The following is a 56,073-nucleotide window of genomic DNA, read 5'->3' as shown; positions in this document are numbered from 1 at the left end:
GGGCCGGCGTCCTCCCCGCCCCCGGCCCCCCCGCAGCCGGGCCGGCGCCCCCCCCCCCCCCCCACGACCCCGAGCACGAAGAAGCCCCCCGGTGGAAACCGGGGGGCTCGTTCCGGAGCGGACGACGAGGCTCGAACTCGCGACCTCAACCTTGGCAAGGTTGCGCTCTACCAACTGAGCTACGTCCGCTTGGCGCCGTGGCGCGAGAGCAACTATACCCAACCGCGCTCGCGGGCGAGACGCACCGCGGTGTGGCGGTTCTCGGCGCCGAGCTTCGTGACGGCCGAGGAGAGGTAGTTGCGCACGGTCCCCGGTGACAGCGCGGCCCGCTCGGCGATCTCCGCGACGGGTGCGCCGTCGGCGGCCAGCTCCAGCACCTCGGCCTCCCGCGCGGTCAGCGGCGAGTCGCCGGCGGAGATCGCGTCGGCGGCCAACTCCGGATCGACGTAACGGTTTCCCGCGTGCACGGTCCGGATGATCTCGGCGAGGCGCTGGGCGCTGACGGTCTTCGGGACGAACCCGCGCACACCGGCCGCGAGTGCCCGTTTCAGATGCCCGGGCCGCGCGTGTCCGGTGACGATCAGCACCCGGCAGCCGGGCAGTTCCGTGCGCAGGGATGTGGCGACCTTCACACCGTCGGCGCCCGGCATCTGGAGGTCGAGCACGGCCACGTCGGGGGTGTGCGCCCGGGCCATGGCCAGTGCCTCGGGCCCGCTCGCCGCCTCGGCGACGACCAGCAGATCGTCCTCCAGGGAGAGCAGCGCGGCCAGCGCCCCCCGGATCAGATGCTCGTCGTCGGCGAGCAACAGCCGTACCGGAGCGTTCACGAGGTGACTCCTCCCGCCTGGGTCAGGGGCACGTCCGCCACCAGCCGGAACCGGTCCCGTCCGGCCCCGACCACGCCCGCCTCGAGGGTCCCGTCGACGGCGGCCAGCCGCTCCCGCAGCCCGGCGAGTCCCGTGCCGCCGTCGCCCGGTCCGTCCGGGACCCCGTCGTTCTCCACCGTCAGCACCACATGTCCCTCCCGTACCGACAGTCCCACCTCGCACCGGCCCGCGTCCCCGTGCCGCAGCACGTTGGTGGTCGCCTCGCGCACCACCCAGCCGAGCGCGGACTGCACCTCGGCGGGCAGCCCGGGGGCCTCCGCACGCACCGCGCAGTCGATACCCGCCGCCGCCAGCACCCCCTGCGCGCCGGCGAGTTCGGCACCGAGGTCGGCCTCGCGGTAGCCCCGTACGACGGCCCGTACCTCGCGCTGGGACTCCTGCGCGATGCGCTGCACCTCGATCATCTGCTCCACGGCCTCCGGCCGCCCCCGGCGGGCGAGTTGGACGGCCAGTTCGCTCTTGAGTGAGATCACGGACAGGTTCCGGCCCAGTACGTCGTGCAGGTCCCGCCCGAACCGCAGCCGTTCCTCGGCGACCGCGAGCCGGGCCTCGGCCTCACGGGTCCGCTCCGCCTCCCAGAGCACGGACAGGGTCCAGGCACCGACGCGGCAGGCGAGGAGCGCGAACACCGCCTGGAAGGCGGCCATCAGACCGGTCGCGAGGAGGCCGACGCCATCGTGGTCGGTGAGCCAGACCGCACCCGTCACCACCATCGCGAGCACCGCCGACCGGCGCAGGAAGACCCGTACGGGGACCGTGAGTCCGTAGACCAGCCCGAACGGCAGCAGGACGGCGGCGACCGCCCACCGGACGGTCATCGGGTCGGCCGCGTCCAGCGCGGAGAGGGCCAGCGCCAGCGCCAGCGCCAGTCCCAGCAGGACGGCCGGGACGCGGTGCGCGCCGGCCGGCAGCCGGGCGCGCCCCAGGTAGTGGTCGAGCGCGGGCCGGGTGAGCCGGTTGGAGGCCACGCACTGGAGGACCGACACGAGGACGAGCAGGGCGCCGAGGGTCACCACCACCCGCCGGTGGCCGAGCCCGGCGACCAGGGGCAGCAGCAGCCAGCCGAGGGAGAAGACCCAGACCGACACGTACCAGGAGACGACGGTGTACAGCTCGACCCGTTCGGCCTTGCTGCGCTCCCGCCACTGCCGCTGCTGCCAGCGCCGTATCCGCCCCGTCATGCGCGCCCCCCGTCCCTCAGCGCCGTGGCTCCCACCGGAACCACCGCCGTACAGCAAACACCGCCACGACCGTCCAGACCAGCGCGGTCGCGAGGGTGCCCAGGATCTCGTACGCGCCCAGCCGGCCGGTCCAGCCCGCCCGGACGAGCCGCATGGCCGGGGACAGCGGGAGCAGTTCGCAGACGGAGGCCAGCCTGGCCGGCATGACCTCGGTGGGGAACATGACCCCCGAGCCGATCATCGTCATCAGCACCAGGGGCAGCGAGGTGACCTGGGCGCTCTCCACGGACCGCGTGACGGAGGCGGTCAGCGCGGCGAGCGCGGCGCTCAGCACCAGCCCGGCCGCGAGTCCCAGCACCATCAGGTACGGCGCCCGGGGCGCCCCGGCGTGCAGCAGCACCGCGCCCCCGGCGCACAGCAGCAGCGCCTGGGCGAGCCCGACGGCCATGGCGGGCAGGGCGGTGCCGGTGAGGATCTCGGCGTCGGCCGGTTCGCCGGTGCGCAGCCGTTTGAGGACGAGTTCCTCACGGCGGGCCACGTAGACGTTGACCAGCGCGGTGTAGACGGTGAAGAGCAGGGAGAAACCGACGGCGGCGGTGAGCATGGCCGCGCCGGCGCTCACGCCGTGCTTCTCCAGGTCCATCTGGTCCAGGGCCGGCCGCACGCTGAACGGCAGCGTGAGCGGGACGACGAGCGCGGTGAACACGACACCGCGGTTACGGCCGAGCAGGGCCAGCTCGGCCCGTGCCAGCGCCCGCAGCCGCCGGGTCGGCTGCGTCGAAGCGCCGGGGGACGCACTGTCCGGGCGGCCGGCCCCGGCGCCGGAGGTCACGCCGCTCACGCCGACACCTCCTTACCCCGCTCCGGGCTGCGCTCGAGCGGGGGGACCCCCGCCCGTGCGATCCCGAGGAACGCCTCCTCCAGGGAGGCCGAGCGCACGTCCAGGCCGCGCAGTTCGACGCCGGTCCGCTCGGCCCAGGTGAGGACGGCGGTGGCGGTCCGCTGGAGGTCGCGGGTGCGCAGCCGCACGACCCGGCCGTCGCTCTCGTGTCCGCAGACGCCGAGGCCGGCGAGGGGCGGCAGATCGCCGGGGAAGTAGCCGGCGGGCAGTTCGAAGGAGATCCGGGACGGCCGGCCGGCGGTGACCTCGGCCGGGGTGCCGGAGGCGGCGATGCGCCCCTCGTGCAGGATGGCGAGCCGGTCGGCGAGGCTCTCGGCCTCCTCCAGGTAGTGCGTGGTGAGCAGCACGGTCGTGCCCGCGTCCCGCAGCTCCCGCACCAGCGCCCAGGTGTCCCGGCGGCCCTCCGCGTCGAGCCCGGTCGTCGGCTCGTCGAGGAAGAGCACCTCGGGGTCACCGAGCAGGGCGAGCGCCAGGTCGAGGCGTCGGCGCTCCCCGCCGGACAGCTGCTTGATCCGCACCCGCCGCTTGTCCGCGAGCCCGACCCGGGCCAGGACCTCGTGCTCCGGCCGGGCCCCGCTGGTGCACCCCGCCCACATCCGGGCGGTCTCGGCGACGGTCAGCTCGGCGGGGAAGCCGCCCTCCTGGAGCATCACGCCGGTGCGGGGACGCACGGCGGCGCGCTCGCGGTGGGGGTCGTGGCCGAGGATCCGGATCCGGCCGGCGGCGGGTTCCGCGAGCCCTTCCAGCAGTTCGACCGTGGAGGTCTTCCCGGCACCGTTGGTGCCCAGCAGGGCGAAGATCTCCCCGCGCCGCACGGAGAAGGTGATGCCGCGTACGGCCTCGAACCCGCCTCCGTAGACACGCCTGAGGCCGGTGACCTCGATCACGTGCTCGTGTCCGTCGATGTCCATGGGGCAAGCGTCCCGGCGGCGCGGCCCGGGGGGCAGTGCGCGGTGTCATCAGTCGGCATGACACATGTCAGTGCGGGTCCGGGACAACGAGAAGACCCCGGTCCAGTGGACCGGGGTCTTCTTACCGAGCGGACGACGAGGCTCGAACTCGCGACCTCAACCTTGGCAAGGTTGCGCTCTACCAACTGAGCTACGTCCGCACTGCCCCCGACCGGCTCCCACCGATCGGTGCGGCACCAGCCTACCTGATCCACCAGGGTGGTCGTGTCGGCGGTGCAGAGCGGGTGACAGGAATTGCACACTGCGCCTTCCCCCTGGAAGGGGGATGTTCTACTACTGAACTACACCCGCGTGTCCTCGGGATCCGGCCTTCCGGCCTCGCCCCTCGGCGTGTCCCAGACATTAGCTGATCGGCAGGGGGGTAGCGCAAGTCGGCTCCCCTTGTGACCCGTTTCGCCCCAAGTGCACGGTCCTCAGGGCCCGCTGACGGACCCTGAGGACTCGCCCCTTCGCGGGCTCACTGCGCGGCGCTGAACGCCTCGTAGACCTTCTTCGGGATGCGTCCGCGTGCGGGAACGTCCATCTTGTTGGCCTGGGCCCAGGCACGGACGGCCGCCGGGTCGGGGGCGACCTCCGTCTGCTTGTACGCCTTGCCGGACCGCGACCGCTTGCGGCCGGCCTCGACGTAGGGCGCGAGCGCCTTGCGCAGTTTCCCGGCGTTGGTTTCGTTGAGGTCGATCTCGTACGACCTGCCGTCGAGTCCGAAGGCGATCGTCTCCGCCGCTTCCGAGCCGTCGATGTCGTCGAAGAGAGTGACCACGACCTTTTGCGCCACGAATATCGGTCCCTTCGTGCGGCACGTCGATACAGCTCAACGCTGATGACGTGCCGGGTATCGACTATTGCCAATTCATTTGTACAGTGCCCGGCAATGCAAATGTACCGTGCCCGGCAATGCAAAGTGAAGTCCGACTAAATCCGCCCGCGTGTCCGAGCGCAATAAGTGGATCGGGAGGATGGTCGAACTTTCCCAGAACTTTTCGCGGGCGTGTGGTTTCGACACCCGATCGTGATGCGCCTCACGTAGTTTCCTCCAACTCTACCCGCGTAGAAATTTTGTGCGGGTAGTCTGAAGGGACCTGCTCAGCACCACACACCGGGAGTGCCAGTGGCACGCGTCGTAGTCGACGTCATGCTCAAGCCGGAGATCCTCGACCCCCAGGGCCAGGCGGTCCAGCGTGCGCTGCCGCGCCTGGGTTTCGAGGGGATCTCGGACGTACGTCAGGGAAAGCGTTTCGAACTGGAAGTTGACGGGCCGGTCGACGAGGCCGCGCTCGCCCGCATCCGCGATCTTGCGGAATCCTTCCTCGCCAACACCGTGATCGAGGACTTCACGGTCCGGGTCGACGAAGTCGCGGAGGCGGCCAAGTGACCGCTCGTATTGGCGTCGTCACTTTCCCGGGCAGCCTGGACGACCAGGACACCCGGCGCGCGGTCCGTCTTGCGGGTGCCGAGCCGGTCGCCCTGTGGCACAAGGACAAGGACCTCAAGCAGGTCGACGCCGTCGTCCTGTGCGGCGGTTTCTCCTACGGCGACTATCTGCGGGCCGGCGCCATCGCCCGCTTCTCGCCGGTCATGGAGTCCCTGATCGAACAGGCGAAGGCCGGGCTCCCGGTCCTCGGCATCTGCAACGGCTTCCAGATCCTCACCGAGGCCCACCTCCTCCCGGGCGCGATGCTCGGCAACGACCACCTCCACTTCATCTGCCGCGACCAGAAGCTGCGGGTGGAGAACGCGGAGACGGCCTGGACCGGCGACTACCGCGCCGGCCAGGAGATCCACATCCCGCTGAAGAACATGGACGGCCGGTACGTCGCCGACGCGTACACGCTGGACGAGCTGGAGGCGGAGGGCCGGGTCGCCTTCCGGTACGTGGACTTCAACCCGAACGGCTCGCTCCGTGACATCGCCGGCATCACCAACGAGGCCGGGAACGTCGTGGGCCTGATGCCGCACCCGGAGCACGCCGTGGAGCCGCTCGTCGGCACCGGCCGCACCGACGGCCTCCCCTTCTTCACCTCGATCCTCAAGAAGCTGGTCAACGCATGAGCCGGACGCCTCTGGACACGGTCGAGCACGCGGCCGGGACCCCCGACGTCGAGCTGCCCTGGGCCGAACTCGGCCTGAAGAAGGACGAGTACGAGCGGGTGGTGGAGATCCTCGGCCGTCGCCCCACCGGCGCCGAACTCGCCATGTACTCGGTCATGTGGTCCGAGCACTGCTCGTACAAGTCCTCCAAGGTCCACCTGCGCCAGTTCGGCGAGAAGGCGCCCGAGTCGGACGCCCTGCTCGTCGGCATCGGCGAGAACGCCGGCGTCGTGGACGTCGGCCAGGGCTACGCGGTCACCTTCAAGGTCGAGTCGCACAACCACCCCTCCTACGTCGAGCCCTACCAGGGCGCGGCCACGGGTGTGGGCGGCATCGTCCGCGACATCATCGCGATGGGCGCCCGCCCGGTGGCGGTCGTGGACCCGCTGCGCTTCGGCGCCGCCGACCACCCCGACACCAAGCGCGTCCTGCCGGGCGTGGTCGCGGGCATCGGCGGCTACGGCAACTGCCTGGGCCTGCCCAACATCGGCGGCGAGGTCGTCTTCGACGCCTGCTACCAGGGCAACCCGCTGGTCAACGCCGGTGCCATCGGTGTGATGCGGCACGAGGACATCCACCTCGCCAAGGCCTCCGGCACGGGCAACAAGGTCATCCTGTACGGCGCCCGGACCGGCGGCGACGGCATCGGCGGCGCCTCGATCCTCGCCTCCGAGACGTTCGACGACGCCAAGCCGTCCAAGCGGCCCGCGGTGCAGGTCGGCGACCCCTTCCAGGAGAAGCTCCTCATCGAGTGCACCCTGGAGGCGTTCAGCGAGAAGCTGGTCGTCGGCATCCAGGACCTCGGCGCGGCCGGCCTGTCCTGCGCCACCTCCGAGCTGGCCTCCAACGGCTCCGGCGGCATGCGCGTGACGCTGGACGACGTCCCGCTGCGCGACTCGACGCTCTCGCCCGAGGAGATCCTCATGAGCGAGTCGCAGGAGCGCATGTGCGCGGTCGTGGAACCGGAGAAGGTCGACCGGTTCCTGGAGATCTGCGAGAAGTGGGACGTCATCGCCACCGTCATCGGTGAGGTGACCGACGGCGACCGGCTGGAGATCTTCTGGCACGGCGAGAAGATCGTCGACGTCGACCCGCGCACGGTCGCGCACGAGGGCCCGGTCTACGAGCGCCCGTACGCGCGCCCCGACTGGCAGGACGCGCTCCAGGCGGACGACGCGAACAAGCTGCCCCGCCCTGGGACGCCCGAGGAGCTGAGGGACCAGGTCCTGAAGCTGGTCGGCTCACCCAACCAGGCCTCCAAGAAGTGGATCACGTCCCAGTACGACCACTTCGTGCAGGGCAACACCGTCCTCGCCCAGCCGGAGGACTCCGGCATGATCCGCGTGGACGAGGAGACCGGGCTCGGCGTCGCGATCGCGACGGACGGCAACGGCCGCTACGCCAAGCTGGACCCGTACACCGGCGCCCAGCTGGCCCTGGCCGAGGCCTACCGGAACGTGGCGACCACCGGCGCCAAGCCGCTGGCCGTCTCCGACTGCCTGAACTTCGGCTCGCCCGAGGACCCGGCGGTCATGTGGCAGTTCGCGGAGGCCGTGCGCGGTCTCGCCGACGGCTGCCGTCAGCTCGGCACGCCCGTGACCGGCGGCAACGTCTCGCTGTACAACCAGACCGGCGAGGCCGCCATCCACCCGACCCCGGTCGTGGCCGTCCTCGGCGTGATCGACGACGTCGCCCGCCGCACCCCGGTCGCCTTCCAGGAGGAGGGCCACCTGCTCTACCTCCTCGGTGACACCCGCGAGGAGTTCGGCGGCTCTGCCTGGTCCCAGGTGATCCACGACCACCTCGGCGGCCTGCCGCCCAAGGTCGACCTGGAGCGGGAGCGGCTGCTGGCCGAGATCCTGATCTCCGCCTCCCGCGACGGCATGATCGACTCCGCGCACGACCTGTCCGACGGCGGCCTGGTCCAGGCCGTGGTCGAGTCCGCGCTGCTCGGCGGCAAGGGCGCCCGCCTGGTCGTCCCGGACGGCCTGGACGCCTTCACCTTCCTGCTGTCCGAGTCGGCCGGCCGCGCGATCGTCGCCGTGCCGCGCTCGGAGGAGGTCCGCTTCAACGACATGTGCGGTGCGCGCGGCCTGCCGGCCACCCGGATCGGTGTCGTGGACGGTGACGTGATCGAGGTCCAGGGCGAGTTCACCCTCACCCTCACCGAACTCCGCGAGGCCCACGAGAACACGATCCCGGCGCTGCTGGCGTAGTCCCCGCAGCCCCACCGAACGCCCTGCCCGGCCCCGGGCGGGGCGTTCGTGCTGACCGCCGGGGACAGACCTTCCCGATGTCCGGCCGCTGTCTTCAGTCCCGGTGCCCACGGGCTTAGGGTCGCTTCCATGCCACCGGCCAGGAAGCGCGCCCGCAGCTATGACCCCGCCAAGACCCGCGCCGCGGTCTTCGCCCAGTTCGGCAACGTACGGGAGGCCGTCCGCGGTCTCGGACCCGGGCAGCTCGCGCTGCCCACCCGGCTCGGCGACTGGACCGTACGGGACCTGATCGCGCACTTCGGCATGGCGGTCACGGCCGTGCACCGTGCCCTGGACCGGCCGGCCCCGCCCAGGCAGGACGTCCAGGTGGTCGAGTGGCCCTTCGCCACCGCCGCCAAGTCCGCGGCGATCGCCGACTTCACCCGGAGCCTCGCCGCGGACCACCCCGATCTCGACGCCTACCTCAGCGACGTCGAGGCAGGCCTGCGCGCCCTGCTCGCCGCGCATCCCGGCAGCCGGCTCCTCGGGACCAACGCGGGGGCCATGCCGCTGGACGACTACCTCGTCACCCGCACCGTCGAACTCGTCGTCCACACCGACGACCTCAACGCCGCCGTCCCGGGCCTGGAGGTGCCGTACGACCGGCAGGCCCTGGCCGCCGCCACCCGGCTGCTCGCCGACGCCCTCGCCGTGAAGGCGCCCGGTGGCTCCACCGAGGTGCGGGTGCCGCCGTACGCCGTCGTGCAGTGCGTCGAGGGGCCCCGGCACACCCGCGGCACCCCGCCCAACGTCGTGGAGACCGACCCGCTGACCTGGATCCGGCTGGCCACCGGGCGCTTGTCCTGGGCCGACGCGCTGGCCGGGGCGAAGGTCGGCGCGAGCGGGGAGCGGGCGGACATCGGGGGACTCCTGCCGGTCATGTCGTAGCCCCGCTCGCGGGTCCTGCCGTGGCCCCGCCTCGCCGGCCCGCCGTGGCCCCCGCCGTGGAACCGGTCGAGCCGCCCGCCCGTCGAATCCGTATGAACCGGTACAAGCAGCGCATGTCCCTGGCGGTGGCCGCCGTACTCCTCCCGCTCACGGTGGCCTGCGGCAGCGCGGCGGGGGACAGTGGAGCGGTGAGCGCGCAGCAGCCGGTGACCGGGATCGACTGGCGGGTCGACGGCGTCACCGTCGGCGGCACGACCCGGCACGCGCCCGCCACCGCCCGCCTCCGCATCGACGAGGACGGCAGGGCGGCCGGCAACCTGGGCTGCAACCGCTTCAGCGCCCGGGCCACCGTGCACGGTGACCGGATCACCATCGGCGACCTGCGCACGACCCGGATGGCCTGCGCCCCGGCCCGGATGGACTTCGAACGCGCCCTCGCCCGCGCCCTCACCACCGGCACGCTCACCGCGCGGTCCGACGGGGCGAGGGCGACGCTCACCGACGGTGACGGCGACCGCGTCCACCTCAGCCGCCACGCCCCCGCCTGATGTGCGACACCTCACTCACGCACCCGGTGAAAAGCCTTGCGGCAGGTCTCCCTGGCGCGGCACACGCCCCCGACCGCCCCTGACGCACCGCTGTGACCTGCAACAACGCGGAAACAACCAAAGTGATCGCGTCCGTGTTCTCGGCAAGGGCCACGATCCCCAATTCGGACCAGTGGTCGATCTCGCCTACACTCGATGGCGTGCCACGTGGTGACGGTCGACTCAATCACGATCTGCTTCCCGGCGAAAAAGGCCCCCAGGACGCTTGCGGCGTCTTCGGTGTCTGGGCTCCGGGTGAAGAGGTCGCAAAGCTCACGTACTTCGGGCTCTACGCCCTCCAGCACCGGGGTCAGGAATCCGCGGGAATCGCGGTCAGCAACGGCTCCCAGATCCTCGTCTTCAAGGACATGGGCCTGGTCTCCCAGGTCTTCGACGAGACCTCTCTCGGCTCGCTCCAGGGCCACATCGCGGTCGGACACGCCCGCTACTCGACCACCGGTGCCTCCGTGTGGGAGAACGCCCAGCCGACGTTCCGTGCCACCGCGCACGGCTCGATCGCGCTCGGGCACAACGGCAACCTGGTCAACACGGCACAGCTCGCCGAGCTGGTCGCCGCGCTGCCCAACGACAACAACAGCCGCTCCGCCCGGGTCGCGGCCACCAACGACACCGACCTGCTGACGGCCCTGCTGGCCGCCCAGGTCGACGAGGACGGCAAGCCGCTGACCATCGAGGAGGCCGCCCACGCGGTCCTCCCGCAGGTCAAGGGCGCGTTCTCCCTCGTCTTCATGGACGAGCACACCCTCTACGCCGGCCGTGACCCGCAGGGCATCCGTCCGCTGGTCCTCGGCCGTCTGGAGCGCGGCTGGGTGGTCGCCTCCGAGTCCGCCGCCCTCGACATCTGCGGCGCCAGCTATGTGCGCGAGATCGAACCGGGTGAGTTCGTCGCCATCGACGAGAACGGCCTGCGCAGCTCGCGATTCGCGGAAGCGAAGCCCAAGGGCTGTGTCTTCGAGTACGTGTACCTGGCCCGCCCGGACACCGACATCGCAGGCCGGAACGTGTACCTCTCCCGGGTGGAGATGGGCCGCCGACTGGCCGAGGAAGCGCCCGCCGAGGCCGACCTGGTCATAGCGACCCCGGAGTCCGGCACCCCGGCCGCCATCGGCTACGCGGAGGCCTCCGGCATCCCCTTCGGCGCGGGCCTGGTGAAGAACGCCTACGTCGGCCGTACGTTCATCCAGCCCTCCCAGACCATCCGGCAGCTGGGCATCCGCCTGAAGCTGAACCCGCTGAAGGAAGTCATCAAGGGCAAGCGCCTGGTCGTCGTCGACGACTCGATCGTGCGCGGCAACACCCAGCGGGCCCTGGTCCGCATGCTCCGCGAGGCGGGCGCCGCCGAGGTCCACATCCGGATCTCCTCCCCGCCCGTGAAGTGGCCCTGCTTCTTCGGCATCGACTTCGCCACGCGAGCGGAGCTGATCGCCAACGGCATGACCATCGAGGAGATCGGCACCAGCCTGGGCGCCGACTCCCTGGCCTACATCTCCATCGACGGCATGATCGAGGCGACCACGATCGCCAAGCCGAACCTGTGCCGCGCCTGCTTCGACGGCGAGTACCCGATGGACCTGCCGGACCCGGAGCTGCTCGGCAAGCAGCTGCTGGAGACGGAGCTGGCCGCGGGCCCGGCCGCCACGGCCGCGACCGACGCGATCCGCCGCCCGTAATCCCCGCTGTTCACGCAGTCCGACAGGAAAGTTCTCAAGGTCATGTCTTCTGCTGGTTTTCATCAGCATGCCCCGCATGCCGCCCCGTCCGCCGCGGACGGCGCCAGCTACGCGAGCGCCGGCGTCGACATCGAGGCGGGCGACCGCGCGGTGGAACTGATGAAGGAGTGGGTGAAGAAGACCCGGCGCCCCGAGGTGCTGGGCGGCCTCGGCGGCTTCGCCGGGCTCTTCGACGCCTCCGCCCTCAAGCGCTACGAGCGCCCGCTGCTGGCCTCGGCCACGGACGGCGTGGGCACGAAGGTCGACATCGCGCGCCGCATGGGCGTCTACGACACCATCGGCCACGACCTGGTCGCCATGGTCATGGACGACATCGTGGTGTGCGGCGCCGAGCCGCTGTTCATGACCGACTACATCTGCGTCGGCAAGGTCCACCCCGAGCGGGTCGCCGCGATCGTCAAGGGCATCGCGGAGGGCTGTGTACTGGCCGGCTGCGCCCTGGTGGGCGGCGAGACGGCCGAACACCCGGGTCTGCTGGGCGAGGACGACTTCGACGTCGCCGGCGCCGGTACGGGCGTCGTGGAGGCCGACCGGCTGCTCGGCGCGGATCGCATCCGCACGGGTGACGCCGTGATCGCCATGGCGTCCTCCGGGCTTCACTCGAACGGGTACTCCCTGGTCCGGCACGTCCTGCTGGAACGCGCCGGGATGGCCCTGGAGACGGAGGTCGCGGAGCTGGGCCGGAGTCTCGGCGAGGAGCTGCTGGAGCCCACGAAGATCTACTCGCTGGACTGCCTGGCGCTCACCCGCACCACCGATGTGCACGCCTTCAGCCACATCACCGGCGGCGGTCTCGCCGCCAACCTGGCCCGGGTGATCCCGGACGGCCTGCACGCCGTGGTCGACCGCTCCACCTGGACCCCGGGCGCGATCTTCGGCCTGGTCGGCACGGCCGGCAACGTCGAGCGCCTGGAGCTGGAGAAGACGCTGAACATGGGTGTCGGCATGATGGCGATCGTCCCGCAGGAGTCCACCGAGGTGGCCCTGGCGACCCTGGCCGACCGCGGCGTCGAGGCGTGGGTGGCCGGCGAGATCACCGAGCGGGACACGAAGACGACCGGCGCGGAGCTGGTCGGGGACTACGCCGCCTGATCGTGCGGACAGCACCAAATCCGGTCGGTGGCTGAGCCACCGACCGGACTGGTCAGTGCAAGGTCAAGCGCCGCGACGACGTTGAGAGGACTCGTCGTCCTCGTCCTCGTCGTCGTCCTCATAGAGGTCGGCGTACCGTGCATACAGGTCGTCGTCCTGCTCATCGTCCGTGAAACGGTCGCCGTTCCGCGACTGGTTCGACGTCGATGCGCCCAGCTCCTCGGCCAGGCGTGAGAGGTCAGTCCCGCCGCTGTTGTACTTCAGCTGACGGGCAACCTTCGCCTGTTTGGCCTTGGCCCGGCCGCGCCCCATGGCTCGACCCCCTCAACGACGGGGCTCGACGGCCCCAGAGTCTGACACGCGTTCATGGTCTGGAACGGACTCTCCGCGGAAAGTCCGGTCCGTAGGGCTTCCACGGTACCTGAGCCCGCGCCCATACGGTACGTCGCCCGCGGCACGCGTGGGTCCCCAGAACCTTCGAGGCGCCCTGTCCTCGCTGGTCAGTGGTGATTTTAACCAGTTCTGGAGGAACGACCCGCCGGTGGAAGTGAGAGTTGTCTCCACGTTGCCGCCGACGGGTACCGCCCATGCGTGCGATCGCCTCAGTGTGCGATGCGGCCCGCGCGGGCCTCGGCCATGCGCTGCTCGGCGATCCGGTCGGCCGCGGCGGCCGGCGGAATCCCGTCTTCCTTCGCACGAGCGAATATGGCCAGCGTGGTGTCGAAGATCTTCGCCGCCTTCGCCTTGCACCGGTCGAAGTCGAACCCGTGCAGCTCGTCGGCGACCTGGATGACCCCGCCGGCGTTCACCACGTAGTCCGGCGCGTAGAGGATCCCGCGGTCGGCGAGGTCCTTCTCCACCCCGGGGTGGGCGAGCTGGTTGTTGGCGGCCCCGCAGACCACGCGGGCGGTGAGCACGGCCATGGAGTCGTCGTTCAGGGCCCCGCCGAGAGCGCAAGGGGCGTAGAAGTCCAGGCTCTCGGTCCGGATCAGGGCCTCGGTGTCGGCGACGGCCGTCACGCCCTCGGGGTGCTGCTCGAGGATCCGCTGGACGACGTCCGCGCGCACGTCCGTGACCACGACCTCGGCACCCTCGTCCCGCAGGTGCCTGACCAGGTGGTGGCCGACCTTGCCGACGCCGGCGACGCCGACCTTCCGGCCCCGCAGCGACGGGTCGCCCCACAGGTGCTGGGCGGAGGCGCGCATGCCCTGGTAGACACCGAAGGCGGTGAGCACGGAGGAGTCGCCGGCCCCGCCGTTCTCGGGGGAGCGTCCGGTGGTCCAGCGGCACTCGCGGGCCACCACGTCCATGTCGGCGACGTACGTGCCGACGTCGCACGCGGTGACGTAGCGCCCGCCGAGGGAGGCGACCATGCGGCCGTAGGCGAGGAGCAGCTCCTCGCTCTTGTCGCGCTCCGGGTCACCGATGATCACGGCCTTGCCGCCACCGTGACCGAGACCGGCCATGGCGTTCTTGTACGACATGCCGCGCGCGAGGTTGAGAGCGTCGGCGACGGCCTCGGCCTCGGTCGCGTACGGGTAGAAGCGCGTGCCGCCGAGCGCGGGGCCCAGGGCGGTGTTGTGGATGGCGATCACGGCCTTGAGGCCGCTGGCGCGGTCCTGGCAGAGCACGACCTGCTCATGGCCGCCCTGGTCCGAGTGGAACAGGGTGTGCAGGACATCAGCAGACGCGCCGGTTACGTCGGTCACTGTGGTGACTCCTGTGTAAAGAGCGGCGAGTGGGGTCGGACCCCGTACGGGTGGCGGGGTGCCTTGGCATGAGCGTAGAGCCTCCGCCCGAGCACCATCCGCGCAGTGTTCAGGATCACTCTCCCGAGTCCTGCGCGCACGCATCGCCATGGCACGATGCGCAGTGTTTCGAGCCGGACCCGCTGGGGAGGGAGCAGGCGTGGCCAAGGAGTACTCGGTGGTCGTCCCCTATGCCACGTACCTGCGTGTGTACGAGCCGCTGGGTGCCTTCCCCGACGCGGAACGTGCCCACTGGGAGCGTTACGCCCGCCGCCCCGACCGCCCCTCCTACCAGGACGAACTGCGTCGCTCCCTGGCCGCCCTGCTGCCCACCCCGCCGGTCGCGGTCCCCGTGCACGAGAGCGCGGACGCCTTCGTCCTGGAGGTCGACGGGGTGGTGTGCGTGTGCCCGTGGCGGACCCGGCTGCGCGGCTGGCAGGCCCTGGACGAGCTGCCCGGCGAACTGCCGCCGACGGTGCTGGACGCGGTCCTGCCGCCGCTGGTGCGCCACCAGGCCGCCCAGGACCACGAGCGCTGGCTCGCCCGCAACCCCGACGCCCGCCCGTGGATCCGGACGGCGACCTGGCAGGTGCCGCTGAACTGGTTCGTGCTGGTCTCCGACGAGGAGCGCCGGTACGACAAGGGGACCGCGGAGGTGCCTCCCGTGCTGCGCTACCGCACGCCGATGGTGCAGGCCAGGCGCCGGGTGGCGCGGGCGCTGCGCACGCTCAGGGACACCGCCGAGGAGGGGCCCCTGATCGACGGCCTGATGGACGTCGGCCGCTGGCTGGAGGAGTTCCACCCGCGCTCACTGGTCGAGCTGGACTACGGCGGTCTGGTGCACGTGCTGCCGGCCGGCGAGCTGGAGGGCGACCGGTCGGCGGCGGACGTGGCCGCCGGGATCGAGGCGCTGCGCCGGGGCGACGGGATGGCGGCCGGGGAGGCGTACGGGCGGCTGGTGGAGCGCTGGCGGGCGGTACGGGACCGGCGTTCCGCGAACTGAGCGCGGCACCCGATTCGAACTGAGTGACGTAGGTCACGGCCCAAACCGCCGCGCACGACGTACGGTCTACGCACTTGGTCCATCTGACAGGACGTTGGTTCAGATATGGACTTTCGCCCCAAGGGTGATGGACGGCACTTACCCGGCTCTTGCGCCTTCTGCCACCCCTCATGCCAAAATAGGACAAGGAGTCCGGGGAGGGCTCCTTCCGTCCAACTACGCTCGATCCTGGGCGGATTCTCCGCTTTGTATGTTTTCGGGGGGGTCTGGTGACCTCCGATCGCCACTGTGACTGATCGTCACAGTGGCGTGACTGTCCGCTATGGCACGGTCCATCGGCATCCGTCGCTGATGAACACCTGGGAGGGCAATTCCATCGGTTTGGCCGACGCGGCTGGACAGATGGTGTAGTTGTAGTGCCGAGGACAAGCCGTTCGTCCTATAACCGACTCGACTCGCGTCCGCCATTTCGGGCAACGCGGGTCAAGGTGCAGAATTTAGAGGAAAGAACCGAGAAGGTTCGGTTCTCCCGAGGAGGCCGCTCATGACCGCTCGCACCCCTGATGCCGAGCCGCTGCTGACCCCGGCTGAGGTCGCCACCATGTTCCGTGTCGACCCCAAGACGGTCACGCGGTGGGCGAAGGCCGGCAAGCTCACTTCCATCCGTACGCTCGGCGGGCACCGCCGCTACCGCGAGGCCGAGGTCCGCGCTCTGCTCGCGGGCATCCCGCAGCAGCGCAGCGAGGCCTGAACAACTTCATAACCGGGCAAGACGGTCGGTCCCCCAATCGGCCGAGGCGCCCGAACCCTAGCTACAAGCGACGCGGGACCTGCCCCAACAGGGCCCACGCCCAAGCCTGAGAGAGCGTTGCAGGCAAGCCGTACAGGGTGCGTCGTCGATCGCGCTGGACTCCGCCGAGTCCGGCGCGATCTTTTTTGTGTGCGGACCGGGGCCGGGGGGCGGCGCCGTGCGCGTCTCTGTCGGAGTCTGGGGAGGCGTGTCGGAACGGCTGGGGACGCCCCCTGGGGTCGGTGCAATTGCACATATTAAATCGACCCGCTGTATGAAGGGGGTAAATACCGCCGTTTCAAAAACTCATGCGGTGACTCCCGTCACACACCGGGACGCTTGTTGCCCCCGGCGTGCGTGCGCTAATGGAAGCGCGTGTTCCAGAGTCCCACGCCTGTACGGGGGTTGGGGCCGGCCGGTGTCACGCGGACCGGGGGTCCTCGTCCTCGACGGCCTGCCGGCCGCCCTCACCCTCGTCCTCCTGGCTCGAGGGGCCGGTGTCCATCGCCAGCCGCAGCAGGCGGTGACAGACGGCGCAGTGGCGGGTGAGATGCCCGTACGACGAGGCGGCCGACAGATGCGCCCTCAGGAGCGCCCGCGTCTCATGCCTGACCGAAGCCGCCATACGCCACCTCCGGGGCCGCACAGGAGGACGGAGCCCTGCTCCTTGGGTACCGAGGGAAAGCAACGCCGTCAAGACCACACGCCCTTGACGCGCGGGGTGTCGGCGGGGGCGCGAGCGAGGCCCGCATCCCATACGGGGTGCGGGCCTCGGCCTCTGTGCGGTCCTGACGGGATCTGCCGGGTCTGGTCGCGGCTGCGCCGCGGACGCGGCCTCCACCTCGACGGGGAGGGGGTGTTGACGCGGATACGACTGAGGCCCGCGTCCCTTGCGGGACGCGGGCCTCAGTCTTCTGCGGTCCTGACGGGATTTGAACCCGCGGCCTCCACCTTGACAGGGTGGCGAGCACTCCAAGCTGCTCCACAGGACCAGGTTTCGCGGCGCTTGTTGTTGCGTTGCGCTGCGAGAAGGACTGTACAGGAGGGTGAGGGTGCTGGTCGAACTCACCCTCCGTACGGGCCACGTCACGGCGCGGCGGCGTCGATCGCCTTCAGGATCCGCTTGTCGGAGATCGGGTACGCCGTGCCCAGCGCGTGGGCGAAGTAGCTGACCCGTAGTTCCTCCAGCATCCAGCGGATGTCCAGGACGGAGGACGGCACCGGGCGGCCCTTCGGGAGCTGTTCCAGGAGCCAGGCGTACTCGTCCTGCATCTCGTGGACCTTCTCCATGCGCGTGGTGTCCCGCTGGACGCTCGTCGGCATCTGCTGGAGTCGCCGGTCGGCGGCCACGAGGTAGCGCAGCAGGTCGGGCAGCCGGCGTATGCCCGCCCACGTCACGAAGCCGGGCTTCACGAGGGCGTCCAGCTGCTTGCGCACGTCCGTGAGACTGGCGAGCAGCGCCGGGCTGGAGACGGCCTTCAGGCGGCGTTCACAGGCCTGCCAGGCGGCCAGGACCTGCTGCACCTGGGCGACCGTACGGACCGTCGTGTCCACGATCTCCGCGCGCACCTTGTCGTACAGCTTGCGGTACGACTCCTCGTCCCACGCCGGTCCGCCGAAGTCCGCGACGAGCTTGTCCGCCGCGGCCGTCGCGCAGTCGTCGAACAGGGCCTGCACGGAACCGTGCGGATTCGCGGACAGCGCCAGCTTCTGCTGGTTCGTCAGCCGGTCCGATGCGAACTTCGCCGGATTCACCGGGATGTTCCGGAGGATCAGGCGGCGAGTGCCCTTCCACATGGCCTCCATCTGTTCGGCCTCGGTGTCGAAGAGGCGGACCGACACGGTGTCACCGTCGTCCACCAGCGCCGGGTACGCCTTGACCGGCTGTCCGGCCCGGCGGGTCTCGAAGACCCGGGTGAGCGTGCCGATCGTCCAGTCGGTCAGACCCGTGCGCTCCAGGGACTCCCCGCCCTCGCGGGAGGCGGTCGCGGCGGCGGCCTGGGACAGCGCCTTCCTCGCCTTCGGCTTCAACTGGAGCTTCAGCGACTCCAGGTCCTTGTCCTCGGCCAGCTTCCGGCGCCGTTCGTCGACGATCCGGAACGTGATCCTGAGGTGATCGGGGACCTTGGCCCAGTCGAAGTCGTCCGCCTCGAAGGGAACGCCGACCATGCGCTTCAGCTCGCGGGCCATGGTCACCGTCAGCGGCTCCTGGAGGGGCACCGCCCTCTCCAGGAACGCCTTCGCGTAGTTCGGCGCCGGCACGTAGTGGCGGCGGACCCGCTTCGGCAGCGAGCGGATCAGCTCCGTCACCACCTCCTCGCGCAGGCCCGGGATCTGCCAGTCGAACCCCTCGCCGGTGACCTGGTTGAGGACCTGGAGCGGGACGTGCACGGTCACGCCGTCGGCGTCCGCGCCCGGCTCGAACTGGTACGTCACGCGGAAGGTGAGCTGCCCCTGCCGCCAGGTGTCCGGATAGTCGGCCTTGGTGACCGCCTCCGCCGACTCCCGGATCAGCATCTCCCGCTCGAAGTCGAGGAAGTCCGGCTGCTCCTGCCGCTTCCGTTTCCACCAGGAGTCGAAGTGGGCGCCGGACACGACGTGCTGGGGCACCCGCTCGTCGTAGAAGTCGAACAGCGTCTCGTCGTCCACGACGATGTCCCGGCGCCGGGCGCGGTGCTCCAGTTCCTCGACCTCGCTGAGCAGCCGGCGGTTGTCGGCGAAGAACTTGTGGTGCGTGCGCCAGTCGCCCTCCACCAGCGCGTTCCGGATGAAGAGTTCGCGGGAGACCTCGGGGTCGATGCGACCGTAGTTCACCTTCCGCTGGGCGACGATGGGGACGCCGTACAGCGTCACCTTCTCGTACGCCATGACGGCCGCCTGGTCCTTCTCCCAGTGCGGTTCGCTGTACGTCCGCTTCAGCAGGTGCCCCGCGAGCGGCTCGACCCACTCGGGTTCGATCTTGGCGTTGACCCGCGCCCAGAGGCGGCTCGTCTCCACCAGCTCGGCCGACATCACGAACTTGGGCTGCTTCCGGAACAGCGCCGAACCGGGGAAGATCGCGAACTTGGCGCTGCGGGCTCCCAGGTACTCGTTCTTGTTGCCGTCCTTCACGTCCTTCATCCCGATGTGGGACAGGAGGCCGGCGAGGAGGGAGAGGTGGACGCGGTCACCGGGGGCGTCGTCCTCGTTGGGGTGGATGCCCATCTGCTTGGCGACCGTGCGCAGCTGGCTGTAGATGTCCTGCCATTCGCGGATGCGCAGGAAGTTCAGGTACTCCTGCTTGCACATCCGCCGGAAGGACGACGACCCGCGCTCCTTCTGCTGCTCGCGGACGTACCGCCACAGGTTCAGATAGGCGAGGAAGTCACTGGTCTCGTCCTTGAACCGGGCGTGCTGCTGGTCGGCCTGTGCCTGCTTGTCGGCCGGGCGTTCGCGCGGGTCCTGGATGGACAGCGCGGCCGCGATGACCATGACCTCACGGACACAGCCGTTCTTGTCGGCCTCCAGGACCATCCGGGCCAGGCGGGGGTCGACGGGCAGCTGGGCCAGCTTGCGGCCGGTGTCCGTGAGCCGCTTGCGGGCGTCCTTCTCGGCCGGGTCCAGCGCACCCAGCTCCTGAAGCAGCTGCACGCCGTCACGGATGTTGCGGTGGTCCGGCGGGTCGATGAAGGGGAACTTCTCGATGTCGCCGAGTCCGGCCGCGGTCATCTGGAGGATGACGCTCGCCAGGTTCGTACGGAGGATCTCCGCGTCGGTGAACTCCGGGCGGCCGAGGAAGTCGTCCTCGGAGTACAGCCGGATGCAGATGCCGTCGGACGTACGGCCGCAGCGGCCCTTGCGCTGGTTGGCGCTGGCCTGGGAGATGGCTTCGATGGGCAGGCGCTGGACCTTGGTGCGGTGGCTGTAGCGGCTGATCCGGGCGAAGCCGGGATCGATGACGTACTTGATGCCGGGCACGGTGAGGGACGTCTCCGCGACGTTCGTCGCCAGGACGATCCTGCGTCCGGTGTGCGGCTGGAACACGCGGTGCTGTTCGGCGTGCGAGAGCCGCGCGTACAGCGGCAGTACCTCGGTGAACCGGTACTTCTTCTTCTCCAGTGCGTCCGCGGTGTCCCGGATCTCCCGTTCACCGGAGAGGAACACGAGGATGTCGCCCTTGCCCTCCGCCATCAGTTCCTCGACGGCGTCGGTGATCGCGGTGATCTGGTCCCGGTCGGCGTCCTCGGAGTCGTCCTCCAGGAGCGGCCGGTAACGCACCTCCACCGGGTACGTCCGGCCGCTGACCTCGATGACCGGGGCGTCGCCGAAGTGCCGGGAGAAGCGCTCCGGATCGATGGTCGCCGAGGTGATGACGACCTTCAGGTCGGGACGCTTGGGCAGCAGCTGTGCCAGGTAGCCCAGCAGGAAGTCGATGTTGAGGGACCGCTCGTGGGCCTCGTCGATGATGATCGTGTCGTAGGCGCGCAGCTCGCGGTCGGTCTGGATCTCGGCGAGCAGGATGCCGTCCGTCATCAGCTTGACGAAGGTGGCGTCCGGGTTCACCTGGTCGGTGAAGCGGACCTTCCAGCCGACGGTCTCGCCCAGGGGCGACTTCAGCTCGTCCGCGACCCGCTCGGCGACGGTCCGGGCGGCGATCCGCCGCGGCTGTGTGTGCCCGATCATGCCGCGCACGCCCCGGCCCAGTTCCATACAGATCTTGGGGATCTGGGTCGTCTTGCCGGACCCGGTCTCTCCGGCCACGATGACGACCTGGTGGTCGCGGATGGCGTCCGCGATCACGTCCTTCTTCTGGCTGACGGGCAGTTGTTCCGGATAGGTGACGGTGGGCACGCGGGAGCGTCGCTCGGCCATCCGGTCCTCGGCGCGGCGGATCTCGGTGTCGATCTCGGCGAGAACGGCGGCACGGGCCTCCGGCTTGCGGATCTTGCGCGCGCCCTCCAGCCGCCTGCCGATCCGGTGTGCGTCGCGCAGCGACAGCTCGGAGAGTCGAGGGGCGAGGGTGCCGAGGGCGGGTGCGGGATGCGTAGACATACGGCCTCCAGGATCTCACCTCGCTCGAAAAACACGCGAACGAATTGACTCGGGCGCGGACGGCGGGCCGCGCGAACAGCCTGCCCAGGGCCCCGGCCTTGCCGACAACCGGCCCCGGTGAACAGTCGACGTCGGCGCGGCGGGAGGACGGGACATGACCTAGCGTGGTCGATATGCCCGATTCCCCCCACGGAAGCCACGGCCGCCCCCCTACCCGCGCGGAACGGTGGGCGGCGTTCCGGGAGTCGCCCTTCCTGCCGGCCGCTGTCCTGTTGTTGATCATCGCTGCCGCCGCCGGTCTCTTCGCCGGTTCCTACACGTACGCCATGGCCGACCCGACCCCCCACAACATCCCCACGGCGGTGACCGGCGCCTACGGCCGGCCCGCTGCCCGGCGGTTCCTCGACGGCATGGAACAGGCCCTGGGCGCCTCACTGAGGATGCACCCGTACGGCAGCCGGGACGCCGCGGTGCGGGCGGTGGACGAGCAGAAGGAGTTCGCGGTGGTCGAGGCGTCCGCCGACGGCCGGTCGATCACGCTGGACGTGTCGGGGGCGTCCGGGGCGTCGGTCGCCGAGGTGCTCGGGGAGACCGCGGTGATGGTGGGCAAGGCCACGGGCACCACCGTGACGGTCCACGACCTGAAGCCGTCGCAGCGGGGCGACCCGCGAGGGCTGGCGATCTTCTACATCTCCCTGGCCGCCGTGATCACCGGCTTCGTCGGCTCCATCCAGCTCAGCGTGCACGCGCGGGCCCTGAACCCGCTGGAGCGGGTCGGTTTCACCGTGGCCTACGCGCTGCTCGGCGGGTTCGTGATCGCCGCGGTCGTGGACTGGCTGCTGGGCGCGGTGAAGCTGCCGTTCCTGGAGTCCTGGGGGATCCTCGCCCTGACGATGTTCACCACGGGCATGGTGTTCACCATGTTCAACACCCTCGTCGGGCGCTGGGCGATGCTGCCGACCTGGGGACTGATGGTGTTGTTGGGCAACCCGTCGTCCGGCGGTGCCGTCTCCTGGCCGCTGCTCCCGTCACCGCTCGGCGCGATCGGCCGCTGGCTGCCGCCCGGCGCCTCGGTGAACGCCCAGCACACCGCGGTGTACTTCCGGGGCCACCAGCACGCGTTCCCGTTCCTGGTGCTGGCGGGCTGGGCGGTCGTCTCCTGCGCGATCTTCCTGATCTGGCGGCACCGGCACCCGGGCGGCCGTCCGACCGGCCCGGCGCACGCGGCTTAGGGGGTGCGCTGCGCGGCCGGGGCCGGCGGTGGGGCCACCTCGGTGTGCCTGGGGGAGGAGATGTTCCCGAGGGCGATGGACCGCGCGGTGTTGGAGACGGCCTTGATGCCCAGGTAGGCGGTGGTCATACCGCTGACGGCGGTGAAGGCGGCCGTGAGGACACCGACGATCACCGCCTTGTCGCCGTCGAGCTGCCACACGCCGAAGATCGCTACCGCGGCGATCGCCAGATTGCTGATGACGACCGCCAGCAGCCCGTACCGGGCCCGGATCTTCTCCAGGTCTGCGTCCCCGATGACTCCGGTCCCGTTCCGGCCCATGTCTCCCCCGCCCCGTGCGCCCCACGCTCGCTCCGCCTGAACGTAGCGCCGGGCGAGCGTCGTGCCAAGGTCACCGGATGTCGAGGTACTCCCTCCGCGCCGGCGCCCGCGAAGCGACTGCCTGCCGGAGTGCGGGAAGACGGCGTGGTCACTCCGGAAACGACGAGGACCCCCTCCCGACTGTGTCGGGAGGGGGTCCTCGTTCTTGTGGCTGGGGCCGGGGTCGAACCGGCGACCTTCCGCTTTTCAGGCGGACGCTCGTACCAACTGAGCTACCCAGCCACGGTGTTTCACGTGAAACACCAGCGGTCCTGACGGGATTTGAACCCGCGGCCTCCACCTTGACAGGGTGGCGAGCACTCCAAACTGCTCCACAGGACCAAGCGCGTGTGCAACAGTGTCGCACACGGTAAAGCGTGCCCCCAACGGGATTCGAACCCGTGCTACCGCCTTGAAAGGGCGGCGTCCTAGGCCGCTAGACGATGAGGGCTATCGGCCCGCCTGGGCGCTTCTCAGCGCGTCGGGGACGTGAGAAGCATATGGGATGGCGAGGGGTATCGCCAAAACGGTTTACGGCGAGGTGGCGGAACCGGCCGGTGAGGGCGCGTGTGAGGCATCGCCGGCGTCCGGCCGGTTCTCGTCCGCCAGGTGGCGGCTGACCTCCGCCGTCGTCAGCCCCAGGCCCCCGAGCCTGATCGCGTCCCAGGCCTGGAGTCTGCGGCTGTCCCGGTCGAAGTACAGGATCGAGGCCTCGATCGGCGCGGGATCCCCGTGTTCCACCGCACGCAGCCCGCTGCCGCCCGTGGAGCCCTCCATGCGCAGCCGGGTGCCGTACGGCAGCATCTGCGTCCCCTCGTGGTGCAGGTGACCGCAGAGCACCAACGGCACCTCGCCGTCCGTCTCCCGGGCGGCGGACGGCTCGTGCGCGACGGCCACGTCCGCCGGGGTGCCGGCCGTCCGCTGGTCGCGCAGGGCGCTGGCCAGCCGGTCGCCCGCCAGTTCCTCGGACGCGTCCCGGCCGGGCAGCGCCGAGCGGTCGGGGGTGAACTGCGGATCACCGACGCCCGCGAACCGCAGGCCCGCGACCGTCTCCGCCCGGCCGTCGTCCAGGACGTGCACGTTCCGCATGCGCTCCAGGTACTGCTGGGTGGCCCGGGAGTCGTGGTTGCCGCGCACCCACACGTACGGCACGCCCAGGTCCCGGACCGGGTCCAGGAAGCCGTTCTCCGCCGCCGTGCCGTGGTCCATCGTGTCGCCCGAGTCGACGATCACGTCCACCTTGTACTGGTTCACCAGCGAGGCGATGATCTTCCAGCTCGCCGGGTTGAGGTGGATGTCCGACACGTGCAGGACCCGGATGGTGGAGGGGTCCGGGCGGTAGGCGGGGAGCGTGGACGTGACGTCGTAGAGCTGCGTCACGTTCGTCACCAGGCGGGCCAGCTCCTTCTGGTAGACGTCGAACTCCGTGACGATGCTGCGGGCGTTGCCGACCACGGACGGCGCCGAGCTGAGCAGCCCGGAGAACCGCGGCTCCAGCACCGACTTCGGGTTCCAGGTGGCGTAGGCCGACGCGCCCGACGCGGCCAGCAGGACCAGCGCGAGGCCGCCCGCGGCCAGGGCCGGACGCGGTCGGCGGTAGACGGCGAGTCCGAGGGCCGTGGCCCCGGAGACGACGGCGACACAGGAGCGCACGGCCAGGTCGAGCGTGCCGTGCTCGACGTCCCGGGCCACCTCGTCCTGCAGCCCGGAGAGCCGCTCCGGGTGGTCGACCAGGGCCTGGGAGCGCAGCGGGTCCAGCTGGTCGACGTTGACGTCCAGGCGGACCGGTGCCACATGGCTGTCCAGGGTGAGCGCACCCAGCGGCGACACGTTGATCTTCGTGCCGCCGGCGAGGGAGGGGCGCAGCGCCATGGTCGTGTCCATCGGACCGACCGGGGCCCGGACGTCGCCGACGACCAGCAGGCCCAGCCAGGCGCCGATCAGGACGACTCCGGTCAGTCCGAGGACACGCAGCCAGGGGCGGGGCCGGGCGGCGGGTTCGAGGGAGGGGAGCGGGCGGGCGGGGCGGGTGCGGTTCGAGGTCCGGTTCGGCATGGTGCGCAGGGCTGCGAGGGGGACGCGGGCCATTGGTCCCGTATGCCCAGGTGCCGACGCGGATATGCGGTGGTCCGGAACTCACGTACGGGCGCCGGGTACCGGACAATGACGGTGTGCTGGAGATGACGCGCGAGGAGTTCGAGGAACTGGTGGCCGAGGCGCTCGACCGGATCCCGGCGGAGCTGACGCGGCTCATGGACAACGTGGCCGTGTTCGTGGAGGACGAGCCGCCCGCCGGTGACCCCGGGCTGCTCGGGCTGTACGAGGGCACCCCGCTGACCGACCGGGGCGAGTGGTACGCCGGTGTGCTGCCGGACCGCATCACCATTTACCGGGGGCCCACGCTCAGGATGTGCGAGAGCCGCGAGGACGTCGTCGCGGAGACCGAGGTCACGGTGGTGCACGAGATCGCCCACCACTTCGGCATCGACGACGCCCGGCTGCACGCCCTCGGTTACGGCTGAGGGGTGATGAGCGCGGGACGCGTGTCCTCTTGCGGGCGGCGGGAGTTGAGGAGGTTGACTTCTTCTTCCGCCCCCGGAGGTGGCCGCCGTGCGCCCCTTGAACGTACCCGCCCGTCTCGTCGTCGCGGTGCTGGCCGTCACCGCCGCCGCGGGCTGTGTGAACGTGGGTGACGACGCGGGCCGGGCCCGGCCCGCCCACTCCTCGGGACGGCACGGCGGCGACGCGCCCGGTGGTGGTCCGGTGGGCGGCGCGGGCGGCCCGCACCACGAGGAACCGGTGGCGGACGGCAGGCACGGGCGTGGCGGCAAGGCGAAGCGGCGCGGCTCGCCGTCGGGGTCGGCCGGCCCGACCGGGGCGGGCAGCGCCTCCGCCGTCCCGGCGAAGCCGGGGAAGAGCGCCGACCCCGGGGAACCGGTGCCGAGCACGGTGCCGCCGACACCGCCGGCCAGCTCCGCGCCGCCCGAGCCGCCCGCCTCCACGCCGCCTCCGCCGGTCTCGGAGCCGCCGCCGGCCGAGCCGTCGTCCTCGGCGCACGAGGAGACGGAACCGCAGCTGGTGCAGCGCGAGCCGGCGCCCGCGGCGGGCGTCGCGGCATGATGTGACCTGGTCTTATGCGCCTCGGTTTGCCTTCGGGGGCAGTGGGTGCGTATGGTAGTAGATCGTTTGATCCCATTTGCCCGGCGCCATCACAGAGAGCGCCGTGTGGCGCGTACTCTCCCTTACCGTGGCGGACCGCATTGAGGCGGTCGTGAGCGAATCACGGAGTTGACGGGCGCGTGCCGAAGAGACTCCGGAAGGTTTCGCATTCGCATGTCCGTGTCCAGTACTGACCAGATCGTCGTGTCCGAGAACGAGAACGAGAACGAACTCGTCGACGTGACGACCGAGGTCACCGAGGCCTCCGAGGCCGCTGACACCCCCCAGACCACCTTTACCGACCTCGGTCTCCCCGAGGGCATCGTGCGCAAGCTCGCACAGAACGGCGTCACCACCCCGTTCCCGATCCAGGCCGCGACCATCCCGGACGCCCTGGCCGGCAAGGACATCCTCGGCCGTGGCCGCACCGGCTCCGGCAAGACCCTCTCCTTCGGTCTGCCGACCCTGGCCACGCTGGCCGGTGGACGCACCCAGAAGCACAAGCCGCGCGCCGTCATCCTCACGCCCACCCGTGAGCTGGCCATGCAGGTCGCCGACGCCCTCCAGCCGTACGGCGACGTCCTCGGCCTGAAGATGAAGGTCGTCTGCGGCGGCACCTCGATGGGCAACCAGATCTACGCCCTGGAGCGCGGCGTCGACGTCCTCGTCGCCACCCCGGGCCGGCTGCGCGACATCATCAACCGCGGCGCCTGCTCCCTGGACGACGTGCAGATCACGGTCCTGGACGAGGCCGACCAGATGTCCGACCTGGGCTTCCTGCCCGAGGTCACCGAGCTGCTCGACCAGGTCCCGGCCGGCGGCCAGCGGATGCTCTTCTCCGCCACCATGGAGAACGAGATCAAGACCCTCGTCGACCGCTACCTGAACGAGCCCGTCCTGCACGAGGTGGACGCGGCCCAGGGCGCGGTGACGACCATGTCGCACCACATCCTGATCGTGAAGCCCAAGGACAAGGCGCCGGTCACCGCCGCGATCGCCTCCCGCAAGGGCCGCACGATCATCTTCGTCCGCACCCAGCTGGGCGCCGACCGGGTCGCCGAGCAGCTGCGCGAGTCCGGTGTGAAGGCCGACGCGCTGCACGGCGGCATGACCCAGGGCGCGCGTACCCGCACCCTGGCCGACTTCAAGGACGGTTACGTCCACGTCCTCGTCGCCACCGACGTCGCCGCCCGCGGTATCCACGTCGACGGCATCGACCTGGTCCTGAACGTGGACCCGGCCGGCGACCACAAGGACTACCTGCACCGCGCCGGCCGCACCGCCCGCGCGGGCCGCACCGGCACGGTCGTCTCCCTGTCCCTGCCGCACCAGCGGCGCCAGATCTTCCGCCTCATGGAGGACGCCGGCGTCGACGCCGCGCGCCACATCATCCAGGGCGCCGGCGCCTTCGACCCGGAGGTCGCCGAGATCACCGGCGCCCGCTCCATGACCGAGGTCCAGGCCGAGTCCGCGGCCAACGCCGCCCAGCAGGCCGAGCGGGAGGTCGCCCAGCTCACCAAGGAGCTGGAGCGCGCCCAGCGCCGCGCGACCGAGCTGCGCGAGGAGGCCGACCGGCTGGTCGTCCGGGCCGCCCGCGAGCGCGGCGAGGACCCGGAGACCGCGGTGGCCGAGGCACAGGCGACGGCGGCGCAGGAGCTGGCCGTGGCCGCGGAGCCGGCGGAGCGGGAGACCGAGCGCGAGGAGCGTCCGGCCGCCGCGGCGCCGTACGAGCGCCGGGAGCGCCGCACCTTCGACCGTGACCGTGGCGAGCGGGGCTTCGAGCGCCGTGACGACCGCCGTGACGACCGTGGCAGCCGTGGCTTCGAGCGTCGGGACGACCGCGGTGACCGTGGTGGCCGTGGCTTCGAGCGCCGTGACGACCGGGGCGGCCGTACGTTCGAGCGTCGGGACGACCGCGGTGACCGTGGTGGCCGTGGCTTCGAGCGCCGTGACGACCGGGGCGGCCGCACGTTCGAGCGTCGCGACGACCGCCGTGACGACCGCCGCGACGACCGTGGTGGCCGTGGCTTCGAGCGCCGTGACGACCGGGGCGGCCGTACGTTCGAGCGCCGTGACGAGCGCCGTCCGTTCGACCGTGACCGCGGCGAGCGGGGCTTCGAGCGCCGTGACGACCGCGGTGGCTTCCGCCGGGACGAACGCACCGGACACCGGGGCAGCGACCGGCCGTTCAACCGCGACCGTCGCGACGACCGCCCGGGCTTCCGCTCCGGTGGCCACGAGCGTCCCAACGGCCGTCGTGACGACCACCGCGGCACCGGCTCCTTCGGCCGCCGCGAGGACAAGCCGCGCTGGAAGCGCAACGGCTGACATCCAGTGAGCGAGTGAGCGAGGAAGGGCCCGTACGACTTCGGTCGTGCGGGCCCTTCCGGCGTTCCCGGAGCGATCGGGTGGCGGGCGGCGGCGCGACGCACACCACCCGCCGACCGCCTCATGACGCATGTCACGTCCTCGCACAGGGAATTGCTGGGGGCATGACAGCAGACGCGAGAGCGGGCGACAGCGCGGGCGAACCGCGGACGGCGTCCGGCCGGCCCGGCCTGTCCGACGAGGAACGGCTGGCCCAGCTGGGTTACACCCAGGTCCTCGCCCGCCGGATGTCGGCGTTCTCGAACTACGCCGTCTCCTTCACGATCATCTCCGTCCTCTCCGGCTGCCTGACCCTCTACCTCTTCGGCATGACCACCGGCGGCCCCGCCGTGATCACCTGGGGCTGGGTGGTGGTCGGCCTGATGACGCTGTCCGTGGGCCTGGCGATGGCCGAGATCTGCTCGGCGTACCCGACGTCGGCGGGCCTGTACTTCTGGGCCCACCGCCTGGCGCCCCCGCGCTCGGCGGCGGCCTGGGCGTGGTTCACCGGCTGGTTCAACGTGCTGGGACAGGTGGCGGTGACCGCGGGCGTCGACTTCGGCGCGGCCTCCTTCCTCGGCGCCTACCTGAACCTCCAGTTCGGCTTCCGGGTGACGCCGGGCCGCACGGTGGCGCTGTTCGCGGCGATCCTCGTCCTGCACGGCCTGCTGAACACCTTCGGCGTGCGGATCGTCGCGTTCCTGAACAGCGTGAGCGTGTGGTGGCACGTGTGCGGGGTGGCACTGATCGTCACCGCGCTCGCGTTCGTCCCCGACCACCACCGGTCACCGGCGTTCGTCTTCACCGAGTTCGTCAACCGGACGGGCTGGAGCAGCGGCCCGTACGTGGTCCTGCTGGGCCTCCTGATGGCCCAGTACACCTTCACCGGCTACGACGCCTCCGCCCACATGACCGAGGAGACCCACGACGCGGCCACGGCCGGCCCCCGGGGCATCGTCCGCTCGATCTGGACCTCCTGGATCGCCGGCTTCGTCCTCCTTCTCGGCTTCACCTTCGCCATCCAGTCGTACGACAAGGAGCTGGCCTCCCCCACGGGCGCCCCGCCCGCCCAGATCCTCCTGGACGCCCTCGGTGCCACGGCCGGCAAACTCCTGCTGCTGGTCGTCGTCGGCGCCCAGCTCTTCTGCGGCATGGCGTCCGTCACCGCCAACAGCCGCATGATCTACGCCTTTTCGCGGGACGGCGCACTGCCCTTCTCCCGCGTGTGGCACACGGTCAGCCCGCGCACCCGCACCCCCGTGGCGGCGGTCTGGCTGGCCGCGCTCGGCGCCCTGGCCCTCGGCCTGCCCTACCTCATCAACACGACCGCGTACGCGGCGGTGACGTCGATCGCGGTCATCGGCCTGTACATCGCGTACGTCATCCCGACCTTCCTCCGCGTCCGCAAGGGCACCGCCTTCACCCCCGGGCCCTGGCAACTGGGCAGATGGTCACGCCCCGTGGGGATCGTCTCGGTGAGCTGGGTGGTGGCGATCACGGTCCTCTTCATGCTCCCGCAGGTCTCCCCGGTCACCTGGAAGACCTTCAACTACGCCCCGGTCGCCGTCCTGGCCGTCCTCGGCTTCGCCGCCACCTGGTGGCTGGCCTCGGCCCGCCACTGGTTCCTGACCCCCGCCGCCACCTCCGCCCGCACGCCCATCCCGGCCGAAAAGTAACGTTCCCCCGCACTCCCGCCCCTCCGACACGGCCGTGTCCCCGATACCCGATCGGAGACACGGCCTCCTCCGGCTATGCTCGGACAGGCAACATCGCCTGGGCCCTTAGCTCAATTGGCAGAGCAGTGGACTTTTAATCCATTGGTTGTGGGTTCGAGTCCCACAGGGCCTACCGGCGCGGGTGAGGGGACACCCCCTCTGACCTGCCACGCGGCGCCCGGGTCGGCTTCGGCCGACCCGGGCGCCGCGTCTCTTCCCGGGCTCTGGTGCCCCTCGGACGCCGGGTGCGTGCTACCCCGTGATCAGCCCCGTCAGTTCCGGCAGCTCGGCCAGCGGCAGGGTGTGCTGGGTGTGGAGGACCTTCGCGCGGAGGTAGCGGACGTTGTGGGCCGTGGGGAAGACGCCGGTCGGCACCCGGTCCCGTACGGCTACGCCCAGGGAGCGCAACTGTCCGGCCTTGTCGGGGTTGTTGGACAGCAGGTCCAGTTCGCTGACGCCGAGGGCGGTGAGCATCTGCGCGGCGGCCGTGTAGTCCCGGGCGTCCTCGGGGAGGCCGAGGGCGGCGTTCGCCTCGTAGGTGTCGAGGCCCTGGTCCTGGAGGGCGTAGGCGTCGAGCTTGTTGTAGAGGCCGATGCCGCGGCCCTCCTGGCGGAGGTAGAGCAGGATGCCGCCGTGGCCGGCGATGCGTTCGACCGCCTCGCGCAGCTGGGCGCCGCAGTCGCAGCGGGCCGAGCCGAAGACGTCGCCGGTGAGGCACTCGGAGTGCAGGCGCACCAGTGGGACCGGCCCGGGGTCGCCGAGGACGACGGCGATGTGCTCCTGACCGTCGGCGAGACCGTGGAAGGTGACGAGTTCGGCGTCGGCGCCGTAGCCGTCGGCGAAGCGCAGCGGTACCCGGACGCGTGCGCGCGGGGTGGCGGCGGGGATGTCGGGCATGCGTGGGGTCTCCGGGTTCAGTCCACGGTCCACATGGTCACGGCCTACATGGTCACGGCCCACATGGTTCCGGACCACGTGGTTCGTGGTCCGCGTGGTCGTGGTTCACGTGGTCCGCGATTCGCACCTGTTTCAGAGCAATGAGCGCGGGGCGTCAGTCGGAACAGGGCGACGACCGTCGGCGCCACGGCACGTCCTCCGTCGCGGCCCCGCCGCCGCCGTCCTCCCCCTGGAGGCCGCGCGCGATCCCCGCGCAGATCTCCTCGAGCTGTCCCACCTGCTCCGGGGTCAAACGATCGAACAGTGTGGTGCGCACGGTCCCGACGTGGCCGGGCGCCGTACGTTCCAGCACGGCCGTCCCCTCGTCCGTGAGCACCGCGAGCGAGCTGCGCCGGTCCTGACCGCAGGTCTCCCGGCGCACCAGGCCGTCCCGTTCCAGCCGGGTCACCACGTACGTCAGCCTGCTCCGGGTGATCTTCAGCGTCTCGGCGAGATCGGTCATGCGCAGCCGCCGGCCGGGAGCCTCGGAGAGGTTGGCCAGCACCGAGTAGAACAGATGCGGCATGCCTCCCTCCTGCTGGAGCTGCCGGTCGATCGCGTCCTCCAGCAGCCGGGACGCGGCGAGGTAGGCGCGCCAGGCGCGCTGCTCCTGCGGAGTGAGCCAGCGGGTCGTCATGCCGCCAGTGTAGGTTTGTTCCAAATTTGAACCAAGACTTCGGCCGGTCCACCGGGCCTGCCGCGAGGGAGTACGCCGATGCCCCTGCCGTACGTACTGCTGTCCGCCGCCGTCTCCCTCGACGGCTACCTGGACGACACCGGCCCGGAGCGGCTCCTGCTGTCCGGCCCGGCCGACTTCGACCGGGTCGACGCGGTACGGGCCTCCGTCGACGCCATCCTGATCGGCGCCGGCACGATCCGCGCCGACAATCCGCGCCTGCTGGTCAACTCGGCCGAGCGGCGCGCGGCGCGGGTGGCCGCGGGCCGGCCGGCGTACCCGCTGAAGGTGACCGTCACCGCATCCGGGGACCTCGACCCCGGCGCCCACTTCTGGCACACCGGCGGCGACAAGGTCGTCTACACCACCGACGCCGGCGCCGGCCGGGCCACCCGCCTCCTCGGCGGCACCGCCGACGTCGTGACGCTCGGCCCCGCCCTGGACTGGCGGGCCCTGCTGGAACATCTGCACGACGTGCGGGGCGTCGGCCGCCTGATGGTCGAGGGCGGCGGGCAGGTCCACACCCAGCTGCTCCAGCAGGACCTCGCCGACGAACTCCAGCTGGTCCTCGCCCCGCTCCTCGTCGGCGACCCCGCGGCCCCACGCCTGTTCGGCCCCGGCGCCTACCAGGGCGGACGCCTGCGCCTGACCGACACGCGCCGCATCGAGGACGTCGTCCTCATGCGCTACGAGCCCACGGCCCCCGGCACCGGCCCGGTCCCCACCCCCGCCGACCGCCACTGGCTGCGCACCGCCTGCGAACTCGCCGCGCTCTGCCCGCCCTCCCGGACGGCGTTCAGCGTCGGTGCGGTGGTGGTCGCCGCCGACGGTACGGAGCTGGCCCGCGGCCACTCCCGCGAAGGCGCCGACCCGGTGGTCCACGCGGAGGAGGCGGCCCTGGCGAAGACCGACCCGGCCGACCCGCGCCTGCCCGGCGCCACGGTCTACAGCAGCCTCGAACCCTGCGCCCGCCGCGCCTCCCGGCCCGCCCCCTGTGCCGAGCTGATCCTGCGGGCCGGGGTGCGCCGGGTGGTCACGGCGTGGCGCGAGCCCGACACGTTCGTCGCGGCGGCCGACGGCACGGGCGTCCTGACCGGCGCGGGCGCCCGGGTCGTCGTGCTCCCGGAGCTGGAGGCCCTCGCCAAGGCGCCGAACGGGCATCTGCTCGCCTGACAGCACTCAGGGCCGGAATCCAATGGATTCCGGCCCTGAGTCTTCAGTAGCGGGGACAGGATTTGAACCTGCGACCTCTGGGTTATGAGCCCAGCGAGCTACCGAGCTGCTCCACCCCGCGTCGTTGTGTCTCTACTGTACGCCATCCGCGGGGTGCGATGCACATCGGTTCCGTGCCCCCCGGGGTTCGTCACCGACGGTGACCGGACGGGCGCCGTGCGATGACGATTGAGTCACCATCAAAGCCGCGAGTGACTCCTGTACGTCCGTCAACTCGCCCGGTTTGCAGGCATGGTGACCGGTAAGTCCCCGGGGGAGAACTGTAATGATCAAGGCGAACGGCTTGGAAAGTGACTGGCAGGTCTATTAACGTTCGATAACGCAGCGCGGTCGTCCCAGCCGTCACCAGCGACGGCTCCGCGCGCACACGCCGAATCCCGCAAGGGAACCGGGGAACCACCACCCTGGGGTGAATCTCGCGAATGCCGACGTGGAGCTCACGGAGTCCACGACCGGTATACGCGCGTAGGAGACCTTCCTGCTCCGAACCCGTCAGCTAACCCGGTAGGCGGAGGAAGGAAAGGAGCGCGCCCGCGTGGCGTCCAACCGGCCTGCCCCAGAAACCCCGTTCGTGCCGGCTCAGCGCGAGACCGAGACCTTCGGCTACGACGCCTACCGAGCGGACGAGGGCCCCTGGGAGGAGTGGAACCCCACCGAGGACTCCGTCGCCCCGGTCCGCGGCCGGCACCGCGTCGCCAAGCAGCGAGGCGGCTTCGCCCGCAGCTCCACCGTCCTCGGCGTCGGCGTGATGGCCGCGGTCGGCGCGGGCGGCATGGCCAGCGCCAACACCGGCAAGCCGCCGGTCTCCATCTCCCTGCCGGACCTGCCCTCCGTCGGCTCCCTCTTCGACGACACCTCCACCGCGGTTCCGGAGACCGCCACCACGGCGCTCAGCAGCGTCGGCGTGGCCTCCGCGGACGACCAGCAGGGCACCGACGCGGGCGAGGCCCTGCGCAACCGGATCATGGCCCAGGCCGAGCAGCAGCAGGGCCAGGCCGACAGCAGGGCCACCACCGTCGCGCTCGCCGCCGCCGAGAAGCAGAGCGCGGACGCCGCCGCCCAGGCCGAGAAGGAGGCCGCCGCAAAGGCGGCCGCGGCCAAGGACGAGGCGGAGGCCGCGGCCGAGAAGAAGGCGGAGCAGAAGGCCGCGAAGGAGGCCGAGGAGAAGCGGCAGGCCGAGCAGGCGAAGCTGGCCGGCCAGTACACGCTGCCCACCTCCTCGTACACGATCACCTCGACGTTCGGCCAGGCGGGCACGATGTGGTCCTCCGGTCACCACACCGGCCTCGACTTCGCCGCCCCCACCGGCACCCTCATCAAGGCGGTCCACGGTGGCACGATCACCGAGGCGGGCTGGGCCGGCTCCTACGGCTACCGCACGATCCTCACCCTCGACGACGGCACCGAGCTGTGGTTCTGCCACCAGTCCTCGATCAACGTCACCGCCGGGCAGAAGGTCACCACCGGGGAGGTCATCGGCCGTGTCGGCGCCACCGGCAACGTCACCGGCCCGCACCTGCACCTGGAGGTCCACCCCGGCGGCCAGGCCACCGGCATCGACCCGATGGCGTGGCTACGGGACAAGGGCCTCACCCCCTGACCAGGAGGCCCTCCTCTCCTTCCGGTCTTTGCGGGAACTTGGCGCCGGTCGCGGGATGTGACCACCCGCCGCCGGCGTTGTGGTGACGTATGACCTCACTGACATCACTGCGCACACTCGGCTCCTCCGACCTCCGGGTCTTCCCGCTCGCCCTCGGCGGCAACGTCTTCGGCTGGACCGCCGACGAGCGGACCTCCTTCGCCGTCCTGGACGCCTACTCGGCCGCCGGCGGCAACTTCGTCGACACCGCCGACTCCTACTCCGCCTGGATCGAGGGCAACCGGGGCGGCGAGTCGGAGACGATCATCGGCAAGTGGGTCAAGGCCCGCGGCAACCGCGACGACGTCGTCATCGCCACCAAGGTGAGCCAGCACCCCGAGTTCCGGGGCCTGTCCGCGGCGAACATCAAGGCCGCCGCCGACGCCTCGCTGCGCCGCCTGGACACCGACCACATCGACCTCTACTACACCCACTTCGACCAGCCCGAGGTGCCGGTCGAGGAGATCATCGGCGCGCTGGACGAGCTGGTGAAGGCCGGCAAGGTCCGGCACATCGCCGCCTCCAACATCAGCCCCGAGCGTCTTCGGGCCTCCCTCGACCACTCCGACCGCGAGGGCCTGGCCCGCTACGTCGCCCTCCAGCCCCACTACAACCTGGTCTCCCGCGACACGTACGAGGGCCCGCTCCAGGACCTCGCCGCCCGCGAGAACCTGGCCGCCGTCCCGTACTTCTCCCTGGCCGCAGGCTTCCTCACCGGCAAGTACCGCCCCGGTACGACGGTCGACAGCGCCCGCGCCGGTACGGCCCAGAAGTACGCGGACTCCGAGGGCGGCCGGCGGGTCCTGGCGGCCCTGGACGACATCGCCGCCGCCCACGACGTCCCGGTCGCCACGGTCGCCCTGGCCTGGCTCGCCGCCCGGCCGACCGTCACGGCCCCGATCGCCTCGGCACGCACGGTGGAACAGCTCCCGGCGCTGCTGGGCGTGGCGGACCTGAAGCTCACGGACGACGAGCTGGCAGCCCTGACGACAGCCTCCGCGTAGACCCCCGGGCGCCGATCCTGCCCGGCCGTCCCGGCTACGACCGGTACGGGTTGTACGCCGGGTGGGCGCCCGCCGGGACACCGTGCCAGTACGGCACGGGTCCCGCGTACACCGGCCGGGACGGCGTGGAGGCCCGGGCCGCGTACTCCAGTGCCGGGCGTGCCGGTTCCCTGCGTCGCCACAGCTCGTCCAGCAGCTCCCGCTCCCGTACGGCGAAGTCGGCCCCGGCCCGCCCGCGCCGTCCCCGGTGGCGCAGGAACGCCAGCGAGGTCGCGTACGCCTCGTAGCGCGCCACCTCCCGCGCCGCCGCACGGCCGAAGTGGTGCCGGGCGTAGTCCCGGGCCATCCGCCGGGCTCGCATCGACCCGAGCGCGAACGGCTCGGCCGGGCCCAGCCATCCGGCCAGCACGTACGCGGGCAGTTCCGCGCGCACCGTCCGCAGCTCCCGCTGCCGCGTCCAGATCGCGAGCCAGGTCAGCAGCGCGAACGCGGGCAGCATGAAGGCGGCGTAGACGGCGAAGAACCCGTACTCGCCGAACGTGGAGGAGCTGTTCCAGAAGGCGTGCATGCTCATCGCGAGCAGCAGTCCGCCGGCCGGCAGCAGGACCCGCCGCACGTGCTGCCGCTCGCCGGACAGCGCGGCGACGCCGAAGCCGATGCCGGTCAGGACCGTGAAGAGGGGGTGCGCGAACGGCGACATCACGATGCGGACGAAGAACGTGGCGGCGGTGACGGAGGCGATGCCGCGGTCGCCGGTGAGCTGGTCGGTCCCGAAGGCCGTACCGAGGTACAGGATGTTCTCGGTGAACGCGAACCCGGTCGCGGTGACCCCCGCTATCACCACGCCGTCCACGATCCCGGTGAAGTCACGTCTGCGGAACAGGAAGACCAGCAGGACGGCCGCGGCCTTCGCGGACTCCTCCACGATCGGCGCTATCACGGTGGCCCCGAGGGTGTCGGCGCCGGCCGGGTCCGCGGTCGAGGTGGCGATCCACCGGGTGGCGAAGCTGTTGGCGACGATGGCTATCAGCGCCGCCGCGCACGCTCCCCAGGCGAAGGCGAAGACCAGGTTCCGCCAGGGCCCCGGCTCCACCCGGTCCAGCCACCGGAACGCGGCTGTCAGCCAGGGCACGGGCAGCACGGCCAGCCCCAGCCCGACGACGAAGCCCTCCGTGCCGGTCTGGCGCCGCACGAGCGCCAGGATGACCAGGCCCGACAGCGCCAGCAGCGTGCTCAGCGCCCCGTACCGCACCCACCTGCGCTGCCACCAGTGCGGATGGCGGAGCACACCACCGCCGGGGCTCGGGGGACAGGTCGGAAACGGAGGACTGGTGGCCACGGCATCGACCCTAACGGTGACGGGACGAGGGGCAGGAGCGGATTATCGGTCCGGGCGCGGGGCCGGGCTCAACGCTCCCGGTGTGGTACCCGCCGGAACAGCAGGTCGTTCACCACATGGCCCTTGTCCAGCCCCTGTCCCTCGAAACGGGTCAGCGGCCGGAACTCGGGGCGTCCGGCGAAACCGCCCTCCGCCTGCGTGTTCTCGAAGTCGGGGTGCGCGCTCAGCACCTCGAGCATCTGTTCGGCGTACGGTTCCCAGTCGGTCGCGCAGTGCACGATCGCACCGGGCTTCAGCCGGGTCGCCGCCAGGGTGAGGAACTCGGGCTGGATGAGGCGCCGCTTGTGGTGCCGCTTCTTGGGCCAGGGGTCGGGGAAGTAGACGCGCAGGCCGTCCAGCGCGTCGGGGCGCAGCATCTCCCGGAGCAGGATGATCGCGTCGCCGTTGCCCACCCGGACGTTGGACAGCCCGTCGCGGTCCGCGAGATTGAGCAGGTTGCCCTGCCCCGGGGTGTGCACGTCCACGGCCAGGATGTTCGTGCCCGGGTCGGCCGCGGCCATCCGCGCGGTCGCCTCGCCCATCCCGAACCCGATCTCCAGGACCACGGGACGGTCGTTGCCGAACAGCTCGCCGAGGTCGATCACCCGCTGCCCGTCGATGTCCAGCCCCCATGTGGGCCACAGCCGCTGGAGGGCGTCGGCCTGCCCGGCCGTCACCCGGCTGCGCCGCGGCTGGAAACTCCGGATCCGCCGCTCGAAGTGCGAGCCGGCGGGATCGGCCCTGGGCCCGTCCGGGAACCGCGGCTCGCCCCGGGTCCGGGTGTGCCGGACGGACACACCGGGGTCGTGCGGTGCCGAGGGCGGGGCGGCGGGAGTGTTCAGGGAGTCAGACACAGTACGACCGATTTTACGGCGCCCGACGAGGCCGCCCCCTACACGAGCAGATCCAGCACCCGGCGCCCGACCTCCCTGCCGATCGGCAGCGACGCGGTCGCCGCGGGGGACGGCGCGTTGAGCACATGCACGGTCCGTGGCCCCTCCTTGATGAGGAAGTCGTCCACCAGCGTGCCGTCCCGCAGCACCGCCTGTGCCCGCACCCCGGCGGGGGCCCGCACCAGATCGCCGGCCTCCACCCCGGGCAGCAGTCTTCGCACGGCCTCCAGGAACGCGCCCCTGGACACCGACCGCCGCAGCTCACCCGCCCCGTACCGCCAGTGCCGCCGGGCGATCGCCCACGACCCCGGCCACGCGAGCGTCCCGGCCAGCTCCCGGGGCCGTACGACCCCCCAGCCGTATCCCTCGCGGGCCAGCGCCGGCACCGCGTTCGGCCCGACGTGCACACTCCCGTCGATCCCGCGCGTCAGATGCACTCCGAGGAACGGGAACGCCGGATCCGGCACCGGATACACCAGCCCCCGCACCAGCTCCGGCCGTGCCAGCTCGTAGTACTCGCCGCGGAACGGCACGATGCGCACCCCGGGCTCGTCCCCGGTGAGGCGCGCCACCTCGTCGCAGTACAGCCCGGCGCAGTTCACCAGCACGCGCGCGTGGACCACGTCCCCGGCCGCGGTGAGCACGGCCACGCCGCGCTCGGGCCGCCGGTCCACCCGTACGACTCGCGCGCCGTACCGGATCTCCGCCCCGGAGGCGCGCGCGAGTTCGCGCGCGACGCCCGCGAAGTCGCAGACCCCGGTCGTCCCCACGTGTATCGCGGCGAGACCGCGCACCTCCGGCTCGTACTCGCTGATCTGCGCGGGACCCAGCTCGCGCACCGGAATGCCGTTCTCGCGGCCCCGCTGCACCAGCGCGTGGAGCCGCGGCAGCTCCGCCCGCTCGGTCGCGACGATCAGTTTGCCGGTGACGGCGTGCGCGATGCCGTACTCGGCGCAGAACTTCACCATCTGCGCGGCGCCCCGCACGGCGTACCGCGCCTTGAGCGAGCCCGGGCGGTAGTAGATCCCGCTGTGGATGACGCCGCTGTTGCGTCCCGTCTGGTGCCGCGCCGGACCGGGCTCCTTCTCCAGCACCGTCACGCGCGTGCCCGGTGCGGCGCGCGTGATCGCGTACGCAGTCGACAGCCCGACGATCCCGCCACCGATCACGAGCACGTCACAGTCGTACGCCCCGGCCCGCACCTGCACCACCTCCGCCCTCGATAGTGCACTGCGCCACTGACAGTGGCCGCAAACGCCGGCCGGTGCCGGCGACCCGGGGCGCCACGGGCAGCGGACGCCGCCGCGCCGCTACGCCGGCGTGACCAGCAGCGGCCGGGCCCGCTCCCGCAGCTCCACCACCCGCGGTTCGTCCCCGTACGGCTCCAGGCGGTGCAGGAGATCCTTCACGTACTCGGTGGTGCGGGCGGAGGAGATCCGTCCGGCCACCTCCACGGCCCGCACCCCCTGCTCGCAGGCCGCGTCCAGGTTCCCCGACTCCAGCTCGGCCACCGCCGAGACGACGAGCCGCAGCCCGTGGGAGCGCACGAACTCCTCCGTCGGCTTCGACAGCGCCTGCTCGGTGAACCGCCGCACCTGCCGCGGCGCCTTCAGATCGCGGTAGCACTCGGCGGCGTCGGCGGCGAACCGGTCGTATCCGTAGAAACCGAGCCAGGACGGATCGTTGTCGCCCTCCCTGGACCGCTCCAGCCACCCCTCGGCCGCCTTCAGTGCCGCGCCCGCCGCCTGCGCGTCGCCCGCGCGCGCGTGGGCCCGCGCCTCGATCAGCCGGAAGAAACTCATGGTGCGGGCGGTCGCCAGCCCCCGGTTGCGCTCCAGGGCCGCCTGCGCGAGATCCACGCCCTCGTCGCCGAAGCCCCGGTAGGTGGCCTGCAAGGACATCGAGGCGAGGACGTACCCGCCCAGGGGGACGTCGGCCGCCGCGCGCGCGAGGCGCAGCGCCTGGATGTAGTACCGCTGGGCGGCCTCCTGCTGGCCCGTGTCGAAGGCCATCCAGCCGGCGAGCCGGGTGAGTTCGGCGGAGGCGCCGAACAGCGCGCGGCCGACCTCGTCGGAGTAGGAGCCGAGCAGCAGCGGCGCCGCCTCCACCCGCAGACACTCCGGCACCATGGACGAACGCCAGTCGCCGCCTCCGTATTTGGAGTCCCAGCGCCTGGCGTCCTCCGCGGCTTCCCGCAGCTTCTGTACATCGCTGTGGCCGACTTTGATCGGTGCGCCCGATTCCTCGGCGGAAGCCGTCTCGCGCGCGACCGAGCTGTCGGCGGGGGTTATCAGCCATCGTGAGGCGGGCGTCGCGTACGCACTGACCGCGAACGATCCGGCGAGCGACTGCCAGATGCCGCCGGCGCCGGACCGGCGGCCGGCGAGGTCGAGGCGGTACAGCTCCGTCGCCGACCTCACCGCCTGTCCCACGTCTCTGGGGAAGGCGAGGCCCACCTCGGGCGCGGGGTCCGCGTCCGCCAGGCCGATCTCGTGGAGCGGCACGGGGCGGCCGAGTTTCTGCCCGATGGCGGCGGCGATGAGGTGTGGAGCCGCACCCTGCGGCACCATGCCCTTCGACACCCAGCGCGCCACGGACGTCTTGTCGTAGCGAAGCGTCAACCCGCGCTGTGCGCCGAGGTCGTTGACGCGCCGCGCGAGTCCTGCGTTGCTGATTCCCGCGAGGGCGAGAACGGCGCCGAGTTTTTCGTTCGGCCCGCGTTGCTCCCTGGACATGCGCCACCCCTCGACACAGACGGCTGCCGCGATGGCATAACCGCGCGGCATTCGTAAACCCAGCGTAGTTCGCCGCATCCCAAGCGTTAAGGGGCATTCTTCCGGATGGCGGGATTGTGGTCCGTACGGCAGTACGGTCCTGTACGCACCGTGCACGGCCCGCTGTCGCGTGCCCCCGCGCGTGTGGCCGTGCGCCCGTCCGTGCGCTCTTCTCCGGCCACCGGGGGAGCGGTTCCATGGCTTCTGCGTGGGTCGGCCCGCTGTACTGGATCCAGTGGGCTGGGGGACACCGCCGCCTTCATCCCCGCGGGTGGCGGACCGGTCCGGGAGGCGATGCCCGCCTCCCGGACTGTGCGTGCGTGCGCGACGCCTCGCGCTCCGCAGGCCTGTACGGAGCGTGCTCATGTCCGTTGCCGCTCCAAGTAATTGGCCGAAAACCGCCCCCCGTTCCGGACCTCGGATTTCCGCTCCCACCACGTAACTTGAGGGCGTGAAAGGCGGTTTGGGGGCGCGCACTGGGGGCGCATTCACGCCGCGCCCCTCGGGCGCCACCCGGAACAGGCTCTCCCCACCCGCCCGCGCCACCGGCCAACTCCCCTGGCACGTGCCACGAACTTCCCTCGGTGGAAGGCGGCGCCGCCGCCCCTCCCCGGCGGGTCCTTCATGGCAGCATGGGGATCCGGTTCGTGCGGTGCACTGGTTGTCCACAGCGTGTGGAGGCGTCGATGCGGTGGTTGGTGGGGTGGAGCAGCACCGCCGCGGGCACCGCCGGGATCGGCACCGCGGGCGCCACCGGATACGACGGCGAAACCCTGCGCCCGGTCGGATCACAGCTCCTGTGGGGCGACCCGGATCCGCTGTGGGCCGTCGGCGACTGGCGCCCGGACGAGGTCCGCGTGGTGCACGCCGACCCGCAGCATCGCATCGCCGTCCTCGGCATCTGCGGCGCCACCGACGAGGAGCTGCGGCGCGGCCTGGTCACCGCGCGCGGGGGCGCCCTGCGCCATCTGACCGGCTGGCCCGGCAGCTACACGGCCGTCGTCCAGGCCGGCCGCCGCATCACCGTCTGCGGCGATCTCGCGGGCGCCCGGCCCGTGTTCCACACCCCCTGGGCCGGCGGCACGGCCTACGCCACCGCCGCGCTGCCCCTCGCCGACCTCGTCGAGGCCAACCTCGACTTCACCCACCTCGCCGCCCTGCTGGCCGCCCCCGACGTACCGGCCGCGCTGCGCGACACCACCCCGTACGAGGGCGTACGGCGCATCCCGCCGGGACACGCGCTGGTGCTGCGCGCCGGAGCGCGGGAGATCGCCGGGTACGAGCCGGTCGCCTCCCTCGCCGTGGCCGCGCCCGCGGCCGACCCCGACCGCGCCGTGGACGCCGTACGGGACGCCCTCGTGGAGGCCGTCCGCACCCGGCTCTCCGCGCCCCGGCACGTGCCCGACCTCGATCCCGGACCGGTGCCCGGCATGGGACCCGCCGAGCGCCGGGCCGCGCGCGGGATGCCGGTGCCCGGCATCGGCGCCGACCTGTCCGGCGGGCCCGCCTCCGGCACCCTCGCGCTGCTGGCCGCCGGGCTGCCCGGCAGACCCGGCACGCTCCTCGGCCACGGCACGGGCGCGGGCGAACGGCTCCTCGCCGTCACCTTCAACGACCTCGCCGTGGCCGGCCGCGAGGCCGAACTCCAGCGCGCCGGCGCCCTCGCCGCCAACCCCCGCCTGCACCACGTCGTGGTCACCGGCGGCGAGGAGACCCTGCCCTACGCCGGCCTCGACGGCCCCCTGACCGACGAACCCGGCCCCTCCCTGGTACTGGCCGCCCGGCACCGAGCCCGGCTCGCCGCCGGCAGCGCCGACCACTTCACCGGCCACGGTGCCCGCCAGGTACTGGACGCGCACCCCGCCCGCCTCGCCGACCTCCTGATGGACCGCCGGCGGCGTCACCTGGTCCGGCCGGTCGCCGCGCTCGCCCGGGCCGACAGCTCGGTGATGGTCCCCGCGCGCGTGTACGGCGCGGCCCGGCGGCTCGCCCGTACCCCCTACCGGGCGGGCCTGGAGGTGCTGGCCGAGCGGCTGATGCGGCGCCGCTTCGACGAGCCCAAGGGAGCGGTCGGCGCGTCGCTCGCCGCGCTGACCTGGGCCGGGCCGGGGCCGGCCGCCCGCTGGCTGACGGGTGAGGCCCTGGCTGAAGTATCGGTTCTGCTCCAGGCGGAGGCCGACCGGTCCGGAACCGGCGCACAGCGGCCCGGTGACTACCGCGCGCGTGCGGCGCTCGCCCGGCACGCCGCCGACCTCCGCGTGCTGGAACAGGCCGCGGAGATCCGCTCCCAGCGGCTGCACGCGCCCTTCCTCGACAACCAGGTCGTCCGCGCCTGCCGCGACCTGCCCGAAGCCCTGCGCGTCCAGCCCGGCGCACGGGCCGCCATCCTCCGTACGGTCCTGGCGGGCTCCGGCGTCACCGACCTCCCGCCCGGCTGGGGCACCCCCTCCCACGGCTCCTCGGCGGCAGCGGCCCGCGCGGGTCTCCGCGTCGCAGCCGACTCCCTCGTGGACCTCTTCTCCAGCCCCCTCCTGGCCGACGCCGGGCTGGTCGAGGCCCGCGTCGTCCGCAAGGCCCTGCGCACCGCCGCGGCGGGCGACCCCCTGCCCCTCGACGGGCTGGCCGGCCTCGTCTCCCTCGAACTCTGGCTCCACCGCCTCCTCACCCGCCGCGGCACCTGCTGGACAGGCACCCCCTCCCGCTCCCGGGCGGTCCCTTCCGGGATCCAGCCGAGACGGGGGGCCCTGACACCGGGGGCGTGAGCGTTCTCCGGCGGGGCGCCGGATCGCGTGCGGCCGCACGGGCCGCCGGGGCTGAGCGCGCGGTTCCCCGTGCCCCCAGGGGACCGGCGTACGCGCGCGCCCACCCCGCGAGCACGGGTGGGCGACCCCACCCCACCCCGCGACAACACCGCGGATCCTGTCGGCGCGGTCGGGGGACCCGGCCCCCCCCACCCGCCGGCAGCGGCCCCGCCCGCCGCGAAACTCCCGTGCCCCGTCCGCCACCTCCCCGCGACAATGACCTTGTGCGGTACAGAATCCTGGGAGTGACCCAAGCAGCGGACGACCAGGGCAACCCCCTGCCCGTCGGCGGCCCACGCCTCCGTACGCTCCTGGCCGCCCTCGCCCTCCGCCCCGGCCGCACCACCACCCCCGACACCCTCATCGGCGAGATCTGGGCGGACGACCCGCCCCAGGACGCCCCCGCCGCCCTCCAGGCGCTCGTCGGGCGTCTCCGCCGTACCCTCGGCAGGCACGCCGTCGCCTCCGCGCCCGGCGGGTACCGGCTGGAGGCGTCCGAGGACGACGTGGACCTCCACGTCTTCGAGCGGCTCACCCGCGCCGGCACCCAGGCCCTCACCGCCGGCGACCCGGCCACCGCCCACCGCACCCTCACCCAGGCCCTCGCCCTCTGGCACGGCCCCGCTCTCGCCGACCTCCCCGACCGCACCGCCGCCACCCGCCCGGACGCCCTCCGGCTGGACGCGGCCCGAGCCCGCGCCGCCGCCATGCTCGCCCTCGGCCGCGCCCAGGAGGCCGTACCGGAGCTGAGGGAACTGGCCACGGCGCACCCGTACGACGAACCCCTGCACGCTCTCCTCGTCCGCGCCCTGCGGGACGCGGGCCGCCCGGCCGACGCCCTCGCCGCCTACGAGTGCGTCCGCCGCACCCTCGCCGACACCCTCGGCACCGATCCCGGCCCCGAACTGCGGGCCCTGCACGCGGCGTTGCTGCGACAGGAGACCCCGGCACACCCGGCACACCCGGCGCCCCCGGAGGTACCGCGCCCCGCCCAGCCCCCCGAGCGCACCGGGAATCTCCGTCCCCGTCTGACGTCCTTCGTCGGCCGGCAACCGGAGCTGGAGGCCATTCGTTCGGATGTGCACAGGGCCCGCCTGGTCACCCTCACCGGACCCGGCGGCTCCGGAAAGACCCGCCTCGCCGAGGAGGCAGCCGCCGCGTTCCCCTCGGCCTGGATGGCCGAGCTGGCCCCGCTCGACCGGCCGGAGGCGGTGCCCGGCGCGGTGGTCAGCGCCCTCGGCCTGCGCGAGACCGTGCTGCTGGCCAACGACCTGGCGTCCCCGCAGGCCGACCCCACGGCTCTGCTGGTCGAGTACTGCGCCCCCCGCAGCCAACTCCTGGTCCTCGACAACTGCGAGCACGTCATCGACGCGGCGGCCACCCTCGCCGAGACCCTCCTCACCCACTGCCCCGGCCTCACGATCCTCGCGACCAGCCGTGAACCCCTGGGCGTCCCCGGTGAGTCGGTGCGTCCGGTCGAGCCCCTCGTCCCGGAGCAGGCACACCACCTCTTCGCCGAGCGCGCAAGGGCCGTCCGTCCCGACGCCGACGCCGTCCTCGGCGGCACCGCGGCCGTGACGGAGATCTGCCGCCGCCTGGACGGGCTGCCGCTCGCCATCGAGCTGGCCGCGGCCCGGCTCAGACTGCTGACCCCACGCCAGATCGCCGACCGGCTGGACGACCGCTTCCGGCTGCTCACCTCCGGCAGCCGCACGGTCCTGCCCCGCCAGCAGACCCTGCGCGCGGTCGTCGACTGGTCCTGGGACCTGCTGGACGAGCGGGAACGGACGGTCCTGCGCGAGGTTTCGGTGTTCGCCGGCGGCTGGGACCTCGCCGCGGCCGAGGCCGTGTGCACCGGACCGGTGGCGGAGCTGATCGGCGCACTGGTCGACAAGTCCCTCGTCGTCGCCGCCCCGCACGGCCCCGACGGCACCGTCTCCGAAATGCGCTACCGCATGCTGGAGACCATCCACGAGTACGCCACCGAGCGCGCCGCCGAGGTCCCCGGCCTCCGCGCCGCGGCCGAGCGCCGCCACCGCGCGTGGGTGCGGGCCCTGGTGGAGGAGGCGGAGCCGCGACTGCGGTCGGCGGCCCAACTGCCGTGGATCTCCCGTCTGGAAGCCGAGCTGGACAACATCCGCGCGGCCCTGGACCGCGCGGTGCGCGCGGGCGACGAGGCCGGTGCGGGCGCCGTCGTCCTGGCCATCGGCTGGTTCTGGTGGCTGCGCAACCACCGCCAGGAGGCCGTGAGGTGGGTACGGCTGGTCCTCCGCCTGGGCGTCGCCCTGGACGCCGTGTCCGCGGGCGCGCCGGGCGGCGACCTGATGGCGCTGGTCGAGTCGGCCGACCCGGTGGGCGCCTTCCTCGCCGCCCCGGACGGTCCGGCCGGGCATCCGCTGCACGAGCTCCGGACGGACCTGCGCATGCTCGACCTGTTCCTGACGTCCGAATCGAGGGCGGAGAACCTCACGGCCGACGACCGGGCCCCGGCGTACATCGCGCGCGTGCGCGCCGTCTACGAACCGGGCGGCCCGCGGGCGGCCCGGCTCCCGGGCCTGGTCTGGCCGCTGACCGCCCACTACCTGGGCGGCCCGGCCGACGTCCGCCCGGACCTGGACCAGGCCGTCGACAACTGCCGCCGCCACGGCGGGGCCTGGGAGGTCGGGGTCGCCCTGATGTTCCGCACCCACGTGACCGTCGACTCCTCGGGCACCCTGGAGGGCGTCGACGCGGACCTGGCCGAGCTGCGGCAGCTGAGCCGGCGTGTCGGCGACCGCTGGATGCGGGCCCAGGTGTGCGGGGCGGCCGGCGAGGCGGCCATGGCCCGCGGCCGGTTCGACGAGGCACGCGCCGAGTACGAGGAGGCCCTGCGGCTCGCCTACGAGGTCGGCGCGTACGCGGAGTCCCCGTTCCTGATGGCCCGCCTCGCCGAGATCTCCTACCGCTCCGGCGACCCGAAGGCCGCGCTCGCCGCCCTGGACGAGGCGGAAACGGCCGCCGACCGGTACGCGGTGCCGGGGTCACGCGCCTTCGTCCTGCTGCTGCGCGCCCACATCGCCCTGCACGACGGCCGGACCGCCCGCGCCCGCGAGCTGTACGAGGCGACCTGCGCGGTCGTGCGGGGGAGCACCCCGCCCCCGCAGTTCGTGGCGGCCCAGCGCACGGTCGAGGTGCTGCTCACGGCCGACGAGTCGGGGCCGGCGCACGGCCTGCCGATCGTGGCGGAGGCCCTGCGGGAGGCCGTGGAGCAGGGGTGCGCCGAGTCGATCACGGCGGGGCTGGTGGACGTCGCCGCCGGCCTGCTGGCCCGCCTCGGTGACCTGCCGGGCGCCATCCGGCTGTTCGCCGCCGCGGACCACTGGCGGGACGGCCGCCGGCGGCCCGAGCCGGAGCGCGGCGACGCCGCCCGGGTGCGCGCCGGTGCCCGCGCGGCCCTCCCGGCCGACCGCTACGCGGCCGAGAGCGCCCGGGGCGCGTCCCTCGGCGTCGAGGACGTCCTGCGCGAGCTGGGCACCCCGGCGGCGGTCGAGTGAGGACCCTAGCGGCAGGTGAGCCGGGACTCCGCCCAGTCCGCGAGCGCCGCCCGGTCGAAGGCGGTGCGGTACGGCTCCACCACGAGCCGCACGGTCCCGCGGCCGGTCAGGTTTACGTGGACGGGGACGGTCCGCTCGCGGCCCTCGACCGTGGCGGACCGCCAGAGCCGGGCTCCGTCGGCGTAGACGGAGAACGAGACCCTGCCGAGGCCGAGGGTGAGGTCGTCGACGCCGGCCCGTGCGTCGTAGGCGGTGCACCGGCGGTCGAGGGCGATGGTGACGGAGGACCGGCCGGACACGGTCACCCCGTGCGCGTACCGGCTGCCGCCGACCGACATGCCGTACCGCTGCCACACCCAGCTGCTGCCGCCCTCCGGCCGGGCGCCGTCACCGTCGAGGTCGTGGCGCAGCTCGCTCAGCCGGTGGACGGCGGGCACCGGCGGTGGGGTGGTCGTCGGGGGCGGGGTGGGTGCGGGTTTCGGCGCGGGGGTGGGCGGCGGAGTGGGCGTGGGGGTGGGTGTAGCGCCGGGGGCCGATGACGGGGGCGGGGGTGCCGTGGGTGCGGGCGCCACCGGCTTCGGGGTGACGGCCACGGGCTCGGGCGTCGGCCTCCCCACCGGATGCGCCGGATGCGCCGGCTGTGCTGGAAGCGTCGGCTGTGTCGTCCGCGTCGGCTGTGCCGGCGGCGCGGGCGTCGGCGTCTCCGACTGCACGATCGGCGTGGGCGGCTGCGGCCGGGCGGCCTCCTTCGCCGGATCACCGCCGTTCACCAGAGCCAGCGCCACCGCCGTCGCGGCCACCGCCACGACACCGGCCGCGATGCCGGCCTTCACCGGCGCCCCGAGTCCCTCCGAGGCCACGGCCCCGCCGCCCGCCCCGCCGGACGACCCGCCGGCCGCGGCCCCGGCACCGGCGGCACCGGCCCCGGCGCTGCCGGCCACGATCCCGAGGGCCTTGGCGTACCCGGCGGCCCCGAACCAGCCGATGACCGCGACCGGTACGACACCGGGAATACCTCCGGCCACCTCCTCGATCTGCGCCGCCGCCAGCCGGCACCTGGCGCACTCCGCCAGGTGCTTGCGCACACCCCGCTCGGCACGGACACGCAGTTTGCGGCGGGCGTACGTGCCGAGCTGGTCGGCGTAGCGGGCGCACTCCTCGTCGTCGGCGAGGGCGCTGCTGACATGGGCCTGGAGATAGGCCTGCTTCAGCCCTTCCCGGGCGCGGCTGGCCAGCACCCGGGTGCCGTTGGCGTCCAGGCCGAACAGCACGGCGACCTCGCTGGGGGACTCGTCCTCCACCTCCGTGTGCCACAGCACGGCCTGCCAGCGTTCGGGCAGCGACCGGAAGGCCCGCACGGCCATGGACTGCTCGGCCTCGTGCAGGGCACGCGCGTCGGCGCCGAGCGCGACGGTGCCGTCGTCGGGTACCTCCGTGGCCCGTGCGGCCTGCTGGGCGAAGACGGCGAAGTCGTCGACGAGCTGCTCACGCCGGGCGGAGCGGGTCCAGTGGGCGGCGACGCGCCGCACGGAGGTCAGCAGATAGGCCCGTACGGCGTGCTCCGGGCCCGATCCGCCCCGCACGGCTTGCAGCATCCCCGCGAACACCTCGGCGGTGAGGTCGTCGGCGGTGTGCCCGTCCCGGCAGCAGCTGCGCGCGTACCGCCGTACCGCGTCGGCGTGCCGCCGGTACAGCTCCTCGTAGGCCGAGTCGTCCCCGGCGCGCATCCGTTCGATCAGCTCGCCGTCGGCGGGGGGTGTCTCCCGGGGCGGCGGCAGGATGCCTCCCTCGCGCTGGGCCGGCACGCTCTCGTCACCCGGACCGCGGGCGGCAGCGGGGCGCCCGCCCTGATTCGGTACGTGGGGTGAGGTCAGCCCCCGGGTCTCCGTGGCCCCGTCGTCACCGTGTGACTCGCCCCACCCGTCAACGCCCACCACGGAAAGCCCCCGACACCGGCACAGCCCGACCCGTCACCGGCTCAGAGTGCCACAGCGCGTTCGCCCGGAGGCCCCGTCACAGAGCCCGTCCACTCATCCGGGCGGACTTCTCCCCTCCCACTCGAACACCCCTGCCGCACACCTCGACGGCACCCTCGCGTCACCGGCGCCCGGCCCACCCCGTCCCCCGCGCCCACCGCAGGCGACGGCACCCCACGGAAGACACCCGCACCCGTACGACTGGGACAGCCGTACGGGTGCGGGTGGGAGACGGCATGCCGCCGCCGGCAGTGCCGAAGCGAGCGGTGCGAGGGCGGCCGCCGCCGGCCGGCGGAGACCGGTGGACGGGAGTCCCTCGGTCACGCCGGCCGGAGCGGGGCCGCTTACGCAGGCCGGGACCGCAGTCCCTCCAGCAGGATGTCGAGCAACCGCGCGGACGCCGCCGCCTGCTGTGCCGCGTCCGGCAGTGACGGCGCCGCCGTGGCGATCACCAGCAGCACGTCGCCCACGGAGACGTCCGCGCGCAGCTCACCCGCCGACCGCGCCCGTTCGACAAGCTGCCCGACCACCTCGAGCAACGCCCCGGCCCCGGTGTCGTCGGCCGTCAGCGGGACCTCGTCCGCCACCAGCCGCAGCTCACCACCGCCCGGCTGCACCCGCTGCTGAGGCAGCCGGGCCTCGGCGAAGCCGACCGAGGCGACCGTCGCGACCGCTCCGACCGGCGGGAGCGTACCCACCGGGCCGACCGGCCCACCCGAGGCCTCCGGCTCGGCCGGGCCGGCGGAGCCGACCCGCAGCACCTGCGGCGGCAGCAGCCGCCCGGCTCCCGACGCCACGGACGTCCGCAGGAACCGCGACAGAGCCGACCACGGCTCGTCCTCCTGCCCGAGCGCGGTCCGCGCCTGCTCGGTCAGCCGTGCCGTCTCCTCCTGAGCGATCCGCCGGACCAGCACGTCCTTGCTCGGGAAGCGCCGGTACACCGTGCCGACCCCGACCCGCGCGCGCCGCGCCACGTCCTCCATCGGCGCGCCGTAGCCCAGCTCGCCGAACACCTCACGCGCCGCGCGCAGCACGTGCTCCAGATTGCGCTGTGCGTCCACCCGCAGCGGTGTCGTACGCGCCCCGTCCGCGCGTCCGTCGCCCCTCGCCGCGGTCATCGCTCCGCCACCGGACGTGATGGTGGCCGCAGATGCCCAATGTGTGTCCTGAACATGCATGTGTTCCCCCGGTAATGACGTCTCCCCCCGGAGACTCCCCGCCACTGAATGCGAAGTGCGCGGAAGTGGCATCGGTCCCGACCGGACCCGCCCGTCGCGGACCCGCTCGACCACAGTCCCTACACCCCGTCGACACACGAACATAGTTGAGAGGCAGTCAATTCAGAAGGGGCAGGTTCCGCACAGTGCGCCCCCCGATCGGAGTACGGGGCACGTACGCCCCGATTGCGCCCCTTCGTGCACTGTCGCCCGCCCCCACTGACCTGCCCCGATTCGTCCTGCGCGGACGCCGCGGCCGACCTTGCGCACACCCGGCCGCCGGTCACACAAATTGCCGGGGCTGTGGACAAACAACAGCGCCGGGTGCGTCATGGGACGGTGAAGGAACGTGCGCGCATTCTGGTTGTCGGCGGCGGCTACGTCGGGATGTACACGGCCCTGCGCCTCCAGCGGAAGCTGAAGGGCGAGCTGCGGAGGGGCGAGGTCGACATCACGGTCGTCACTCCCGACCCGTACATGACGTACCAGCCGTTCCTTCCGGAGGCCGCCGCGGGCTCGATCTCCCCGCGGCATGTCGTCGTCCCGCTGCGCCGCGTCCTGGACCGCTGTCACGTGGTCGTCGGCGAGGTGACGTCCATCGACCACGCGACCCGCACCGCCGCGATCACCACGCTCGCCACCGCGGAGGAGAGCGGACCCGCCGAACTCCTCGGTTACGACGAACTCGTGCTCGCCCCCGGCTCGGTCTCCCGCGCCCTGCCCGTTCCCGGCCTCGCGGAGTACGGCATCGGCTTCAAGACCGTCGAGGAGGCCATCGGCCTGCGCAACCACGTCATCGAACAGATGGACATCGCCTCCTCCACCCGCGATCCCGCCATCCGCGACGCCGCCCTCACCTTCGTGTTCGTCGGCGGCGGCTACGCGGGCGTGGAGGCCCTCGGCGAGCTGGAGGACATGGCCCGCTACACCGCGCGCTACTACCACAACATCCGCCCCGAGGACATGAAGTGGATCCTCGTGGAGGCCACCGACCGCATCCTCCCCGAGGTCGGCGCGGAGATGGGCCGCTACACCGTCACCCAGCTGCGCCGCCGCAACATCCAGGTGCTGCTCGACACCCGCCTGGAGTCCTGCGCCGACCGCGTCGCCGTCCTCAGCGACGGCCAGCGCTTCCCGACCCGTACGCTCGTGTGGACCGCCGGCGTCAGACCGCACCCGCTGCTCGCCGCCACCGGCCTCCCGCGCACCGACCGCGGCCGGCTCAGGTGCACGGCCCAGCTGACGGTCGACGGCACGGAGCACGCCTGGGCCGCGGGCGACGCCGCCGCCGTACCCGACGTCACGGCGGCCGAACCCGGCGCCGAGACCGCCCCCAACGCCCAGCACGCGGTCCGCCAGGCCCGCACCCTCGGCGACAACATCGTGCACTCCCTGCGCGGCGAGCCCCTGGAGACGTACGCGCACAAGTACGTCGGCTCGGTCGCCTCCCTCGGCCTGCACAAGGGAGTCGCCCAGGTCTACGGGCGGCGGCTGAAGGGCTACCCTGCCTGGTTCATGCACCGCGTGTACCACCTCAGCCGGGTGCCCACCTTCAACCGCAAGGCCCGGGTGCTCGCCGAATGGACCCTCGCCGGACTCTTCAAACGCGAGATCGTCTCGCTCGGCTCACTCGAACACCCCCGAGCGGAGTTCGAACTGGCGGCCGGTGGAAAGCCCCCTCACGACCCCTCCGACGACCCGAAGGGGTCGTCCTGACCCGACCCGGGAACTCCACGGCGCGACCCGGCGTCTGACGGTTGTCGCTCGCCACGGCCCGCTCCCTGCCAGACTGCCCCACGACATCGGACGGGCCACCCGCCCGCCCCAGCACCCACGAGGCCTTCCCCAAGTGAACTTCACGCGCTGGAGCGCCCGGCTCCCCGGAACGCAGCGCCGCGCCGCCGCGCGGACCGAGACGGCGGTCCCCCCGGACCGGCGGGGGGAAGGCTCCGTGCCCGCGGCCCGCGCCGGGCGGTCCGCCGACGGCACACCCCCGGTGCCCGCGGTCGACGAACTGCCCGCGCGTGAAGTGCTCGACCGCGTCCCGGCCCTCGTCGCCCTCGTCCACGGCCCGGACCACCGCATCGCCTACGTCAACGACGCCTACACGGCGGCCTTCGGCACCAGGCCCACCTGCGCCCCGGCCCGCGAGGCCCTGCCCGAACTCGCCGAACTGGGTCTGCTCCCGCTGCTCGACCAGGTACTGCGCAGCGGCAGACCCCGCACCCTGAAGTCCCGCAAGGCCGTCGACGGCCGCTCCTACACCTTCACCTGCACCCCCGTCGCCGAGGACGGCGCCCGCGGCGCCGGCGTACTGGTCTTCGCCACGGACGTCACCGACCACGCCGAGGCCGCCGAACGCCTGCGCGCCAGCGAGCGCCGCCAGCGGGAAACCGCCGTCACCCTCCAGCGCTCCCTCCTCCCGCAGGAACTGGAACAGCCCGACGACCTGCGTATCGCCGCCACCTACCAGCCCGGCGGCACCGAGGCGGCGGTCGGCGGCGACTGGTACGACGTGATCACCCTCGGCGGCGGCCGCACCGCCCTGGTCATCGGCGACGTCATGGGCCGCGGGGTGCGGGCCGCAGCCGTCATGGGCCAGCTCCGCACGGCCGTCCGTGCCTACGCCCGCCTGGACCTCCCCCCGCACGAGGTGCTCCAGCTCCTGGACGGCCTGGCCACCGAGATCGACCCCAACCAGATCGCCACCTGCTGCTACGCCGTCCACGACCCCAACGAGGGCCGCCTGGTGTACGCCTCCGCGGGCCATCTGCCGATCCTGGTCCGCGACGAGAACGGCACCGTCTCCCGCACCGACGAACCCACCGGCCCGCCCCTCGGCACCGGCGGCTGGATGCACTCCTCCGGCTCCATCGCCCTCGGCCCCGGCGCCACGGCCGTCCTGTACACGGACGGCCTGGTCGAGCGCCGGGACGCCGACCTGGACGAGGGCATCGCCTCGCTCGCCGGCGCCCTCGCCGGGGCCACCGGCACCCCGCAGGTCGTCTGCGACCGCCTGGTCCGCTCGGCCGGGGTCACCGCCGACCACGACGACGACGTGGCCGTCCTCGTCCTCCAGCACCCCGCCCGGACGGGCCCCGACGGCGAACTGTTCCGCAACGCGGCTCTGGAACTCCTCGGCGGTGTGGAAGCGGCTCCCCGCGCGCGTGCCTTCGCCTCCGGCGTCCTCACCAGCTGGCGCTTCCCCACCGAGCTGCACGACCTCGGCGTCCTCGCCGCCAGCGAACTGGTCGCCAACAGCCTCCAGCACGGCACCCCGCCCATGCGGCTCAGACTCCGCCGCACCGACCGCCGCCTCATCGTGGAGGTCACCGACGGGGACGACCACCTGCCCCGGCGCCGCCGCGCGGAACCCGGCGACGAGTCCGGCCGGGGCATCGCGATCGTGGCGACGATCGCCACCAGCTGGGGCTGCCGCCGCACCCCGGGCGGCGGCAAAGCGGTGTGGTGCGAGTTCGTACTGCCCAAGCGCTGAACACCGCCGAGCACCGCCTGCCCCGCCGTCGCTGCCGGCGGGGCAGCGACGGCGACGGCGACGGACGCCTTACGCCTCCGCGGCCACCGGCTCCGTGGGCGCCCCACCGCGCGTGACCACCCGGCTGGTCCGCGCCGACCACGGCTGGTCCTGTACGGCGGTGAGCTGCCGCCCCAGTCGCAGCGCCAGGCAGGTGATCCCCAGCGAGAACAGCAGGAAGATCACGACGTACGGCGCGGGCAGCGAGGCACCCAGGGGCCCGCCCACGGCCGGGCCGACCGCCAGCGCCAGCTGCTTGACCAGTGCGAACGCCGAGTTGTACTGCCCGGCCATGCCCTCCGGCGCCAGATCGGCGACCAGCGGCGCGACCGTCGGCGACAGCATCGCCTCGCCCAGCCCGAAGAGCGCGTACGTCGACACGAACGCGGCCGTGGCCATCTCCTGGCTGCCGTGCCCCAGCCCCGCGTAACCGGCGGTCAGCCAGGCCACGGCCCAGATCAGCCCGACCCCGGCGATCACCCGGGACCGGCGCCGCCGCTCCACGAACTTCAGCACGGCGAACTGGGCCACCACGATCATCAGGGTGTTCGCGGCCAGGGCCGTCCCCAGCGCCGAGGTGGATATCCCGGCGGCCTCCACGCCGTACGCGCTCAGCCCCGACTCGAACTGTCCGTAGCAGGCGAAGAACAGCACGAAGCCCAGCACGCACAGCTGCACCATCGTCCGGTTACCGAGCAGCTGCTTCCAGCTGCCCTTCGCCGACCGCGCGGGCGCGTCCTCGATCCGCGGCGAGTGCGGCATGCGCACGGTCGCCACCACGCCGACCAGCAGCAGGAACATGGCCGCCTCGATCGCGAACAGCAGCGTGAACGAGGACACGTGGGTGGTGTCGACGAGGTGGCCGCCGATGAGACCGCCGACGCCGAGCCCCAGGTTCTGGAGGAAGAACTGCGTCGCGAACGCCCGCGAGCGGGTGTCCGCCGTCGAGCAGTCCACGATCATCGTGGCCAGGGCCGGCTGCATCACGGCCTGTCCGGCGCCGAGCGCCGCGGCGGACAGCAGCACGGTGGTGGCGCCGGCCGCGAGACCGAGGCTCAGCGCGCCCAGGGCGGCGGTCACCAGAGCGGCGACCAGGACCGGCAGCGGGCCGCGCCGCACGATCGCCCGGCCGGCGAACGGCAGCACGATCAGCGCGGCCACGGCGAAGACGGCGAGTACCAGTCCCGCTGTCATGGCTCCCAGTCCCCGCACCTGCGCCACATAGACGTACAGGTAGGGGACGGTGAAGCCGAGCCCGAACGCGCTGAGTGCGTTGCCCACGTGGATCCGGCGCATCGCTGCGCCCATCGCCCTGGTCACGTTCACCTCTTCCACTAGTTAGACCTGAAGACTTCGAAGCTAAAGACTACACATCGAAGGACTTCGAGGCAAAGGAGGTGCGTGCGATACTGCATCCATGGCCGACACTCCCGGCGTCGCCGAGCCGACACTCGAAGAACAGATCGCCGCTTACCAGCGCGAGTTCCAGGGCCTCGACCCCCAGGTCGAGAAGATCGTGTCGGCGCTCTCCCGGCTGAACCGCCGCATGAACGTCGCGTACGGCCGCCAGACCGCCGCCCTCGGCATCAGCAACGCCGAGTGGGAGGTCCTCAAGGCACTCGTACTGGCCGGCGCCCCGTACCGCATGGGCCCCGGTGAACTGGCCAAGGGGCTCGGCCTCACGCCGGCCGCCATGACCCACCGGATCGACCGCATGGTCGCCGAGGGTCTGGTCACCCGGGAGCGCGACGAGTCCAACCGCGTCCGGGTCATCGTCGAGCTGACCCCCGACGGTCGTGAGAAGTGGCTGGAGGCGATGCGCATGGCGACCGTGTTCGAGGAGGACCTGCTGCAGGACCTGACCCCGGTGGAGCGCGTCGTGCTCGGCGAGGTCCTGACCCGGCTCCTGCGCAGGGTGGAACACGCCCAGCCGGATGCCGGCGGGCGGCTCAGCGACCTCGACTGAACCGCCACCGCAGCCGACGGAAAAGATCTTGACAGCAGGGTATTGACACGCCCCTGTCCGATCCGTAGAGTTCTTCGGGTTGCCGCAGAGCCGTAACGGTTCTGCGACGGCACCTCAGCCGCCTCGAGCGGCACTCTCAAACACCAGCACGATCTCCTGACCGGGTTGATTTCGGCATGCTCGAATTCAATTCGAATAGGGACTGGGCGGCCCGATTGGGAATCGCCGAGTGGATCCGCTAAGGTTTGGGACGTCGGAACGGCCAAGCGGCCGGGAGGACAAGCCCCCTGACTGGGAGTCAGACACCGAAAGGGTCTGATAGAGTCGGAACCGCCGGAAAGGGAAACGCGGAAGCGGGAACCTGGAAAGCACCGAGGAAATCGGGTCGAGAAAAGATCTGATAGAGTCGGAAACGCAAGACCGAAGGGAAGCGCCCGGAGGAAAGCCCGAGAGGGTGAGTACAAAGGAAGCGACCGTTCCTTGAGAACTCAACAGCGTGCCAAAAGT

42 protein-coding genes, 9 tRNA genes and 1 riboswitch are annotated in these 56,073 nt (G+C 72.2%); of the genes, 23 read left to right on the top strand and 28 right to left on the bottom strand.

Going from position 1 to position 56,073, the window contains the following annotated elements; genetic code table 11:
* Window positions 1–116 precede the first annotated feature (116 nt).
* From ACF1BE_RS04270 to ACF1BE_RS04235, 8 genes are all read right to left on the bottom strand, one after another.
* Window positions 117–189: transfer RNA gene (locus tag ACF1BE_RS04270), tRNA-Gly, on the bottom strand.
* A 23-nt stretch (window positions 190–212) separates the two neighbouring features.
* On the bottom strand, window positions 213–827 hold the full coding sequence (locus ACF1BE_RS04265) for a response regulator (protein WP_392197450.1): 615 nt from the start codon (window positions 825–827) through the stop codon (window positions 213–215).
* Window positions 824–2,068 carry a sensor histidine kinase gene (locus ACF1BE_RS04260; RefSeq protein WP_392197449.1) on the bottom strand — a complete coding sequence of 415 codons (1,245 nt, stop codon included), beginning with the start codon at window positions 2,066–2,068 and terminating at the stop codon, window positions 824–826. Before ACF1BE_RS04260 ends, ACF1BE_RS04265 begins: the two co-directional genes overlap by 4 nt.
* A 16-nt stretch (window positions 2,069–2,084) precedes the next feature.
* Entirely contained in the window at window positions 2,085–2,900 is an 816-nt protein-coding gene (locus ACF1BE_RS04255) for an ABC transporter permease (RefSeq protein ID WP_392197825.1), read from the bottom strand.
* 5 nt (window positions 2,901–2,905) lie between these two features.
* Window positions 2,906–3,880, bottom strand: coding sequence for an ABC transporter ATP-binding protein (locus tag ACF1BE_RS04250; protein WP_392197448.1), 975 nt, complete (start codon window positions 3,878–3,880; stop codon window positions 2,906–2,908).
* Between the two features lie 127 nt (window positions 3,881–4,007).
* A tRNA-Gly gene (locus tag ACF1BE_RS04245) sits at window positions 4,008–4,080 on the bottom strand.
* A gap of 79 nt (window positions 4,081–4,159) precedes the next feature.
* Window positions 4,160–4,231 (bottom strand) — tRNA-Gly (locus ACF1BE_RS04240).
* Between the two features lie 166 nt (window positions 4,232–4,397).
* Window positions 4,398–4,715 carry an Lsr2 family protein gene (locus ACF1BE_RS04235; protein WP_392197447.1) on the bottom strand — a complete coding sequence of 106 codons (318 nt, stop codon included), beginning with the start codon at window positions 4,713–4,715 and terminating at the stop codon, window positions 4,398–4,400.
* 333 nt (window positions 4,716–5,048) lie between these two features.
* Here ACF1BE_RS04235 and purS point away from each other — a divergent pair, with 333 nt between their 5' ends.
* The 7 genes from purS to purM all read left to right on the top strand — a co-directional run bounded on the left by purS (window position 5,049) and on the right by purM (window position 12,601).
* Window positions 5,049–5,312, top strand: coding sequence for a phosphoribosylformylglycinamidine synthase subunit PurS (gene purS, locus ACF1BE_RS04230; protein WP_014673609.1), 264 nt, complete (start codon window positions 5,049–5,051; stop codon window positions 5,310–5,312).
* Window positions 5,309–5,989, top strand: a complete 681-nt coding sequence (purQ, locus tag ACF1BE_RS04225) for a phosphoribosylformylglycinamidine synthase subunit PurQ (protein ID WP_356819301.1) — start codon at window positions 5,309–5,311, stop codon at window positions 5,987–5,989. Before purS ends, purQ begins: the two co-directional genes overlap by 4 nt.
* Window positions 5,986–8,244, top strand: coding sequence for a phosphoribosylformylglycinamidine synthase subunit PurL (gene purL / locus ACF1BE_RS04220; protein ID WP_392197446.1), 2,259 nt, complete (start codon window positions 5,986–5,988; stop codon window positions 8,242–8,244). Before purQ ends, purL begins: the two co-directional genes overlap by 4 nt.
* Before the next feature lie 129 nt (window positions 8,245–8,373).
* A complete protein-coding gene (locus ACF1BE_RS04215) occupies window positions 8,374–9,171 on the top strand; it encodes a sterol carrier family protein (RefSeq protein WP_392197445.1) in 798 nt (265 codons plus the stop codon).
* Window positions 9,172–9,263: 92 nt separating this feature from the next.
* Complete coding sequence (locus ACF1BE_RS04210) at window positions 9,264–9,719, top strand: META domain-containing protein (protein WP_392197444.1); 456 nt, start codon at window positions 9,264–9,266, stop codon at window positions 9,717–9,719.
* A gap of 200 nt (window positions 9,720–9,919) precedes the next feature.
* Complete coding sequence (gene purF / locus ACF1BE_RS04205) at window positions 9,920–11,449, top strand: amidophosphoribosyltransferase (protein WP_392197443.1); 1,530 nt, start codon at window positions 9,920–9,922, stop codon at window positions 11,447–11,449.
* Between the two features lie 42 nt (window positions 11,450–11,491).
* The gene (gene purM, locus ACF1BE_RS04200; protein ID WP_392197442.1) at window positions 11,492–12,601 is read left to right on the top strand and encodes a phosphoribosylformylglycinamidine cyclo-ligase; all 1,110 of its coding nucleotides are present in this window, start codon (window positions 11,492–11,494) and stop codon (window positions 12,599–12,601) included.
* Window positions 12,602–12,664: 63 nt separating this feature from the next.
* Here the strand turns inward: purM and ACF1BE_RS04195 are convergent, their stop codons facing one another.
* Both ACF1BE_RS04195 and ACF1BE_RS04190 read right to left on the bottom strand, forming a co-directional pair.
* Window positions 12,665–12,913 carry a DUF3073 domain-containing protein gene (locus ACF1BE_RS04195; RefSeq protein WP_392197441.1) on the bottom strand — a complete coding sequence of 83 codons (249 nt, stop codon included), beginning with the start codon at window positions 12,911–12,913 and terminating at the stop codon, window positions 12,665–12,667.
* 290 nt (window positions 12,914–13,203) lie between these two features.
* The gene (locus tag ACF1BE_RS04190) at window positions 13,204–14,310 is read right to left on the bottom strand and encodes a Leu/Phe/Val dehydrogenase (protein ID WP_392197440.1); all 1,107 of its coding nucleotides are present in this window, start codon (window positions 14,308–14,310) and stop codon (window positions 13,204–13,206) included.
* Between the two features lie 199 nt (window positions 14,311–14,509).
* Between ACF1BE_RS04190 and ACF1BE_RS04185 the strand changes: the two genes are divergently transcribed.
* Together ACF1BE_RS04185 and bldC are read left to right on the top strand one after the other, a co-directional pair.
* Window positions 14,510–15,352: a hypothetical protein gene (locus ACF1BE_RS04185; protein WP_392197439.1), complete on the top strand. Its 843-nt coding sequence runs from the start codon at window positions 14,510–14,512 to the stop codon at window positions 15,350–15,352.
* A gap of 544 nt (window positions 15,353–15,896) precedes the next feature.
* The gene (gene bldC / locus ACF1BE_RS04180; protein ID WP_003949541.1) at window positions 15,897–16,103 is read left to right on the top strand and encodes a developmental transcriptional regulator BldC; all 207 of its coding nucleotides are present in this window, start codon (window positions 15,897–15,899) and stop codon (window positions 16,101–16,103) included.
* 460 nt (window positions 16,104–16,563) lie between these two features.
* Here bldC and ACF1BE_RS04175 read toward each other — a convergent pair whose 3' ends face one another.
* From ACF1BE_RS04175 to hrpA, 3 genes are all read right to left on the bottom strand, one after another.
* A complete protein-coding gene (locus tag ACF1BE_RS04175; RefSeq protein ID WP_392197438.1) occupies window positions 16,564–16,767 on the bottom strand; it encodes a DUF6274 family protein in 204 nt (67 codons plus the stop codon).
* A 292-nt stretch (window positions 16,768–17,059) separates the two neighbouring features.
* Window positions 17,060–17,134, bottom strand: a tRNA-Asp gene (locus ACF1BE_RS04170).
* A gap of 94 nt (window positions 17,135–17,228) precedes the next feature.
* Window positions 17,229–21,173, bottom strand: a complete 3,945-nt coding sequence (gene hrpA / locus ACF1BE_RS04165) for an ATP-dependent RNA helicase HrpA (RefSeq protein ID WP_392197437.1) — start codon at window positions 21,171–21,173, stop codon at window positions 17,229–17,231.
* 173 nt (window positions 21,174–21,346) lie between these two features.
* Here hrpA and ACF1BE_RS04160 point away from each other — a divergent pair, with 173 nt between their 5' ends.
* Window positions 21,347–22,405: an ABC transporter permease gene (locus ACF1BE_RS04160; RefSeq protein ID WP_392197436.1), complete on the top strand. Its 1,059-nt coding sequence runs from the start codon at window positions 21,347–21,349 to the stop codon at window positions 22,403–22,405.
* On the opposite strand, the gene ACF1BE_RS04155 is transcribed toward ACF1BE_RS04160, so the two are convergent.
* The 5 genes from ACF1BE_RS04155 to ACF1BE_RS04135 all read right to left on the bottom strand — a co-directional run bounded on the left by ACF1BE_RS04155 (window position 22,402) and on the right by ACF1BE_RS04135 (window position 24,852).
* On the bottom strand, window positions 22,402–22,725 hold the full coding sequence (locus tag ACF1BE_RS04155; protein ID WP_392197435.1) for a hypothetical protein: 324 nt from the start codon (window positions 22,723–22,725) through the stop codon (window positions 22,402–22,404). The two genes, ACF1BE_RS04160 and ACF1BE_RS04155, sit on opposite strands and share 4 nt — an antisense overlap.
* A gap of 208 nt (window positions 22,726–22,933) precedes the next feature.
* Window positions 22,934–23,007 (bottom strand) — tRNA-Phe (locus ACF1BE_RS04150).
* Between the two features lie 24 nt (window positions 23,008–23,031).
* Window positions 23,032–23,106 (bottom strand) — tRNA-Asp (locus ACF1BE_RS04145).
* A 36-nt stretch (window positions 23,107–23,142) separates the two neighbouring features.
* Window positions 23,143–23,215, bottom strand: a tRNA-Glu gene (locus ACF1BE_RS04140).
* 80 nt (window positions 23,216–23,295) lie between these two features.
* On the bottom strand, window positions 23,296–24,852 hold the full coding sequence (locus ACF1BE_RS04135; protein ID WP_392197434.1) for a metallophosphoesterase: 1,557 nt from the start codon (window positions 24,850–24,852) through the stop codon (window positions 23,296–23,298).
* Window positions 24,853–24,935: 83 nt separating this feature from the next.
* Between ACF1BE_RS04135 and ACF1BE_RS04130 the strand changes: the two genes are divergently transcribed.
* From ACF1BE_RS04130 to ACF1BE_RS04110, 5 genes are all read left to right on the top strand, one after another.
* Entirely contained in the window at window positions 24,936–25,286 is a 351-nt protein-coding gene (locus tag ACF1BE_RS04130; RefSeq protein WP_392197433.1) for a metallopeptidase family protein, read from the top strand.
* Window positions 25,287–25,374: 88 nt separating this feature from the next.
* Entirely contained in the window at window positions 25,375–25,884 is a 510-nt protein-coding gene (locus tag ACF1BE_RS04125; protein WP_392197432.1) for a hypothetical protein, read from the top strand.
* Between the two features lie 213 nt (window positions 25,885–26,097).
* Complete coding sequence (locus ACF1BE_RS04120) at window positions 26,098–28,251, top strand: DEAD/DEAH box helicase (RefSeq protein ID WP_392197431.1); 2,154 nt, start codon at window positions 26,098–26,100, stop codon at window positions 28,249–28,251.
* Between the two features lie 164 nt (window positions 28,252–28,415).
* Window positions 28,416–29,966 carry an amino acid permease gene (locus ACF1BE_RS04115; protein ID WP_392197430.1) on the top strand — a complete coding sequence of 517 codons (1,551 nt, stop codon included), beginning with the start codon at window positions 28,416–28,418 and terminating at the stop codon, window positions 29,964–29,966.
* Between the two features lie 99 nt (window positions 29,967–30,065).
* Window positions 30,066–30,138 (top strand) — tRNA-Lys (locus ACF1BE_RS04110).
* Between the two features lie 119 nt (window positions 30,139–30,257).
* Here ACF1BE_RS04110 and ribA read toward each other — a convergent pair.
* Together ribA and ACF1BE_RS04100 are read right to left on the bottom strand one after the other, a co-directional pair.
* A complete protein-coding gene (gene ribA / locus ACF1BE_RS04105; protein WP_392197429.1) occupies window positions 30,258–30,902 on the bottom strand; it encodes a GTP cyclohydrolase II in 645 nt (214 codons plus the stop codon).
* A 154-nt stretch (window positions 30,903–31,056) separates the two neighbouring features.
* Window positions 31,057–31,578: a MarR family winged helix-turn-helix transcriptional regulator gene (locus ACF1BE_RS04100; protein ID WP_392197428.1), complete on the bottom strand. Its 522-nt coding sequence runs from the start codon at window positions 31,576–31,578 to the stop codon at window positions 31,057–31,059.
* 78 nt (window positions 31,579–31,656) lie between these two features.
* Between ACF1BE_RS04100 and ACF1BE_RS04095 the strand changes: the two genes are divergently transcribed.
* The gene (locus ACF1BE_RS04095; RefSeq protein WP_392197427.1) at window positions 31,657–32,790 is read left to right on the top strand and encodes a dihydrofolate reductase family protein; all 1,134 of its coding nucleotides are present in this window, start codon (window positions 31,657–31,659) and stop codon (window positions 32,788–32,790) included.
* 47 nt (window positions 32,791–32,837) lie between these two features.
* Here ACF1BE_RS04095 and ACF1BE_RS04090 read toward each other — a convergent pair.
* Window positions 32,838–32,911, bottom strand: a tRNA-Met gene (locus tag ACF1BE_RS04090).
* A gap of 297 nt (window positions 32,912–33,208) precedes the next feature.
* Window positions 33,209–33,373, top strand: a riboswitch (cyclic di-AMP (ydaO/yuaA leader).
* A gap of 12 nt (window positions 33,374–33,385) precedes the next feature.
* Between ACF1BE_RS04090 and ACF1BE_RS04085 the strand changes: the two genes are divergently transcribed.
* Together ACF1BE_RS04085 and ACF1BE_RS04080 are read left to right on the top strand one after the other, a co-directional pair.
* Window positions 33,386–34,450 (top strand): M23 family metallopeptidase, encoded by a 1,065-nt coding sequence (locus tag ACF1BE_RS04085; protein ID WP_392197426.1) that lies wholly within the window; start codon window positions 33,386–33,388, stop codon window positions 34,448–34,450.
* Between the two features lie 98 nt (window positions 34,451–34,548).
* Window positions 34,549–35,493 carry an aldo/keto reductase gene (locus ACF1BE_RS04080; protein WP_392197824.1) on the top strand — a complete coding sequence of 315 codons (945 nt, stop codon included), beginning with the start codon at window positions 34,549–34,551 and terminating at the stop codon, window positions 35,491–35,493.
* A gap of 34 nt (window positions 35,494–35,527) precedes the next feature.
* On the opposite strand, the gene ACF1BE_RS04075 is transcribed toward ACF1BE_RS04080, so the two are convergent.
* The 4 genes from ACF1BE_RS04075 to ACF1BE_RS04060 form a co-directional block, all read right to left on the bottom strand.
* Window positions 35,528–36,832 (bottom strand): PrsW family intramembrane metalloprotease, encoded by a 1,305-nt coding sequence (locus ACF1BE_RS04075; RefSeq protein WP_392197425.1) that lies wholly within the window; start codon window positions 36,830–36,832, stop codon window positions 35,528–35,530.
* A 68-nt stretch (window positions 36,833–36,900) separates the two neighbouring features.
* A complete protein-coding gene (trmB, locus tag ACF1BE_RS04070; RefSeq protein WP_392197424.1) occupies window positions 36,901–37,725 on the bottom strand; it encodes a tRNA (guanosine(46)-N7)-methyltransferase TrmB in 825 nt (274 codons plus the stop codon).
* A 38-nt stretch (window positions 37,726–37,763) separates the two neighbouring features.
* Complete coding sequence (lhgO, locus tag ACF1BE_RS04065) at window positions 37,764–38,975, bottom strand: L-2-hydroxyglutarate oxidase (protein ID WP_392197423.1); 1,212 nt, start codon at window positions 38,973–38,975, stop codon at window positions 37,764–37,766.
* 99 nt (window positions 38,976–39,074) lie between these two features.
* Complete coding sequence (locus tag ACF1BE_RS04060; RefSeq protein ID WP_392197422.1) at window positions 39,075–40,499, bottom strand: MFS transporter; 1,425 nt, start codon at window positions 40,497–40,499, stop codon at window positions 39,075–39,077.
* A 725-nt stretch (window positions 40,500–41,224) separates the two neighbouring features.
* On the opposite strand from ACF1BE_RS04060, the gene ACF1BE_RS04055 reads away from it, so the two are divergent.
* Window positions 41,225–43,300 (top strand): asparagine synthase-related protein, encoded by a 2,076-nt coding sequence (locus ACF1BE_RS04055; RefSeq protein WP_392197421.1) that lies wholly within the window; start codon window positions 41,225–41,227, stop codon window positions 43,298–43,300.
* Between the two features lie 284 nt (window positions 43,301–43,584).
* The gene (locus ACF1BE_RS04050) at window positions 43,585–46,872 is read left to right on the top strand and encodes an ATP-binding protein (RefSeq protein WP_392197420.1); all 3,288 of its coding nucleotides are present in this window, start codon (window positions 43,585–43,587) and stop codon (window positions 46,870–46,872) included.
* Window positions 46,873–46,877: 5 nt separating this feature from the next.
* On the opposite strand, the gene ACF1BE_RS04045 is transcribed toward ACF1BE_RS04050, so the two are convergent.
* Both ACF1BE_RS04045 and ACF1BE_RS04040 read right to left on the bottom strand, forming a co-directional pair.
* Complete coding sequence (locus tag ACF1BE_RS04045) at window positions 46,878–48,806, bottom strand: sigma-70 family RNA polymerase sigma factor (RefSeq protein WP_392197823.1); 1,929 nt, start codon at window positions 48,804–48,806, stop codon at window positions 46,878–46,880.
* Between the two features lie 386 nt (window positions 48,807–49,192).
* Window positions 49,193–50,026 carry a TetR/AcrR family transcriptional regulator gene (locus ACF1BE_RS04040; protein WP_392197419.1) on the bottom strand — a complete coding sequence of 278 codons (834 nt, stop codon included), beginning with the start codon at window positions 50,024–50,026 and terminating at the stop codon, window positions 49,193–49,195.
* Between the two features lie 378 nt (window positions 50,027–50,404).
* Between ACF1BE_RS04040 and ACF1BE_RS04035 the strand changes: the two genes are divergently transcribed.
* Window positions 50,405–51,781: an NAD(P)/FAD-dependent oxidoreductase gene (locus ACF1BE_RS04035; RefSeq protein WP_392197418.1), complete on the top strand. Its 1,377-nt coding sequence runs from the start codon at window positions 50,405–50,407 to the stop codon at window positions 51,779–51,781.
* 133 nt (window positions 51,782–51,914) lie between these two features.
* Complete coding sequence (locus ACF1BE_RS04030) at window positions 51,915–53,561, top strand: SpoIIE family protein phosphatase (protein ID WP_392197417.1); 1,647 nt, start codon at window positions 51,915–51,917, stop codon at window positions 53,559–53,561.
* Between the two features lie 69 nt (window positions 53,562–53,630).
* On the opposite strand, the gene ACF1BE_RS04025 is transcribed toward ACF1BE_RS04030, so the two are convergent.
* On the bottom strand, window positions 53,631–54,920 hold the full coding sequence (locus tag ACF1BE_RS04025; RefSeq protein WP_392197822.1) for an MDR family MFS transporter: 1,290 nt from the start codon (window positions 54,918–54,920) through the stop codon (window positions 53,631–53,633).
* 97 nt (window positions 54,921–55,017) lie between these two features.
* Between ACF1BE_RS04025 and ACF1BE_RS04020 the strand changes: the two genes are divergently transcribed.
* Entirely contained in the window at window positions 55,018–55,566 is a 549-nt protein-coding gene (locus ACF1BE_RS04020) for a MarR family winged helix-turn-helix transcriptional regulator (protein WP_392197416.1), read from the top strand.
* Window positions 55,567–56,073: the final 507 nt, after the last annotated feature.

Origin of the sequence: Streptomyces sp. NPDC014991 (assembly GCF_043080665.1) — a bacterium.
Classification (GTDB): Bacteria; Actinomycetota; Actinomycetes; order Streptomycetales; family Streptomycetaceae; genus Streptomyces.
The sequence above is the reverse complement of the archived record's forward strand: the minus strand, read 5'-3'. Positions and strand labels throughout refer to the sequence as shown.

Coding starts and splice junctions, on each gene's coding strand:
- ACF1BE_RS04055 (WP_392197421.1), top strand. CDS start 41,225: ATGCGGTGGTTGGTGGGGTGGAGCAGCACCGCCGCGGGCACCGCCGGG.
- ACF1BE_RS04060 (WP_392197422.1), bottom strand. CDS start 40,499: ATGTCCAGGGAGCAACGCGGGCCGAACGAAAAACTCGGCGCCGTTCTC.
- purL (WP_392197446.1), top strand. CDS start 5,986: ATGAGCCGGACGCCTCTGGACACGGTCGAGCACGCGGCCGGGACCCCC.
- ACF1BE_RS04020 (WP_392197416.1), top strand. CDS start 55,018: ATGGCCGACACTCCCGGCGTCGCCGAGCCGACACTCGAAGAACAGATC.
- ACF1BE_RS04215 (WP_392197445.1), top strand. CDS start 8,374: ATGCCACCGGCCAGGAAGCGCGCCCGCAGCTATGACCCCGCCAAGACC.
- ACF1BE_RS04210 (WP_392197444.1), top strand. CDS start 9,264: ATGAACCGGTACAAGCAGCGCATGTCCCTGGCGGTGGCCGCCGTACTC.
- ACF1BE_RS04040 (WP_392197419.1), bottom strand. CDS start 50,026: ATGCATGTTCAGGACACACATTGGGCATCTGCGGCCACCATCACGTCC.
- ACF1BE_RS04095 (WP_392197427.1), top strand. CDS start 31,657: ATGCCCCTGCCGTACGTACTGCTGTCCGCCGCCGTCTCCCTCGACGGC.
- ACF1BE_RS04100 (WP_392197428.1), bottom strand. CDS start 31,578: ATGACGACCCGCTGGCTCACTCCGCAGGAGCAGCGCGCCTGGCGCGCC.
- ACF1BE_RS04155 (WP_392197435.1), bottom strand. CDS start 22,725: ATGGGCCGGAACGGGACCGGAGTCATCGGGGACGCAGACCTGGAGAAG.
- bldC (WP_003949541.1), top strand. CDS start 15,897: ATGACCGCTCGCACCCCTGATGCCGAGCCGCTGCTGACCCCGGCTGAG.
- ACF1BE_RS04175 (WP_392197438.1), bottom strand. CDS start 16,767: ATGGCGGCTTCGGTCAGGCATGAGACGCGGGCGCTCCTGAGGGCGCAT.
- ACF1BE_RS04115 (WP_392197430.1), top strand. CDS start 28,416: ATGACAGCAGACGCGAGAGCGGGCGACAGCGCGGGCGAACCGCGGACG.
- ACF1BE_RS04260 (WP_392197449.1), bottom strand. CDS start 2,068: ATGACGGGGCGGATACGGCGCTGGCAGCAGCGGCAGTGGCGGGAGCGC.
- ACF1BE_RS04135 (WP_392197434.1), bottom strand. CDS start 24,852: ATGGCCCGCGTCCCCCTCGCAGCCCTGCGCACCATGCCGAACCGGACC.
- purM (WP_392197442.1), top strand. CDS start 11,492: ATGTCTTCTGCTGGTTTTCATCAGCATGCCCCGCATGCCGCCCCGTCC.
- ACF1BE_RS04250 (WP_392197448.1), bottom strand. CDS start 3,880: ATGGACATCGACGGACACGAGCACGTGATCGAGGTCACCGGCCTCAGG.
- ribA (WP_392197429.1), bottom strand. CDS start 30,902: ATGCCCGACATCCCCGCCGCCACCCCGCGCGCACGCGTCCGGGTACCG.
- ACF1BE_RS04160 (WP_392197436.1), top strand. CDS start 21,347: ATGCCCGATTCCCCCCACGGAAGCCACGGCCGCCCCCCTACCCGCGCG.
- hrpA (WP_392197437.1), bottom strand. CDS start 21,173: ATGTCTACGCATCCCGCACCCGCCCTCGGCACCCTCGCCCCTCGACTC.
- ACF1BE_RS04120 (WP_392197431.1), top strand. CDS start 26,098: ATGTCCGTGTCCAGTACTGACCAGATCGTCGTGTCCGAGAACGAGAAC.
- ACF1BE_RS04195 (WP_392197441.1), bottom strand. CDS start 12,913: ATGGGGCGCGGCCGGGCCAAGGCCAAACAGGCGAAGGTTGCCCGTCAG.